Origin of the sequence: Lactobacillus sp. ESL0703 (genome assembly GCF_029433435.1) — a bacterium.
GTDB lineage: Bacteria > Bacillota > Bacilli > Lactobacillales > Lactobacillaceae > Lactobacillus.
Genome location: NZ_JAQTIB010000005.1, coordinates 1 through 57,671 on the forward strand (window position 1 = coordinate 1; position 57,671 = coordinate 57,671).

Consider the following 57,671-nt stretch of genomic DNA (forward strand, 5'->3'; position numbering starts at 1 on the left):
ACACAGTAGTTAAGCTTCTTCACGCCGAGAGTAGTTGGTGGGAGACTGCCTGCGAGGGTAGGACGCTGCCGTGCTTTTTTTAATATTCCGGCTTAGCTCAGTTGGTAGAGCGCTTGACTGTTAATCAAGATGTCGTCAGTTCGAGTCTGACAGCCGGAGCAAGGTAAAAGGAAGAGGACCTCTGGTCCTCTTTTTTGTTGTCTTTAAATTTGGAAATCCTGTGTTTATATTGATATAAAGGGTATAATGAAAGTAGATACATATTATTTAAAGGAGGAAATCACATGGTAGGAATTTTACTTGCTAGCCATGGTGGGTTTGCAGATGGTATTGCTCAATCAGCACAAATGCTATTTGGTGAACAGGACAATTTTGCTCATGTAACGTTATCGCCTGATGAAGGACCAGAGGACATTCATGACAAAATGGAACAATCAATAGCATCATTTTCTGATCAAAATGAAGTGTTGTTGTTAGTAGATCTTTGGGGAGGAACGCCATTTAACCAAGCTAATACTCTGCTTGAGGATCATCCAAATTGGGCGATTGTTACCGGTATGAATTTACCAATGGTTGTTGAAGCTTTAACGCAAAGGTTGACGAATTCTGATGCAACAGCGCAACAAGTCGCTACTGCGATTATTAATTCAGCTCGTGATGGCATTAAAACTAAACCGGTTGACTTAATGCCGCAAGACGCTGCGACGGTCGAGGCAACGGCACCTGCTAAAACGCAAAAGTTGATTCCAGCTGGAACAGTAATTGGTGACGGTCATCTTAAAATTGTGTTAGCTCGGATTGATTCACGATTGCTTCACGGACAAGTTGCTACTGGTTGGATTCCAACAATGCATCCTGATCGGGTAATCGTTGTTTCGGATCGTGTTGCTAAAGATGAAATGCGTAAGAGTATGATTCGTGAAGCAGCACCTGCTGGTGTGAAGGCCCATACAGTCCCACTTAAAAAGATGGTCGAAATTGCTAAAGATCCACGTTTTGGTGATACTCATGCCTTATTATTGTTTGAAAATCCGGAGGATGTTCTGACCGTAATTAAGGAAGGCGTGAATATTGAAACTGTTAATGTTGGTTCAATGTCATATTCAGTTGGTGATGTTAATGCCAACAATGTTTTATCAATGAACCAGCAGGATGTTGATACTTTCCACGAACTTGAAAAGATGGGCGTTAAGTATGATGTCCGTAAAGTTCCGACTGATAAGTCAGGCAATATGGACGCGATTTTGAATAAAGCTCAAAATTTGCTTGATGAACAAAATAAATAATAAAAAAGGAGTGAAAAAATGAACGCTATACAAATGGTTTTAGTTGTTCTGGTTGCTTTCCTTGCAGGTATGGAAGGTATCTTGGATCAATGGGAATTTCACCAACCACTAGTTGCTTGTACATTAATTGGTTTGGTTACCGGACATCTAGACTTAGGAGTTATTTTAGGTGGGCAATTACAAATGATTGCCTTAGGTTGGGCTAATATCGGTGCTGCTGTTGCGCCTGATGCGGCTTTGGCATCTGTTGCTTCGGCAATTATTTTGGTTCAAAGTGGTCAGGGTACAAAAGGAATTGGAATGGCCACAGGGATTGCGATGCCTTTGGCAGTTGCGGGCCTGTTTTTAACGATGATTGTCCGGACAATTTCAACTGGGATTGTTCACATTATGGATGCCGATGCCAAAAAGGCAAATTGGCGTAAAATTAATATGTGGCAATGGATTGATGTTTGTTTGCAAGGATTAAGAATTGCGATTCCAGCTGCGTTATTATTGGCAATTCCAGCATCAACAGTTCAGTACTGGCTGGGACTAATGCCTACTTGGTTAAGTGACGGTATGTCAATTGGTGGTGCGATGGTTGTAGCTGTTGGTTACGCCATGGTTATTAACATGATGGCTAGTCGTGAAGTTTGGCCATTCTTTGCCATTGGTTTTGCCTTAGCTGCAATTAAAGATCTAACATTAATTGCCCTAGGCGCAATTGGACTGGCGCTGGCAATTATGTACTTAGCCCTTGAATCAAAGGGCGGCAGCAGCAATTCTGGTTCAGCTAATGAGGGTACCGGCGATCCACTCGGCGATATCATTGATGATTATTAAAGTGATACTAAGAGGAGGATTTGATAATGGCTGATTCAAAAATAAAATTAACAAAAGCCGACCGCTTCAAGGTTATGTGGCACTCACAATTTTTGCAAGCATCATGGAACTATGAAAGAATGCAGAACGGTGGTTTTGCATACTCATTAATTCCAGCGTTGAGAAAATTATATCCAGATAAAGATGACATGGCAGAAGCTCTGCAACGCCACTTGGTGTTCTTCAATGTTCACCCGTACCTAGTTTCACCAATTTTAGGTGTTACTTTGGCTTTAGAAGAAGATAAAGCTAATGGTGCCGAGGTTGAAGATGAAGCTATCCAAGGGGTTAAGGTTGGAATGATGGGACCTTTAGCCGGCGTTGGTGACCCCGTTTTCTGGTACACAGTACGACCAATTGTTGGTGCTTTGGGTGCTTCAATGGCAATTCAAGGCAATATCTTAGGGCCAATTTTGTTCTTTGTTATCTGGAATGTAATCAGATTAGCATTTATGTGGTATACACAAGAATTTGGTTACAAGGCTGGGTCTGCAATTACTAATGATGTGTCTGGCGGATTACTGCAAAAAGTTACCCGTGGTGCTTCAATGATGGGGATGTTCGTCCTTGGTTCATTGATTGAGCGCTGGGTTAACATTAAATTTACGCCAATTGTTTCTAAGACGCCGGTTCAAAAAGGCGGCTACATTGACTGGAATTCGTTACCAGCTGGTGCTAAGGGCATCCAACAAGCATTAATTGGTCAGAGTAATGGCTTATCGCTGACCAAATTTAAGACAACAACACTGCAGAATAATCTTGATAGTTTAATTCCTGGATTAGCTGGGTTGCTATTGACGTTTCTTTGCATGTGGCTGCTCAAGAAGAAGGTATCACCAATTGTAATTATTATTGGTATCTTTATCGTGGGTGTTGTGCTTCACGTATTGCACGTTCTTTAATCAAAAATGGTTAAATCAAGTAATACTAAGGTCACCTTAACAATCAATGCCACTTGGTTTCGCGGGATCGCGACCTATGGCAAAGTAATGGTGGGCGATCAAGCATTTGAATTTTATAATGACCGTAACTTAAATGATTATGTCCAAATTCCGTGGGCGGAAATTTCTTGTGTGGTTGCTGACGTTCATTTTCATGGTCGTTATATTCCGCGGTTTGAAATCCGTACGCGCAAGAATGGTACGTTTATCTTTTCAACTCGTGATAATAAAAAGACTTTACGAGCAATCCGTAATTATGTGCCAAGTAATAATTTGCGTCAGGCACTAGGCTTATGGCAAAAGTTAAAACGACGGCTTAAATCATAATTTAGACAAAATACTTAGATTAAATTGAAGTGCAATAGAAAAGTTAGGCATTTTTAAATTTATATCATTAATAATGCACGATTCCGATATTTTACCGGGGTCGTGTATTTTAATTTGTTCGGTCTTCTGATATTTTTACGTGCAATAATTATATATAGCTCATTTTTATTTAATATATTTGCAATTTTTGTATTGTATATATCAAATTTTTATGTTTTAATTAACACAATTACTAAAGAAAGGGCTAATCACATGCAAAACTCATTACAAGCAATTCAGCGATATTATGCAGGCGTTTTTTATATCTATGATATTAAATAACGTCCGTTGATATTAGATGCGGACAAAATAAAGCCGTATCTAGCTCGCATATTGTAACCTGCTAGATTATACCTAGCAAGTGTGCGTTAGCATGGTAATGTTCTATATATCAAGTGCCAAAGTGGGCATGTTAGGTTTTCAATCTAACATGCTCATTTTTTGTTGTCAAAATAAGAGGAAGTAAAAATGAAAAATAAAAATATCGGAGATAAATTAGACTTTTGGTCGATCGTCTTTTTAGCAATCAATACGACGATTGGCTCAGGTATTTTCTTAACACCAGCTAGTGTGGTCAATCAAGCTGGTAGTATGTCACTATGGGTTTACTTGATTGCTGCTATTTGTGCAGCTGCCTTTGGAATTTCATCAGCGTCAGCTGCTAAATATGTTATTAAGTCGGGTGCGTCGTATGCATATTCTAAGGCAGCTTTTGGCGATAAGTTAGGTTTTTACATGGGTATTCTACGGTACTTTGCCGCTAGTGTTACTTGGTCAGTTATGGCAACTGGCGTTGTCAAATCTACTATTTCTATCTTTGGTGGCAATCCTAATAACAACGTATCATTAACTATTGGACTATTACTCTTAGTCGTTTTGATTACGATAATTAATCTTTTCGGTCAAAAAGTTGTCAAATACGTTATGAATGTAGCGACTATTGGTAAGCTTGCTGCACTTATTTTAATTATTATAGCTGCAGTTGTTCTAATACTGACCACTGGTGCAACCCATCACCTTGCAAAAGTTGACCAAATTAGACAAAATGGTCATAAAATTGTCCCCACATTAACTACTAGTGGATTTGCGATGGCCGTGGTTTCAGCTTTTTATTCTTTTATGGGCTTTGAGTCTGTTGCTTCAGGTGCAGAAGACATGGAACATCCTGAAAAAAATTTGCCACGAGCAATTCCAATGTCTATTTTTATTATTGCTTTTATCTACATGGGAATTATCGCCGTTGCCTTAAAGTTAGACCCACAAGACTTGATGACAACTAAGCAAGTTGTTGCTATCAGTGCAATTTTTAAAAATGATATTCTTCGTGACATAATTTTGCTTGGCGCTTTAATTTCAATGCTAGGTGTTAATATTGCTGAAAGTTTCAGTATTCCACGAGTTCTAGAAGCAATGGCTAAAGAAGGGCAGATATCTAAAAAATTAACTAAAAGAACAGCAAACAATTTTCCTATCAGAAGCTTCTTCATTTCAATAATTTTAGTTATTTTAATTCCAATGGCTTTTCAGTTTAACATGACTAATTTGATTACATTAACTGCAATGGTTAGTTTCTTGGAATTTATTGTTGTTCCACTATCTGTTATTCGTTTTTACCGGGGAACCAACAAGGAAAAAGTTTTAAATGCCCCTAAAAATGTTTGGACGGACATTGTTATTCCTATTATTTCAATCTTGCTGGTTGTCTTTTTATTAGTCGAATATAATTGGAAAGTTCAGTTTGGTGTGATTGCTAATGGCAAAGTTGTTGGCATTAATTGGTACGCAATTATCATGATGATTATCGGTTTTTTGGTTTTACCTCTAGCAATGGCATTATTAAATAAATTTGAAAATAAGCAAGCATAAGGAGGAATTTTCAATGGGTAGAAATGTTTTTCCAACAGGAACGGTTATGTTTGATCCTGAAAAGACATGGAATGGTTATACTTTGTTTAATGCTGGCGGCATTGGTGCTGTCTTAATTGATATGTCCGGAAAGGTAGTCCATCAATGGCGCGGTTTACAGGGATTTCCTAACAAAATGATTCCCGGTGGTAAAATTTTTGGTTCACTTAGATGTCGCGATCGTCTTGATGCTTATCAAGATTATGCCGATGTAAGCGAAGTTGATTGGAATGGTAATGTAATTTGGAGTTTTAATCATAACCAAGAAGTAACAGACCATGATTGCGGCAAAACTTGGGTTGCTAGGCAACATCATGATTATCAAATTGAAGGTAATCCAGTTGGCTACTTTGTTCCAGGTCAAACTGCTAAGGATGATTTCAATAAAGTATTATTGTTAACGCATAATAATGTCAAAAAACCAAGAATTTCACCACAAGCTCTACTTGAAGAAGTTTTGTTGGAAATTGATCGCAGTGGAAAAAAGCTCTGGTCGTGGCATATAACAGATCACTTTAATGAATTTAATTTATCTAATTTACAAAAGAATGCAATTTTCCACAATCCTAATACTCATGAGGATAGCTTCAATGGGGAGGGTGAAGGTGATCTTTTTCATGTTAACTGTGCTAGTTATCTAGGACCAAATCATTGGTTTAAGGAAGGTGATGAACGCTTTAACCCAAATAACATTATAATGGATTCACGTGAAGCGAATATTATGTGGATTATTGACCATGAAACTGGAAAAATTGTCTGGCAAATTGGCCCAGACTATACCACAAATACAGCTTTGAAAAAATTGGGGCCATTAATTGGGATGCACCATACTCATATGATTCCGCAAGGATTGCCTGGAGCTGGTAATATTTTAGTTTTCAATAATGGAGGATGGGCTGGCTATGGTGCGCCTAATCAAACTTCAATTACGGGAATGAAAACTAGTCGTCTTGACACTTCAAAAGTAATTGAATTCAACCCGGTAACTTTGGAAGTCGTTTGGTCTTTTGGAGCAACAGATATTGTTAATAGTCATACTCCATTTCATCGTCATCACTTCTATTCGCCACTGGTCAGTAGTGCTCAACGTTTACCTAACGGTAATACACTAATTGATGAAGGAACAGAAGGACGCTTTTTAGAGGTAACAAAGGATAAGAAAATCGTTTGGGAGTATGTTTACCCTAACTTGGGTGATGGACTGATTTTTCGTGCTTACCGAATTCCATACAATTGGATTCCCCAGTTAACTGAGGAAGAAACAATGCAAGCAGTTATCCCACCAGACAATAGTAATTTCTATCTTCCTGGAGCAGCTGATCCTAGTTTGACGGAAGACAGTGCTGTAACTGTCAAGCAAGCGGCAGGATATAATACGACACCAGCTAAGTTTAATAATGAAATTTAATATAAAATAGCACCAGATTAATTTGATCTGGTGATTATTAGTTAATAATTCTTGAGTTTAAAATAAAATACTTAGATCAATTCTGATCTAAGTATTTTTTGTTTATTCAGCTTTTTCTTTGCGCCACAGTTTAGCAATTGCATAAAGAATAATGAAGATTGCTAATGCCGAAATCATGGCAACTCTGTTTTCTGGTAGAACCAGCAAGAGAATAATCATTAAGATGAAGAATACCAAAGTTGCGTAATCAAAGTACGGGAAGCCAGGCATCTTAAAACTAGTTAGTTGGTCTTCAGGAGTTGTCTTTCTGTAAGCAACGTGCGAGAGTAACATAATGCACCAGATAATGAGGAACATACTAGTAGTTGTCGATGAAATAAATGTGAAGGCATCATTACCGATCATGATGATTAACAATGGTGCGAGCTCGATTAAGCAGGCAGACAGGATTAAACCATTTTGCGGCAACTGACGGTGTAAATGACCAAAGGTTTGGTTCCACTTGCCCTTACCATTAAAGGTAATCGAAAATAATAGTCGCCCAGCACTGTAAAGCACACTGTTGGTTGAAGAAATAGCGGCAGATATAACCACGAAGTTAATCAGTGACCCAGCATTGTGGATTCCCGTTGCGGCAAGAGTTTGTACGAATGGGCTGGAGCTAGTTGAAACCTTGTTCCAAGGGATGACCACTAAGATTGCCACGATTGCTAAAACGTAAAAGAGGATAATTCTAGTAGGTACTTCATTGATTGCTTTACTGATGGTTTTCTTAGGGTTTTGCGCTTCAGAGGCGGTAAAGCCCAAGAGCTCAATACCAACGAAACTGAAGATAACCATTTGAAAGCCTGATAAGAAGCCAATGCCGCCTTTGGCAAAGAAGCCGCCATTATTAAATAGGTTGCCAAAACTGACAGCACCATAAGTGGTATTTTTGCCAGTAATCATCAGGTAAGCAACCAAAATAACAAAGGCCACAACCGTTACGATTTTGATAATAGCAAAACTGAACTCTAGGTTACCAAATAGCCGTGCCGACAACATGTTAATTCCCAATAGGACAGCTATTGTCACCAGCCCCGGCACCCAAGTCGGTAAATGAGGGAACCAGTATTGGAAATAAATTCCCAGCGCGGTCATTTCCGCCATTGCCAGGGTGATTAAACAAATCCAGTATAGGTAACCGGTGATAAAGCCAGTATCCTTACCTAAGTATTTTTCAATAAATTCGATATATGAGTGTTTGCTGAGGTCGGAAATAATCAGTTCACCTAATGCCCGCATCAGGAAAAAGAGAAAGATGCCGACGATTAGGTAAATGAGGATAACACTTGGACCAGCCTTTTGAATACTGTTGCCAACACCGAGGAAAAGCCCCGTTCCGATAGTTCCGCCTAATGCAATTAATTGAATGTGAGTATTAGTTAGCGATCGCTCATATTCAGTAGAATCTTTAGAATCTTTTTTGTCCATAAAATTACTCCAATTTAATCTTTAAAAATATTGTTCGGTTGATAAGTGCGCCACAATCGGCTAGATCGCCCGTTCTTGGTGCCAGATCTTGCTGACAGCCCATAAAATAATAAAAATCAGAATCGCACTAATCATCGCCATACGGTTAGCTGGTAATGATAGTAATAAAATAATCATTAGACCAAAAAAGGCTAGTGTTAGATAATCCAACCACGGGTATTGTGGCATTTGAAAGTCAGTCAACTTGTTAGCCGGCGTTTGTTTGCGGTAAGACAAGTGGGTTAGAATCATCAAGCACCAAATAATTAAAAACATACTGGTTGAGGTTGAGGAAATGAAATTGAAAGCTTGATTACCAATCAAGATAATTACCAATGGTGCCAGTCCCATTAAGCAGGCTGATAAGATCAAACCATTTTGTGGTAATTGGCGGTGTAAGTGACCAAAGGTTTCATTCCACTTACCCTTACCGTCATAAGTAACGGAAAAGATTAATCGTCCAGCACTATACAGAAAACTGTTGGTTGAGGAAACGGCCGCAGAAATTACAACGAAGTTGATAATTGAACCGGCATTACGAATTCCCGTGGCGCCCAATGCTTGGACGAAGGGGCTAGAAGTAGTTGCGATTTTATTCCACGGAATAACCAGCAAGATTGCCAAAATTGCCATGACGTAAAATAAAATGATTCGCAATGGTAACTCATTAATCGCTTTTCTAATAGTAACTTTGGGATTTTGTGCTTCGGCTGCCGTTAAGCCAATCAGTTCAACGCCGACGAAACTAAAAATTACCATTTGAAAACCGCCAAGAAAGCCATTGGCACCAGTGGCGAAGAAGCCACCATTTTTAGCTAAATTACCAAAACCAACGGGACCAAAACTTGTCTTCCCGCCAGTAACTAAGAGGTAGGCAATTAGCAAGACAAAGGCAATAATTGTTACAATCTTGATAATGGCAAAACTGAATTCCAAATTACCAAACAATCGTGCTGACAATAGGTTGATAAAAAGCAAGATAACGATGGTAATTAATCCCGGCACCCAGGTTGGCAAATGCGGGAACCAATATTGGAAGTAAATTCCTAAGGCGGTCATCTCCGCCATGCCTAAACTTATCCAGCTGATCCAATATAGGTAGCCGGTAATAAAACCGATGTTCTTGCCTAAATATTTTTCGATAAATTCGATATAAGTGTGCTTGTGCAAGTCGGAAAGAACCAACTCACCCAGAGCCCGCATTAAAAAGTAAAGAAAAATACCAACAATGATATAAATTAAAATTACGCTTGGGCCAGCTTGATGAATACTGTTGCCAACTCCCAAGAAAAGACCGGTGCCAATCGTGCCGCCAAGCGCGATTAACTGAATATGCGCGTTAGTTAGTGTGCGTTCATATCCAGAATTGGTCTTTGGGTCTTCTTTTGACATTTAACCACTCCAAATCAATAAGTATTATGTTACATTAATGTTACATTATTCTATTTTAGCATTTATAAATGAGTTTTGCATTAGTAGATGAAAACTTTGATAAATTGTAACTTTTATGATGAAAGTAGTGGTTGCTTGGGGAGCTAGCACCTTTTTAGATTAAATGTTATCATTAATATTATTAAAAAATAATTAGGAGAAGACGGAAAATGTTTACTTTTGATCAGTTTACAATTAATGGCTTAAAGATTGCGTTGGTTTTACCGGAATTAGACCAGGCACCGGCACTGTTGGCGTTAGTTACTAAAGATCGTGAACAGATAGGTCGCTGGTTGCCATGGGCAGAAACTACTGAAACTGTAGCGGATGAAGTCAACTTTATCAAAATGACACGAGAAAAAACGGCTAACTACCAGATGCTGGCACTAGTAATCATGGTAAATGGTCAGGCTGCTGGGATGCTTGACTTGCACAATCTTAATCGTCAGAATCAGTGTGGTGAAATCGGCTACTGGTTGGGCAGCGAATATCAAGGGAACGGCATCATGACTATGGCAGTTAAGCGGCTAATTAAATTAGCCTTTACCAAGATGAATTTACACCGGATTGACTTATTGGCCGATCATGAAAACAAGGCTAGTCGAGCAGTAGCTGAACGCGCGGGCTTGGTACATGTCGCCTTGCTCCGTGCTAAAGTCAAATATCATGGTGAATTTCGCGATATGGACCTTTATACAACCATTAATGATGCAAATTAAAAAGCATACTGCTAATCAGCAGTATGCTTTTTATGGTTTATTTATCGTTGTAGCCATTTGGATGTGACTGGTGCCATTTCCAGGCACTGGTCATGACTTCTTCCGCGCTTTCGTGCTTTGGCTGCCAATGTAAAATTGTCCGTGCTTTAGTAGAATCGGCTACTAGTGAGTCGGGGTCACCGCCACGTCTTGGTCCCATCGTATAAGGAATATCAATGCCGGTAACTTTACGGGCTGCCGCCAAAATTTCCAGATTAGAATAGCCGTGAGCAGTACCTAAGTTGAAGACATCGGATTGGTTGGTATTCAATAAATAATCTAAAGCTAGCAAGTGCGCATCAATTAAGTCTTCGATTTGTACATAGTCGCGAACATTGGTGCCATCCTTAGTATCATAGTCATTACCAAAAATGGTAAACTTACCGTCACCAGAAATTGCACTTCTTAAAATATTAGGAATTAAGTGGGTTTCAGGAGCATGGTCTTCACCAATGGAACCGTCGCTGGCAGCCCCGGCAACGTTGAAGTAGCGCAAGGCAATTGACTTAATCCCGTCAGCCTTGTCAGCCCAGTGCATAATTTTTTCCATCATCATCTTAGTTTCGCCATAAGGATTGATTGGGTCAAGCGGGGAATCTTCGGTAATCGGGAGCTTCTTAGGAATGCCATAGGTTGCAGCACTGGATGAGAAGACCAAGTATTTAACATTGGCGTCGTTCATTGCCTCAAGTAGTGAAATCATACCTGAAACATTGTTGTCATAGTATTTCAATGGCTTTTTAACGGACTCTGGCACCAATGAGTAAGCCGCAAAGTGCATCACAGCATCAATTTTTTCATTTCGTAGAATTTGGCTGACCAAAAATTTATTTTCAATATCGCCTTGATAAAATTTGGCCCGTGAATCAACAGCCTTTCGGTGACCGGTGTATAATGCATCGAGTACAACAACATCATTGCCGTTTTCAAGTAATTTTCTAACAGCAATTGAGCCAATGTAGCCCGCGCCGCCAATAACTAAAACACGCATAGTTTCCTCCATTAGATATTTAATTTAATCAAATAAATTTTAGCACAATTAAGACAAGATTGAATATCTTTCAAGCAATAATTGACAGAGAGAATATTTTACAATATACTTACTTTTAGTAAGAGGATTAGAAAAGGAGTCAGACAATGATTCATAATTCAACAATTGATAATCAAATTAATCACCGTTCAATACGGAAGTTTAAGGACCAAAAGTTAACTGAAGAACAGCTAGAAACCTTGTACACGGTTTTTCAACATACTGCGACTAGTATGTTTATGCAAAATGCAACGCTGCTGCATATTACTGATGAAGCCAAAAGGGCTAAAATCCGGGAGCTGTGTAACCAACAATATGTAGGTGCAGAAGGTGACTTGTTCATATTTGTAGTGGACCTCTATCGTAACCAGCAAATCCGCCAGCAACTGGGCAAAGATGATGGCCGGGTACACATGAGCGACTTGTTTATGCAGGGAATGGATGATACTCTACTCGCATGGCAAAATGTTGCTAATGCGGTAGAGAGCATGGGCTTAGGCTATGTGCCGCTAGGAACAATTAACGATCATCCACTGGCAATGCTTGACGTCTTGGATTTGCCAGAGTTGACGTTCCCAGCACTTGGGATGCAGGTTGGTGTGCCCGACCAAGAGCCACAATTAAAACCGCGGCTGCCGCTGCAATTTACCACGTTTGAGAATGATTATCCACGTGATTTTCAAGTTAGCGATTTGGCAGATTACGATCAACTGGTAACAACTTACTATGATTTGCGCGATTCTAACCGCCGCATTGATTCTTTTACCAAGCAGATTAGTGGTGCTAAGCTCGATAGCCATAAGATTGACCGCGACCAATTGCCAGAATTGCTGCATCAGCAGGGGTTATGTCTTGATTGGCAGTAAGATTAGTTTGATTTGATAATTTTTATTGCGTGACGTTTTTTCTTTTGGTATAATTTAAACGTTACGAGTTGCTGATTTAGCTCAGTCGGTAGAGCGTTTCCCTCGTAAAGAAAAGGTCGCCAGTTCGATTCTGGCAATCAGCATAACAAAGGCAAATATAGCATTAAAGCCCGTTGTATCAATCTTGATATAGCGGGCTTTTGCTTGTTATGAAGTCTTTTGAATAGTTGTAAATTAATGTGAAATGTTGTGGTCAGTCACACTGTAGGTCACACAAAGTAAAATAAGTTAAAAATTTGTCGTCATTAATTTTTTGGGGAATGAACATAATCCTTGATGTAGCAGGCTTAATTGCCTGCTTTTTTGTGTGACTAGAATAATTTTGTTGTTAATAGATTTTGCGACACCTGACCTTACAATTTGTTTCGCAACAAGAAAAAATTCTCTGTAATAAGCAGAGAATCTTTTAAATTGGTATTAACATTAAAAATTATAATTTGGCGTAGTAAGTCAACAGTCGTATCATATTGCAAGTAAAGCCGAATTCGTTGTCGTACCAAGCATGAACTTTTGCCAGACAAGTACCATCACCAATATTAATTACTTCAGTCATTGTGGGATCGAAAATTGCACCATGAGTATCATTAATTATGTCTGATGAAACAATTCCAGTATCATCATAACCAAAAGTTTCGTTATCTTGGGTAATTGTTTTAAAGATATTATTAATTTCTGTCGTAGTAACAGATTTGTTAAGAACAAGAGCAAGCTCAGTTAGTGAGCCGTCACGAACAGGCACTCGTTGAGCTTTTCCGGTTAGTTTGCCGTCAAGTTCAGGAATGACAAGACCAATTGCCTTAGCTGCACCACTAGAGTGGGGAATGATATTTTCAGTAGCAGCGCGATTGGCACGCTTATTTTTGCCTCGAGGACCGTCGGTTAAATTTTGTGAAGCTGTATAAGCATGAATTGTGGTGAGACTTCCAGCTTTAATACCAAAGTAATCATTCATTGGCTTAGCAAGTAATGCTACCGATTGTGTTGTACATGAGCCTGGTGAAATAATACGATCTGAACCGGTTAAGGTATTTTCGTTAATACCGTAAACTGCGGTTGGAATTTTACCTGCAGGAGCAGAAATTAAAACCTTTTTAACGCCAGCTTTAAGATGAGCGCTCGCTTTTTCCTTACTTGTATAAAAACCTGTTGATTCAAGAACTAGATCAACATCATCATTGGCAACCCAAGGAATTTTTTTCGCATCTTTTTCGGCATATACTGTATAATGCTTATCATTAACAATAATTCCTGAATCATCAGCTTGCACTTCTGCTGGAAAATCACCGTGAATTGTATCGTGCTTTAATAAATAGGCGATCATATCTGGATCAGTTAAGTCATTGATTGCCACGACTTCAATTTCGGGATCATTTAATTCAAAAATTCTCCGAAATGCTAAGCGACCAATTCGGCCAAAGCCATTGATACCAATTTTAATTGACATTGCTTTACCTCCATAAAAATATTATTTGTTAACGATTTTTAGTATAGGAGGGTTCGGTAGTTTTGAATAATACTAAATAATGGTACCATTATCATTAAAAGTGATAGGTGATGAAATGAATTTTAATGATTTAAAAGTATTCCGCACGATTTATGAGGTTGGTTCATTGAATAAGGCAGCTCAGACTTTAGGGTATGCCCAATCTAATATCACAGCTAGATTGAAATTGATGGAGCAGGAATTAAATTCAACTCTGTTTGTTCGTATGTCCAAAGGAGTTCGACCAACTGAAGCGGGTAATATTTTTTATAAAGCAGTTTTAAATATTCAAGCAGAGTTGGCGCAAGTGTCTGCTAAAATTAACCAGCGAAAAAAGATGCTACTAGGATCAGAAACTCTGATATCAGAAGTTCTAAGTCATAATAACGTTAATTATAGAAATTTTAGTAAAATTGTTGTTAAAAATCAGAATGATATTGTAAAGGAAGCTGCTAGTCATTTGTATGACATAGTAGTGACTTTTATAAATATGGATAATCGTCATAATTATAATTTAAATAAAGTTTGCCAAATCAGCACTAATTATGCGGCACAGAATCAGTCTGTTTTTAATGATAAAAGTGTTCCGATCTTGATTAATAGTGATCCAGAATGTGCCTTTAGAAAAAGAACTTTGAAAGATTTAATTGATAAAACAAGAGTATTTGAAGTTGATTCCTTGCAGGCGATTGAATTATTGGTTGAACAAGGAAGAGGGATAGCGTTGTTGCCAAGTAAGGTTATAGAAGAAAGGCGCTTGGTTAAATTGCGTACGAATGACATTTTACTCAAATATTATTTATATCAAGCAAAGTAGATTAATCAGTAAGTATAATAAAGGTAAATATAGTATTAAAGTCCGTTGTATCAATTTTGATATGACGGGCTTTTTGCTTGTGTGGTCAGTCATACAAAGAAAAATAGGTTAGAAATTTATCATCATTAATTTTTTGTCAATGACGATATTATTCGTCTTCCAAGATAAATATACGATTTTAAACTTTTACCATGAATTTTACGAATAATATTTTATTTATAAATTAATGCTGATTTTTGTTTTGTTTAGTGTTAAAATAAAACAAAATTTATTATATTTTATAAGGAGAAATAAATTTGAAATTCAAAAAAATATTGGCTAGCCTTATCGCAAGTCTTGGCTTGATAACAGGCAGTGGAATGATTATAAGTACAGCAAATAATTCGGTATATGCAGCGACAATTACGCATACTATTCCTCAAAAATTCCGTGGTGTTTGGTACCAAAAGGGGTATGATGGGATGTATTACATTGAAAACTATCGTGCAAATTCTGAAGCGTACTATGATACAAATACTAGGAAGCAAGATGTTTATTTTGAACCTGTATCTGTTAAAAAGATTAGCGCAAATAAATGTAAAGTATGGTCAGCGTCTGAAAAGAATTATAAGACAACATTGACTTTGAAGCATATCACTTATAATGGTAAAAATTACAAGATGTTGGCTGTCAAAAAGGGAAATAATCCTGCATTATATTATTTCAACCATAAAATTAATCGCTTTTATTCTGCTAAACGTGGATTTATTAAATAAGCGGTGACAAAATTGTTAAACACTTTAAGCCCATTTGCTTAAAGTGTTTTTTTAGTGCAAAATCTGAATTTACGTAAAATTATGTCTGGTTAAAACAAATTAAAAAAACACGTTTCCAGAATATTATCTGAAAACGTGTTTTTAGTTTTTTTAAAATTATTCGCCTAAGTAAGCAAAGGCAACTTTTTCATCGTAAACATGTAGCATTTTATCAAGGATGAAACGGCAAGCAAGGGCAACGGCAGCTGGGATGATAAGCCAAGCAATTAGTGCTAACAGCCAACTAATGCTGTTTGCGCCGGCATTAAGAGAAGCTAGTGGGCCAACGATTCCTACAAGACCAAAGCCAGCTGAAGCAGGGGTTCCACAAATGTGCCAGAGGGCAACTGGTAATGCGGAAATTGTTGAAGTGATGATGATTGGCAGCATAATAATTGGATGCCGGAATAAGTTAGGAATCATCATTTTCATAGCTCCAAGGGCAACGGCGATGGTCACGCCGGCCTTGTTAACTTTCCATGAGTGGACAACCAACACGATTGTGGTTGCAGCAACACCCATAGCAGCAGCACCAGCAGCGATTCCGTTAAGTTGGATTGCCATCCCAATGGCAACTGTTGAAACTGGAGTGACGATTAAGAGAGAGAACATCCATGAAATTAAGATACACATTAAGATTGGCTGCAGTTTGGTAAAGGAATCAATGATAGCACCTAAACCCGTTGTGATTTTACTGATAAATGGCAGGAGCAGGAAGCCAAGATAGGCGGAACCGCCGCCGACTATAATCGGACTCAGCACGACCTTAACGGAACCAAAGAGGTTACCGATCAGCATCGTTAGGAAAACGGCGATAGCAGCAGTAATCATTGTGTTAATTAAGTCGCCAGTACCAGATGAAATAAAAATTCCGGCTTGCTTCGTTGCTGGATTGATTGCTTGGGCGTTAAATTGGGTAACCCCTGAACCGACGTAGGAAGCACCGGCAACGATTGCGATGTCGATTGGTGCAAAATCAAATTGATAAGCGATTAAGGCACCGATTAAAAGTGGGGTTGCTACTTGGAAAACCAGCAAAACGTGGGTTAAGCCAAGAGTAAAAGCGTTGTTCCCACACAATTTTAGAAGGGCACTCAAAACAGCGTTAGGAATTAAGCCGACGATAATTCCTGTCGCTGTCCCTGATAAAATTTTATTAAAAAATTCCTTTGCGGTAACTTTATTTTTTGTATTATTCATAGTGTTGTTCCTTAAAAATTAATTTTATTTGGCAAAACCGATGTTGTACCAAATTATGAGGCTAAATAATTAACCATATTTTTTGAAAATAATGAGTCTATTTTTAGAGCAACCTTACGCCCAAGTATTTAACGAATTTACCTTTCTTCATAATATTTACCTTCAATTCTTGTATTATTTTATTACAGTAGCATTTATATTTTTATAAATCATAGCAGCATTAAAATTAAAATACAATATATTTTTTAATTTATTTTTATTATATATTTTAGGATATAAATTTAAAACATTCTATTGATAAAATCATAGAATGTTTTTTTGTTTTAGTGTAAATTAGTATTAAATTATTTTTAATAAGTTAAAAATATTTAATGTAATTATAAGGAGATACAAGATGTTTAAAATTGTGGCTTATGGTGTTCGTGAAAATGAAGTGCCTTATTTTGAAAACTTAAACAAGTACAATTATGACTTACAGCTGGAAAGGGATTTGTTGACACATGACAATGTGGCAACTGCTAAGAATGCAGATGCCGTATTGTTAAGGGCTAATTGTATTGCTGACGCTGAGAACTTGACCATGTTTCATGATTGGGGAATTAAGTATGTTTTCACGAGGACAGTTGGCTTTAATCACATTGACTTAAAAACTTGTGCAAAATATCAGATGAAAGTGGCGCGGGTTCCAGCATATTCGCCATATGCGGTTGCCGAACTAGCACTAACTCTGGGAATGATGTTGTTTCGTCACCTTTCACTTGCGACAACTAGTACGAACAATGGTGATTTTCGAGTGGGTCCCGGTATGTTTTCTGGAGAAATTCATTCTGGGACTGTTGGCATAATTGGTACAGGACGAATTGGTGCTACCGAAGCTAAGCTTTACCATGGTTTTGGTGCTAAAGTTTTGGCATTTGACCCATATCCGAGTGATTATGCTAAACAATTTGCAACATTTGTCAGTCAGGATGAATTGCTCGCTAAGTCTGATATTGTTTCAATTCATGTGCCATATTTTCCTGGGCAAAATGATCGGCTGATTGATGCGGACTTTTTAAGTAAAATGAAACCGTCAGCGGTATTAGTTAATACAGCACGGACCCAATTAGCAGATTATGATGCCATTATTGCTGCTGTCAAAAATGGTACAATTGCCGGCTTTGCTTCAGATGTTTTACCTAATGAAACTAAGGTAATGGGACACAATTTTGAAGGAGAAATTACTGATGGCCAGGTTAAGGCCTTGGAAGAATTATATCCGAAAGTATTGCTCACGCCGCATATTGGTTCTTATACGAGTCCAGCCTTAACTGATATGATTGCTGTTAGTTATGAGAACTTTCATCAGGTTTTGCTGACAGGTAAGACTGATAATGATGTTAAATTAGATTAATAATTAAAAAGCACAGGTTTCTTAATAGGAAGCTTGTGTTTTTTAGTTATTTGAAATGGTATTTTTTGATTTTACTTAGATATTTTTGGCGTCTAGCTAACGAAGAATTAGTAATGCCACCGAAGTGTAACCAATGACAGTCTTGCATGCCCAGCTGGCGTAAAGTTTGATTAATAAAAATTTTTTTAATCGCGTTACCGCAAAATAAGCGAAGATAAAACTTCGGTGAAGTTGAGGTTGTTAAGGACATAGGTATGCTTGATATTAGTTAATTCACCATGAATGCCGGTTTTAGAAACAGTATGTGACAGCCCCGTTCCTTCTTTCATCACTTTATCAATGAAACCTTTAAGCATACCGGGAATACTGTTCCACCAAAGAGGAGTAATAAAAATAATGGTTGTTGCTCTTTGTAACATTGTTAAATATTTTTTGACAAGTGGATCATGTGTACCACCTTCGTGGAATAAACGTAGTTCTTCTTGATCGTAAATTGGGTTAAAACTATCTTGGTAAAGATCAATTATGTTAAAGTCACGTTTATTTTGAATGAGGTTTTCTTTGACGGCCGTTAAGACAGCGTGGTTAAAGCTTTTGTTGTATGGATGACAATAGATAATTAATGTTTCCATTTTAATTAGGAGCGAGTAACCTTGGATGAACGACCAGATTTGAATGAAGAAATCATGACTAGTAATGTTGCTGTTTTGAGTAATTTGGTCAGTTAATTGAAGCATTTTGGTTAAAAAAGGAAATTCATGATCGTTATTTTTAAAGGCTAGGGTTGCATTATTATTGAAAAAGAGAAAATCCATTGTATTGGGATGTTCTTGTACCTGCTTAATAAAATAGTCGGCAATTTGTAAGAGTTGTTTTTCTGGCGTATCACTGTGAAAGTCAATTTGGACAATAAATTCTTGTGAAAGCCTAATAGTTGCCTGTTTAAACAGGTCATCCTTACTGTTAAAGTGTTTGTAGAAAGCACCAGTCGTCAAGCCAATGGCAGCTGTTAATTTACGCAATGAGAGATTTTGAAAACCTTCTTGATCAATAACTTTGATTGCTTTTTCTACTAATTGCTTTTCTGTTTCCTTCATATTTCATACCTCCTAATTTGGATAACAGTGTTATCTAATGCTTTAAAAATATGATAACGCCGTTATCTAAAAAGTACATATAAATTTTGCGCAATAAAAAAGCTTCCTTAAATAAGGAAGCTTAATTATTAAGACTAATCTTCAACTTTTTTAGCCTCATTCATTGCTTTCATCAATGAAGGGTTCTTTGAGTGACAGTCTTTAATCATTTGCCAGTCTTTTTCGTCCAATTCAACAACGTATTTGCTCATAATAATTTTCCTTTCATTAAATATACAATTTAACTATAGCACTTTTCGCGATAATAGAAGAATAGTGTTCGCAACAATTTTTGCAATTGTGTTGCAAAGTCAATTACTGTCTAGACCATTTGCTAGGTGCAAGCTTGATTAAGCAATAAAGGCAACGCTTGGTATAACGACATCCAACTTAAGAAAGCGCTTTTGTGAAATATTACAATTATTACATAATCGTTTCATCGAGTAATCAATTCTTAAAGCCTGAGAGATAGTTCTGTTATGGTTCTGACATTTTTACACTGTAGTATAGAGACAATCAAATTGAGTAAATCGTTTTTGATTTTCTTAGTTTGGGAAAGAAAAGGATATGAAATTTTTTATTAAGGAGAGAAAATTTTTGAAGGTAAAATCTATCTTAGTTAAATCGGCAGCAGTAGCAGCATTATCAGTTTCAGGTGCAGTAGTGATGAATAGTGCGAAAACAAGTACAGTTCACGCAGCAACAGTTGCTAATGATGCAGCAGTTGTTACAGTAAACTACGTTGACGGTAACTCGATTCACGTTTGGAATAATTACGAGAATCCAGTAGCTACCGGTCAAGTTTTACCAAGTAATTCTTCTTGGAAGGTTATCAGAACCGCTTATGATGCTCAAGGCAATAAATGGTACGACCTTGGTAAGAATCAATGGGTTAGAGCTGAATATGTTAACAAAGGCTACTACCCAGCTCAAAATACCCAAGAACAAGTTCAAGCAACTAGTACAAATAATGAAGTAGCTAACACTAATAATGCAGCTGCTACTCAAACTGTTGCTACAACTACTTCAGACTCAGAATCCAGTGCCAAGGCATGGATTGCTGGTCGTGAATCTGGTGGCTCATACAGTGCACAAAATGGCCAATACATTGGTAAATACCAACTTTCTTCTTCATACCTTAACGGCGATTATTCTGCCGCTAATCAAGAACGAGTTGCAGATAATTATGTTGCTAGCCGTTACGGCTCATGGACAGCTGCTAAAGCTTTCTGGCAAGCAAATGGCTGGTACTAATTTCTAAACTACCAATATCAAAAAATTGAATAATTAAAAAATAGGCGCTAATCATTTTGACTAGCGCCTATTTACTAAAGTTTTTTAACTTAATGGCTTTTTATTAGTAATAATAATTCCTGAAATTAACAGTAGAACACCTAAAATTGTGTAAGCAATAAAGATTGGTGTCCAGGAATGAAATAATCCTTGCAAATAGCCTGATAATGCAGGACCAATTGCTGCTAAGAGATAGCCGAATGATTGAGCTGTCCCTGATAATTGCGCTGTTTGTTGGAAGTTAGCTGACTTCTTTTGGAAAAAGATAACGCAGAGACTGAAGGCTGAACCAGAACCGATTCCTAAAATAACGGCTAAAATTGCATTGGCAGTAAAATTACCGGGGAATAGTAGTAAGAGACCAGCTCCAACAGCGAATCCACCACCAACGATACTTGAAGCAATTATCCTCCCAACCTTTTTACGGGCAATAATTGGTGTCAATAAAGACATTGGCATACCACATAATTGGAATAGGGTTGCCAGAATCCCGGCAGTTGTAACGCTAAAGCCAGTGCTGGTCCAAAAGCTTGGCAGCCAGGTCATCATTGAATAGTAGAGCAGCGACTGTGTACCAAAGAAGAAGGTAATCAGCCAGGTTAATTGATAATGACTAATTGAAGTAACTTTATTTTTCGTGGTTACTTGGGCATGATGCGGCTTAGGAACTACCCGAACGACAACTGCCCATAGTAGAAAGCCAGCAAGACCAACTAAGCTAAAGATTGCTAGTGTGGAAGGCAAGTTGATTTTTTTAACTAATGGTGCCGCAAGTCCGGTTCCTAAAGATGCGACTGACCCCATAGTAAAAGTGTAAAGGCTGGTAAACAGTGTTGCCTTAGTTGGAAAATATTCCTGAATGACTGCCGGCAAGAGAACATTACCGCCGGAAATGCCGATACCGATTAATACCGTTCCTAGTAATAAGAAGAAGCTGCTGGGAATGATCCGCAAGTAGCCGCCAATTGCTAGGATTAAAAGTGTAAAAAATAGCACTTTTGCATTACCTTGCTTAATACCAAGGTGAGCAATAATTGGCGATAGCAGGGCAAACATAATTAACGGAATAGTAGTCAGCCAACCGCTCATACTTGACGCCAGGCCAATTTCACTGTGCAGCCAAGGTAAGATTGGTGGGATCATTGTGATAGGCAGCCGTAGATTAGCCGCGATAAGCAAGATCCCTGTACCAATTAAAAAATTTTTCTTTTTCACATTAACACGTTCTTTCAATTTCTTTATTTGTTAAAAGTACCAAATAATAACTTTAATGGAAAAATAATTATTTGGCAAATCGCCTGTTTTAACTATAGAAGTGAAATTAAATTAATTGGCATTAACTACTAATAAGTTTTAAAATTACAGTTAAACTCATAAAGAGATATTGAACTATCGACTATCGAGGAAAGTAAATGAAGAAAAACAAATTTGTACTCGCTTTAATTAGTATTACTTTATTGCTAACTTGTATGGTGGAAGTACAGACAAGTACAGAACCTGTAATAGCAGCAACTCAAGGTTATGTTAAAGTCAAGGCAAAGAAAAAAGTCCGGCTTTATTGGGCATCAGGTAAGCATTCTAATTATTATGCTTTGCCTAAGCATCGTTATTCGTATAGTGCCAAAAGTCGAATAGGTAAAAAGCGGCGGTCTGCTTATAAAATTGGTAATAATGCGCACTGGATTTTAGCTAAAGATGTGAATACAGTCAAGAAAGCTAAAGCAGCTACATACACTAAGGCGAAAATGGTTCTGCCGCATGGATATAATAGAACAGAACTGCTTAAGGCATATGAAGGTAAGCCCAGCAGCAGTTTTATTGCTGCCTGCATGCAGGGGATGAAGGATAATACTTTTAGCCGCAATAATCTTGCTGAAAGTAAGGCAGATAATGAGACGCAAGTTGACCTCGCTAATATTACACCGGACCAATTAACGACTTTATCTGATTTCTCACTTAGGTTAATTAATCAAGCACGTGATAACTTGGGCTTAAAGCCTTGGGTTGATAGTGTTGGAACGCAAAAGTTGGCTCAGGCAATTTCCGCTGAATATGAACAAAATGGTAAGACAATTAAGGATGGTCATTATGTGCCGGGAATTGTTAAAGCTTGCCAAGCCAATGGCCTAAATTTGGATGATAATTATGTTGAAGATATGGCCGGTTTTTATAACCAGAAGCAAACACTGTCAATGACTGAACTGAAGAAGAGTATTTACTTTGGCATTAAGCAGATGATGTTTGGCTATGTTGGCAGTGGTGAGAGTGATCGCGGTAAACGCAGTTATTACCAAGAATGGGAACATGCTGGCGATTTGTTTAATACGCAGGGATCGCTCCATGATGGCGATTATAATTATTTCGGTTTTAGTGTGTCGCGAACAGATGATATTTGTTCGTTGCACTTTATCAGTGTGCCGACTTATGTTGTTAAAGATAAGAAGTATAATTTAAGTTTTAAGCCATAATTTTAAATTCAAAAAAGACAGCTTACTATGATTGTAAGCTGTCTTTTTTTGTTTCTTATAATGTTTAAAACACAAATTTGGCAAAAGCTTTGCTGATACCATCATCGTCATTTGAACTGGTAACATAATCAGCTTGTTCTTTCGCTTGGTCGCTGCCGTTGCCCATGCATACTCCAGTGCCGGCAAAATTGAACATGGAAATATCATTGCGTTCATCGCCCAGTGCCATGACTTCGCTAGCGTCAATTTTTAATGCTGCACAAAGTTCTTTTAGACCGTTGCCCTTGTTAACCTTGGGATTAAGCAGCTCGATAAAGTGTGGATCAGAACGAATAACATAGAGATCCTTATTGAACTCTGCTGTGATACTTTCTTGATAGCGGTCGAGTAGTTCAGGATCACCAACAAAGCAGCCTTTGGCAACGGAAAAATCGTTTGGCATTTCATCTGGTGTACGAACGTATAGTGGAGCCGTATTTTCATACGCTTGAAGATAAACTACAAAGTCGATGTTATGATCGGCGGTAATAATATGTGAATCCTCATCAACAACGTTGAATGGTAATTTATGAGCCATTGCAAATGCGGTCATTTTGCGATAAAGCTCATTATTAACCATATCCTTAGTGATAATTTTACCGTCAGCGTTGCGGGTAATTGCTCCGTTTAAGGTAACGGCATATTGGTCAGGACCATTAATGCCTAATTCTGTCATGTAGGGCTGAAGGCCAGCAATTGGCCGCCCAGAGCAAAGGACAATTTTGACATTTTGCTTAAGAGCTTTAGCAATCACCTCTTTAGTGCTGGCTAAAATCTGCCCGTCTGAATTTAACAAAGTACCGTCAGTGTCGATTGCAACTAGTTTGATTGCCATAATATTTCCTCCTAGCTATTGCGATAATTACTATCATTATACTAAAATTAAATTATCAATCATAGTGGAGGAAAAGCATGCCAATTTATATTCGTTTAGCGCAAAACACTGATCTGTCGGCAATTATGCCAATTATTAATCAAGCAAAAAAGTTGTTGAAACAGGATGGCAGCCCGCAATGGCAAGATGGTCATCCCAATGAGCAAATGTTTCAAGATGATATTATTCAACAGCGCGCATACGTCTTAATTGTTGACCAAGAAGTTGCCGGGGTTACAGTTTTACAAACTACTCCTGATCCTAATTATGTTGATATTGCAGGTGCTTGGCAAAACTCAACAGCTGCATATGCGACAATTCATCGAATTGCAATTTCTGATAAATATCGCGGGCAACATTTAGGCGCAATTTTTATTTCGAATCTATTGTCACGAGGACTGTTTTTGGGATTTCATAATTTTCGCATTGATACACACGCGATGAACAAGAGAATGCAGGGCTTAATTAAGAAGTCAGGCTTCCATTATCGCGGTGTAATTCATGTTGATCCAACACCAGATGGTGCGAGATATGCGTATGAGTTAAACTTATAGCAAGAAAATAAAATTTATACTTGACTTAAGTGTCATATTTCTCTATACTTATTAATGTTGAGTGACAAGTAAAAGCTCAAATGTTTGGGTTATAGCCAAGCGGTAAGGCACTAGTTTTTGGTACTAGTATGCGCTGGTTCGAATCCAGCTAACCCAATAGATGTAATTAGTCTTAATGTCAACTAGCTTCAAGCGTTGGTGTTAAGACTTTTTTGTTAAATGAAATTAAGTAAAATTATGCCGAATTACGTTGTTAGGTTACAACATTCGGTTACAACATTTTTGCAAAGGTAGGCTAATCAAAATATTCTAAAATTGGTCTAAACGTAAAAAAGTGACCCGAAAAATGCTATAATAAATATGTTCAGTAATTTAAATCTATTAGCTTAGATGCCTCAAGAAAGCCTTAATAGCAGGCTTTTTTGTTTGCCATTTATTTAAGTTAAATAGATTTTAGTAAAAATGTGCGGTGCAAAATTTTAAGAATCGGTGCAAAGTTTTTTAGTATTGATTGTGTAATAGATTGAGATAATCAGATTTAATTAATATGTAGGTGCAAAATTCGGTGCATCCCTTTAGGGTGTTAAATTGTTTACAGGGGGGTCGGTGATTTACCAACCTCCTTTAGCTTAACAATACCGTAATGATTTATGACGGTATTAAAAAATCCTCTGCGTTAACAGAGGATCATTTTAATGACTGCCTAAAGTAATCGGCTTTAGGACTTTTTGAGGTTTGCCTCAAATAAGATTCACTCAATATCATTCTACAATATTTAATGCTATTGTCAATAAATGAAATTTTGATAAAATGACTAATGGAATTACTAGAGACTTAATCACTCTCAATTATGGTAATTCTAGGAGGTGTAAACCTCAAATGGGTTCATTATCTTGGGTCTAGCATCAGGGATACTAGCTAACTTAATTTCTTCATGGCTGTATGACCATTTCAAGAAATAGCCCAATATTTTTAAGGGAGCGTGTGGGTAATACCACTGCTCCCTTTTTATTATAACAGAATTATTACTTAAAATTGCTTTCTTTAAGATACTTGCCGCTATCAACGCAATAATAACTGTTCCCGTTAATTGTAACAGTTGGTCCTAAGATAACGAATGAACGATTTTTCTTTAATGACTTCTTTTGCACTTTTTTACCAAATTGGTTGTAGACATAAGCATTATGACGTAATTTTTTAACTGTAAATTGCGGCTGCTTATCAGCTTGATACATCACATAAGTATTAGTAGGACACTGGGCATTGGACTTATTATATAAATTTTGTAATTCATTAGTAGTATAAGTTTTGCCTTTTGGCTGATTGACAGTTCCTGAACCGACTGCTTGAATATGGTCTTTGCCACTGCCAAGGCTGGCATCAGGATAAATTCGGTGTTGACCTAACTTTAAAATAAAGCCATTAGGGTCACCCGTATTTTTGAGCATATCTTGAATTAAATCGGTTCGATTAAAATTATTATGAATGATGTGGTCAGTGTCAAAGTTAGTGAGGTCTAATTTAACTAGACTAGTATCATCTTGGAAAGTAAAGCGATTATGCGTGACTTTTTTCGTGTTGAAACTAGATAAATTAATGGTTCGTAAGTTCTTAGCACCCTTGAACATACTACTCATGCGCCGTAATTTTTTCGTATTAAAACTAGATAAATCAAGGTCGGTTAAACTAGTTGCACCATTAAACATGTCGGTCATATCAGTTACATTCTTAGTATTAAAGTTACTCAAATCAACACTAGTTAAATTTGGGGTGTTTTGAAACATTTTAGTCATGTTAGTAACTTTACTGGTATCAAAATTGTGTAAATCAATTTGACTTAGTCCAACACCGAGAAACATTTGATCCATATCAGTCACGTTTTTGGTATTGAAACTTGAAAGATTTAGTTTGGTTAAGTTAGTATCGTTAGCAAATAATCCTTCCATATTAGTAACTTTACTTGTATCAAAGCTTGAAAGGTCAAGTTCGGTCAAATTTGGATCACTTTCAAAGACCAGTAACATGCGGTTAACGTTCTTAGTATTGAAGTTGCGCAAGTCCAATTTAGTTAAAGCAGTATCACGTTCAAACATGGCGCTAATATCAGTTGCTTTAGCAGTATCCAGTTTGCTGGCGTCAATTGCCGTTAACTTAGGATTATTACTGAGCATTCCGTTAAAGTCAGTCACGTTATGCGTATCTAAATTACCTAATTCCAGTTTAGTTAGTTCCTTATTATTAGCAATCATATTGCGCATTTGTATAACTTTACTAGTATTGAAATTATTAAGGTCAAGTGTAGTTGCCCCAGTTCCTGAAAACATGTTGCTCATGTTAGTCACGTTGCTAGTATTGAAGTTAGCAACATTTAGACTAGTAACTTTGGGTGTGAAATCGAACATGCCCTCCATATTAGTAACTTTAGCTGTATTAAATTTGCTGAGATCAAGGCTAGTTAAATTACTGTCGCCGGCAAACATCCAACCCATGTCAGTCACGTTACTGGTATCAAAATTACTTAAGTCAAGACTGCGCAAATTATTATCTTCTTTAAATAAAAAGTGCATATCAGTCACACCGCTAGTATCAACTTTGTTTAAGCCGGCAATGTCTTCTAGGCCTTCAAGTCCACAGAAGAGGTAACGCGAATTTGCCGGTAATTTAATTTGGTCAGTAAAGACAATGTGCTTAAGTGAGCTGTCGCTGTAAACTTGTTCCTCAGTATCTTCGTCCCCAAATTTATTACGGTTAGTGACAATTGCTGCTAATTGTTCAGTTCCTAACTGATTGCCGTTCTTACCAGCGCTAATGGTTAATGTTTGTGAGTTTTTATTGTATGTCCAACTGCAGTCTCCATCGCTCCCAGTAGTAATCTGCTTGTCAGTTTGAACGGTTGAAGCTTGATTATCAGAAGCTGCAGCATTAACGGTGTTCTGTGTGCCGGTTAAGATAGCTGTACTAATTGCGATTGCATTGAATAGTAATAATTGCTTCTTGCTTTTTGAAAAATGCTTTTTCTTCATGTCAGTCTCCTAGATTAGTTCTTAATTACCAATATTTTAATTGCTTAGTTATTAAAAGTTAATTAGGATTAAGCAAACTTTATTTTTTATTTAAAAGTGACTGCGATAGGTTTAAGATAGTTTTGGTAATTTATTAACTGATTAATAAGGGCGCGACAAAGATTATGACTACTATTAAAAATAAGACAATTGTGTTTGGTCATCGTGGTTATCCCGCAAAATTTGCGGAAAATTCGCTTGCGGGTTTTCGCAGTGCGGTTGAAAATGGTGCTGAGGGGGTTGAATTTGATGTTCATTTAACCAAAGATGGTGTCCCAGTTGTGATGCATGATGAACGGGTTGACCGGACAACTGATGGTAAGGGCTATCTTAAAGATTTCACATTAAAGCAGCTGCGGCAACTGCATTTGGCTAATGGTGAGCAGGTGCCCGAACTGCGAGAATTATTTGACTTGCTGAGCGGCAAGGATGTTTTGATTAATCTGGAATTTAAGACGGGAATTGTCCATTATCTTGGAATTGAAAAAACGGTATTGTCTTTAGCAAAGCAGTATCAATTTGTTCATCCACTTATTTATTCATCCTTTGATTATGTTACTTTGAAGAATTGCCAAGAAATTGCCCCGAATCAGACTTACTGCTATTTGATAGATCAGGATGTTACTAATGCAGCCAGATTAATTAGGGAGAATGATTTTGCTGGAATTCATCCAAGGGAATTGATCGCTTCGCAGGAGGCGATAACCCAGCGGATTTGGACGGTTGATGATCCAGAAGTTGCTAAAGAATACTTTCGGCGTCATGTTGCGGGGATTTTTACTAATAATTACCCATTGATGACTAAGTTACGCGATCAGGTACAGGGATCAGAATAATAAATTAGCTAAAAATTAAAAAATAATTGTAGAAAAATGATGATATTAATTGTATAATTTATTCAAATAAAAAAGAAAGTTTGGTGAAATTATATGGTTAAATTAATTAATTACATGAAAAAAGGCTTAGCTGATGCTCCTTCAAATCCAATTTTGAAGTTTTCTGATTATGCCAGCAAGATTCCGGATGTTGTAAAGTTCACGTTGGGTGAACCTGACTTTAACACGCCGGATCATATTAAAGAAGCTGCTAAGAAGAGCATTGATGATAACCATTCTCACTATGCACCGTCTAACGGTACAATGGGACTCAGAACGGCGGCAAGTCAGTTTTTGGCTAAAAAGTACGGACAAAAGTATGACCCAGCTACTGAAGTATTAGTAACTAATGGGGTAACAGAGTCAATTTTTGATGCAGAAATGGCTTGTTTGAATCCCGGAGATGTAATAATTGTTCCAACGCCAGTTTTTTCACTGTATATGACTGATGAAACGGTTATTGGCACAGGTGTTAAAATCGTTGAAATTGACACTTCTGCTGATGACTTTAAATTAACGCCAGCCAAATTGCAAAAAGCCCTTGATGAATATGGTGACAAAGTTCGGATGCTTATCATGAATTATCCGAGCAACCCGACAGGTGCAATGTACAGCCAGGAAGAGCTTGATGCCTTGGCTGATGTTGTTCGTGACAAGCCGATTTTTGTTATTTGTGATGAAATTTATAGTGAACTTAATTATGACCAACCTCATGCTTCAATGGAAAAGAGCCTGCATGACCAAGTAATCTTGATGAATGGGGTCTCCAAGTCTTGGGCAATGACTGGTTATCGGATTGGGATTGTTTGTGCGCCGAAAGATATTTTGGAACAGATTGCCAAGGTTCACCAAGCAGTGAACACAACTGAGCCGACACCAATGCAGGATGCTGCCGAAGAAGCCTTTAAGAATGGGATGGATGATGCATTGCCAATGAAGGCAGAGTTCTTGAAGCGGCGCGATGTGCTGTATAATGGTTTAACCAAGATTGGCTTTGAATGTGTTAAACCTGATGGTGCATTCTACATTTTTGCCAAAATTCCAGATGGCCTTGAACAAGATGATGAAAAGTTCATCTATGAATTGGTTGATAAGGCTCGTGTCGCCGTAACTGCTGGTTCATGTTTTGCTAAAGGCGGCAAGGGCTGGATTAGATTTTCTTATGCGGTTTCAATGGAAACAATTAATGAAGGTCTGAAGCGGCTGGAGAAGTTTGTCAAAGAAAATAAGAAATAAAATTTTGGCAATTTTCACTTGCAATTACGCACGTTTTTCGGTAATATAATTAACGTGCGTTATGGAGGAATAGCGAAGTGGCTAAACGCGGCGGTCTGTAAAACCGCTCTCTCTGAGTTCGGCGGTTCGAATCCACCTTCCTCCATTTATTGGGTTATAGCCAAGCGGTAAGGCACTAGTTTTTGGTACTAGTATGCGCTGGTTCGAATCCAGCTAACCCAATAGTTCTTTAAGAACACCCAACCCGAAAAGAAGCAACTTCTTAATTGAAGTTGCTTCTTTTTTGTAATAAAAAATATCCAGCCATTGGACTGGATACCTTATTTTAATTATTAAAAGTTGGCGCGCTTAATGTAGTGGTTGTTATCAACGATGAAGTAACGTTGACCCTTAATTAAGACGGAACTGCCGTAAGTGCGAACACTAGTATTAGCAGGTAGTACTTGATGCCCGACACGTTTGCCGTATTTATTATATAGGTAGGAATTGCGCACTAGTGTCCGTTTTGTACCATCAATGTTAGCTGCTAGGACACGCTTATGGCCGTGGTCAAATTCGTAGTACTTTTTGCCGTTGATGGTCTCACTAATAGCGGCGTAGCACTTAGTACCAATCTTTAAAATTAACTTGTTGGTCCGTTGACCATCTTGATCGTAAATGTAGGCTTTGTGCTTGAGAACACCGTTAATAACTAAGCCGTTAACATCACCGGGACGCTGCGGCGTTGGTTTACCTTCGACAAAGTTATCCTTCTTAACGTATTGATTTTGGTCAATTAAGTAGTATTCAGTACCATTAATAGTAACAGGGTCACCAAAAGTAGGGATGTATTGGTCTTTAACCAAAACAATCGGCAGACCTTGGTCGCCATTTTGGTCGTAAATATAAGAATTACGGCCAAGTTCGCGAGTTTGCCGTTCAATGTTTCCCGCAGCAATGTACAATTGGTTCTTCAAATTGTAAAACTTCCGGTTGTTGATTAGGGTTGTACCATAAGTTTCAACCGTTGAACCAGCATTCATTGTAATATCGTTGGCCCGTTTGCCGTCTTGATCGTATAAGAAGGCATTGTGGACTAACGTCTTTTCTTCGGGATCAAATGATTCCGTTAATTTTTGACGAACAACAGGTTTTGCGTCAGTGTCAGTCGTCTTAGTTGCACTGGTTACTTCAGCCTTAGGTGCAGTTGTTTCTGTTTTTGCTGGTGCAGCTGCTTCAGTGGTCGCGGCGTGAGCAGTCTCTTTATTAAGACCCATTAGGCCGGAAGTAAGTGCCAAGCCGATTAAGCCAAATTTGATAATATTTTTACTTGAAGAATTATCATAGCCAGTTAATTGTGTGTGGTTATGTTTCATGTAAAACCCAACCTTTCTAAAATTTATTTAATAATCTTGTGTTATTTTTCTAAAATACACTTCCATTCTACCCTAAAATGTTGATTTTCTCGAATATTTTTTGTTAAAAATAATTTGCTTAATATGGCGTAAGCCTCCTAAAATAAAGGGGAAGTGATGAGTAAAATTTACTTTTTAACTACAGACCTTGAAAAAATAGTACAATAATAGCTAGTTTACTGTTCACTTAGAAAGGGATTTTTATGCCGAGACTAATTAAAGTGGGAGCTGGTGGCGGTGAAATCAGCTGGCATGAGGCGCTGAAGGATTTACGCGCTGATGATGTAATGTTTTTGGAGCCCGGATTTTATGAGCTGCCGCAGGGAATTACCTTAGCAGACATTACAATTAAGGGAACTGGCAGTTTGCCGGAAGATACGATGATTTTGGGCTATGTGAATGTTGCTGCTGACAGCCGGTTCGTTAATTTGGAAAATTTATGTCTGAATACGAATAATGATAATAATACTTTGTTTGTGCCAGCCGAAGCCAACACTTACCTTAGTTTGCGCAATTGTGTGATTAAGGGCTTTGGCAATGATACAGCAGCGATTGCAGCTAACGGCAAGATTACTTTGGAGCTTTATTCAACCAAGGTGATGAATGGTTCGGTGTCCTTGTTTGCGGATGCCGATTTTCGCTTGGAAATGAACGATTCTTCCATTGAAAATGTGGCTGAAGAATTTGGTGTTTTGGCACTTGAAGGTCACGGGACGGCGATTATTAATAATTCGCGGATTCACGGCAGTATTGATACCTTTGTCAAAACTAATGCCGAAGTAAATATGAATAATTCGGTTGCCGATACAATTTTACTGCAAGGGAAAACGTGGCTGAATATGTTAAACAGCAAGGTCTTGTCTGATGATGACGCCTGCATGTATATTACGGACGATTCTTGGGTCAATATTGTTGATAGCTTTTTTACCGGTGGGATATATCTGGATAAAAAGCCGCACGTAATTATTCAAAATAGTCAACTGAACCGAATAATCGCGGTGAATGATACCCAGATTACACTGATTAACTCCGTGATTTTAAATCACGCTGACTTTCAAGATGAGGCAAGTTGTGTTGCACGGCGTGTAACCTTTAATGGCGGTATTGAGTACCAATATTTTTTGGCATTGGGCGATCACGCGCAGATTGAAGGTCATGACCTAGTCTTTAACCCTAATGGTGCAAGTCTAGCTGTTCAAGATAGTGCGCAAATGCGGGTTAGCGTGGTGGCTTCAAGTGAAGAACTACTTCCAGTTGAATGCAGTTCAAAAGCCAATGTCAATATTTTAGGAATCAAGTGGACCGCTAAGAAAAAGTCGTAATCAATCTAGCCATTTTTGTTTGTGCAAATTAGACCAATTTAGATTATAATGGAAGGACACATTTGGAGGAGTGCGCCATGGAAGAACCAATGTACATCAAAATTCATAATCAAATTAAGCGTGATATTGAAAACCACGTTTATCGGGTTGGCAGTCGGATCCCTGCAGAACGACAGTTAGCATTGAAGTTCGGCGTATCCCGCATGACACTGCGGCAGGCAATCAAAACGTTAGAGGACGAGGGCATTTTGGAGCGGCGCCTTGGCAGTGGTACTTATGTAGCCAGTCAGAAGGTGCAGGAAAAAATGTCGGGGATTATGTCATTTACCGAGATTACACATGCCAACGGTCAGACACCATCAAGCAAGCTAATTTCTTATCATATTGGCAAGCCGTCTTTATCAGAAAAAGAACGGTTGAAGCTGGACGATAGTGAAGAAATTTTGCGGATGGAACGGATACGTTATGCCGATGATGTGCCAATTTGTTATGAAGTGGTTACCATTCCCCATCGTTTGATTCAAAAGATGTCTAAATCTGATATTTCTTCTCATTTATACCAAACTTTGGCAAAAAGCGGCTATGAAGTTGGTCGGGTAACTGAGCATATTTCTGCAGCTGTTGCTAACGAAAATGCGGCAAGATTGCTTGATGCGCGTAAGGGCGAGGCCTTAATTACTAGACTGCAGGTAACCGAATTGACTACGGGCGAGCCGTTTGAGTATACCCGAGCTAGTTATATTGCCGATCGTTTCGAATTTACTTTTTCAAAATAAAAACACTGGATTAAGTTGTTAATCCAGTGTTTTTTTGTTAGTTATTTTAGATCCGCCTTAATTTTGCTGGTTGAAATTCCGGGAGTCCGCGGTAAGTAAACCACTTGGCAATATGGTTTTAGAAAATCAAATTTGCCTTGCCAGTCGCTGCCCATGACAAAGGTATCAATGTCATATTTTTGAATATCGCTGATTTTTTGGTCCCAACCGTCTTCAGGAATGACTTCGTCTACATAGCGGATTGCTTCCAAAATATATTTGCGCTCGGCATAATTGTTGTAAGATTCCTTGTGCTTCTGCAGCTGGTTAAATTCATCAGTTGAAAGACCAACAATTAAGTAGTCGCCCATTTCTTTTGCCCGTTTGAGCAGCCGGATGTGGCCGTAATGCAATAGATCGAATGTGCCGTAAGTTATAATTTTTTTCATTTTGTCAATGCTCCTATTATCCAGCTACCTTAATTGTAACAATATTATAGTATAAAAGTTAAAACTTATCCCGCAAGGTCTAATTGTTTGCTAAAATAGGATTAGAAAATGCTCTAGGAGGCTGACAATTGAGTAAAGTAAACGTTTTAGGGGTCGACTTTGATAATAAAAGTTTTACCCAATTTAAAAATGAATTTGTTGGTCGGATTAATGCCCACCAATCAACGTTTGTTGTTACTGCTAATCCCGAAATTGTGATGGCAGCGAACGAAAATCCTGAATTTATGAAAATTTTGAATTTTGATGCTGATTATATTACTCCTGATGGGATTGGGATTGTTAAGGCAGCTAAGATGTTACATACACCGCTCAAGGAACGGGTAACAGGCTATGATTTATTTACATGGCTGATGAAATTGGCTAATGAGCGCAATTTGCGGGTTTACCTAATTGGTGCTAAGCCCCACGTGATTCATGCTGTCCAAGAAAAAATCGCCCGTGATTATTCCGGCATTCAGTTAGTTGGTGCTGAAGATGGCTATTTTAATGAGGATTTGGAAGTGATGGCTTACCAAATTGAACGTACGGAACCTGACTTAGTGTTTGCTGCCTTAGGCTCACCGCGCCAGGAGCAATTGTTGGCAATATTACGGAAGAACTTGTTGCCAGCATTAATGATGGGCGTTGGCGGCAGCTTTGATGTCTTTTCAGGAGCTGTTAAGCGGGCACCGCAATTTTGGCAGCAAGTACATCTTGAATGGTTCTATCGTTTGGTCAAAAATCCGAGCCGCTTTAAGAGAATGATGGTTTTACCCAAATTTGTCTACGAAGTTCACGAAGAAAAAAGGAAATAACGTAACATGAAAGTTTTGCACGTCAACGCTGGCTTGGAAGCAGGCGGGGGACTGACACATATTGTTAACTTATTAAAGGAAGCCAAAAAGGAGGGCGAAGATTTTTCTTTGCTTTGCCTTGCTGAAGGTCCGGTTGCTCGCGCTGCCCGTGAAGCACATCTGCAAGTAGCAGTATTAGGAATTAATAGTCGTTACGATTTAGCTAGTTTGGGCAAGCTAGCAGCTTTTATTAATAATGGTAATTACGATATTATTCATACTCATGGCGCTCGGGCCAACTTATTTGTGTCCCTAATTCGGCGCAAGCTCAGTGCCAAGTGGTGTGTGACGGTCCATTCGGATCCCTACCTTGACTTTGCAGACCGTGGCATCTTAGGAAAGCTTTTTACTGCCGCTAATCTTTATGCGCTTAAAAAAAGCGACTGTGTCTTTGCCGTGACGAAGAACTTCGCTAATTTGCTTATCCAGAAGGCACATGTTGATCGGAATAAGGTGCATGTTATTTATAATGGCATTTTCTTTCACCAAGATAGTCAAATCCCGGCAAAATATCCCGAGCCAACTTTTAATCTAATTAATGTTGCTCGTGTTGAGAAAGTTAAGGGGCAAGAACTGCTACTGCATGCTTTAAAGAATCTGGATAATGCCAATGTTCACCTGTATATTGCTGGGGATGGTTCGCAAATGGTGGCACTCAAAGATTTGGTGCAAAAGCTGGATTTGGGTCCGCAGGTGACCTTTCAGGGCTTCATGACGCAAAAGCAGCTGCAGAATTTATACCGGCGTATGGATTTGGCGGTTTTGACTTCATATTCTGAAAGCTTCCCGCTGGTTCTGCTCGAAGCCTGTGATAACTTAGTGCCACTATTGTCCACAGATGTTGGGGATATTAAAATGATGATCCCAGATCAAGACAGCGGCTTTGTGGCTAAGGTGGGAGATGTTACTTCAATTACGAATGCGTTGCGTAAGGCAGTTGCTACACCAAAAAACGAATTAGAAGAAATGGCGATCCGCGAAAAAACTTATATTACCGAACATTTTTCTGTTGCTAACCAATTAGAAACTATTATTCAAGAATATCAAGCAATAATTAAGCGCTAAAAACGGTTGCTTATAATCATACGAATGTCTATAATTAAGGACAAAAATATTAGTGAAAAAGATATTAAGAGGATAAAATGTTTTATCAAGAATTAGATCAAGACGATTCTTTGGTTTTGCATACAGACTTGTATGAATTAAATATGATGTATACCTACTTCAAGAAGGGTATTGCTGACCGTAATGCTGTTTTTGAAGCTTTTTATCGTAAAGAACCATTTGGTAACGGCTACTCAGTGTTTGCTGGGCTAGAGCACATTATCATGTACTTGAAAAATTTAAAATTTAAAGAAAGCGATTTGCAATACTTAAAAGAAGAAGTCGGCTACGATGACGACTTTATTGATTATTTGCGTCACTTTGAATTTAAACTGAGCGTGCGCTCGATGCGTGAAGGCGAGATTGTCTTTGCTAATGAGCCGTTAGTGCAGGTTGAAGGCCCCTTGGCGCAATGTCAATTAGTCGAAACAGCAATTTTAAATATTATTAACTTCCAAACGTTGCTGGCAACTAAGGCTGCTCGAGTTAAGTTGGCCGTTCAGGGTGACGGCGTGATGGAATTCGGTAGTCGGCGTGCCCAAGAAGCTGATGCGGCTGTTTGGGGGACACGTGCTGCTTATATTGGTGGCTTTGATTCCACTAGTAATGTTCGTGCCGGTAAGTTATTTGGCATTCCTGTTTCTGGAACTCATGCCCATTCGCTAGTTGAAGCCTTTGGCAGTGAGTATGAAGGCTTTAAGGCTTACGCTGAAACGCACAAGGATTGTGTCTTCTTAGTTGATACCTATGATACGGTGCGCAGCGGGGTTCCGAATGCCATTCGCGTTGCCAATGAAATGGGCGACAAGATTAACTTTCAGGGCGTGCGGATTGATTCTGGCGACATGGCTTATATTTCTAAGCAAGTGCGTAAGGAACTGGATGATGCTGGTTATCCAAACGCAAAGATTTATGCTTCTAATGACCTTGATGAAACAACAATCACCAGCTTGAAGATGCAAGGTGCTAAAATTGATGTTTGGGGCATAGGTACCAAGTACATTACAGCTTTTGACCAACCTGCTCTTGGTGCGGTCTATAAGCTAGTATCAATGGCAGATGAGCAGGGTCAGATGCACGACACGCTCAAGATTTCTTCAAATGCGATTAAAGTTTCTAATCCGGGCAAAAAGCAGGTTTGGCGGATTTCAGCTAATCAGAAAAAGAAGAATGCGGGTGATTGGATTGCCCGCAGCGGTGTTGATCCACGCAAGTTTGATTCCTTGTACATGTTCCACCCGCAGTACACTTATATTAATAAGGTTGTCACTGATTACACTGCCGAACCGTTATTGCAGGAAATCTTTAAGGACGGCAAGCTTGTTTACGATCAGCCTAAACTAATTGATATTAAGAAATTCTGTGCTAAAAATATTGATGGCTTGTGGGATGAATACAAGCGGATGCTTAATCCGCAGGAATATCCCGTTGACTTGTCTCAAGACTTGTATGACAGCAAGATGAATTTAATTAAAGATATTCGTCAAAAAATTACCGAAAGGAATGCAGCTAAATGAGACCACTGCAAAAAGAAATAATTGCTTATGAGCATGTGTTGCCCGAGATTGATCCCAAAAAAGAAATTAGACGGTCGGTTGACTTTCTGAAAGATTATTTGAAGGCTAATCCTTTTTTGAAATCTTATGTGTTAGGTATTTCTGGTGGGCAGGACTCCACTTTGACGGGAAAATTGACGCAAATGGCAATTAGTGAAATGCGTGCTGAAACTGGTGATAATTCTTACCAATTTATTGCAGTGCGATTGCCTTATGGCGTACAAAAGGATGCCCAAGATGCGGCTGATGCCGTGGCTTTTCAACACCCCGATCAAGACTTAATTGTTAATATCAAGTCCGGAGTTGATGCAACAGTTGCTAGTTTAGAAGAAGCTGGCCAAACAATTACTGACTTTAACAAAGGCAATATTAAGGCGCGGGAGCGAATGATTGTTCAATACGCGATTGCTGGTGCCCACAATGGTGCAGTAGTCGGTACCGATCACGCTGCCGAAAACTTTAGCGGCTTTTATACCAAGTATGGTGATGGTGCGGCTGATGTGACGCCGTTGTTCCGGTTAGATAAGCGCCAAGGTAAGCAAATGCTTAAAGAGCTTGGCTGTCCGGAACATCTTTATCTGAAAACACCGACTGCTGATTTGGAAGAAGACCGACCATCCTTACCTGATGAAAAGGCGCTTGGTGTCACTTATGATGAAGTCGATGATTACTTAGAGGGACGTGAAGTTTCAGAAGCTGCTGCCAAGCAGATTGAAGCTTTGTGGCTAAAGAGTGAGCATAAACGGCATTTGCCTGTGACAGTGTTTGATGATTTTTATAAAAAGTAAGAGAAAGTCGCTAACAGGCGACTTTTTTTGTTGCCAAAAAATATTAAATTTTGTAACAAAAATGAAATATTTTTGTATCATTTTGGTAAAAATGTGCTATAGTGTTCCTTAACAAATAAAGGAGGTATTTTTACCATGAAAATTAAATATATATTACCTGTAGTTGCGGCAACATTTTTAACTAGTAGCTTAGCAGTAAGTCCAGTTAATGCAGCAGTTAAGCCGGCAGAAGAAGTCGCCGAAAGTAATAGTAATTATATTAAGGTATATCCAAAGAAAATGCGGGGAACTTGGTATTATTATGATGGTAAAAAGCTGTGTAAAGAAGTTATTGGCAAAAAAACAATGACCCATTACACAAGTGGCAAAAAGGATGCTTATCGTGTAGTGCATGCTTATGTTGCTCACGACGCTTCAACAATGAATAAGGAAGAACTTGCACATACTAAAAATTGGGTGACTGCAGAAAACAGAAAGATCCAAGGTCTTAACTGGGTTGGTATCCATGGCTGGAGTGATGCCGCTGGTGCCGGAGAATTTATCAATGTTTCCCAAATTAAGGGTAATAAGGTGCTGACGAGTGCTAATGGTGCTGGAGTTTGGGTGAGTTATCATGCTTACAAAACACCAAAGTTAGCTAAAAAGTTACAGAAGAAGCAATATCATCAATTTTCATACTTGCAATAGTTAAAAATAAGCATTACTAGCGGCTGCTGGCAATGCTTTTTTAGTGGGAAGTATAAATCCTTGCTTGGTCAAAAAAATTCGTGTATTGTTTAATTCATATTAAGCTTACAAAAAGTAAGTAAAAAGAAATAAGAGGTAGAGATGGTACGAATGAATGACGAATTAATTTTTGGCTTGGATTCATTTGGCGATGTGCCAGATGATCCAGCAACTAACCAGCCAGTGACTTATGACAAGGCTCTTAAGCAAATTATTAAAGAAGCTAAACTAGCAGATGACTTAGGCATTGACGTAATTGCCTTAGGTGAGCACCACCGACCAGAATATGCGATTTCTAGTCCGGAAGTGATGCTGGCAGCGATTGCTAGTGTCACTAAGAGAATTAAGTTAAGTACTGGAGTAACGGTTTTAAGTTCGGATGATCCAGTCCGAGTTTATGAGCGCTTTGCGACATTGGATAATATTTCCGATGGTCGTGCGCAGATAATGCTTGGTCGTGGTTCTTTTACAGAATCATTTCCGTTATTTGGTTATGATTTGAATGATTATAACGAATTGTTTGAGGAAAAAGTTGCTCTGTTCAATGAATTACGTGAAGGCAAACCAGTAACTTGGGAAAGTGAATACACGCAAAATCTGAATAATGTCGAGATTTATCCACAGATTACCGGGCATAAGCTAGATACTTATATCGGTGTTGGCGGTACGCCGAGTTCTGTTATTCGTGCAGCCCGTTATGGTTTTCCGGTAATTATGGCAATTATTGGTGGCGATCCAGCAAGATTTCGGCCGTATGTTGATCTATATAATGCTGCAGCTGAGCAATATCACAACCCGCAATACCCGCTGGGGATGCATTCACATGGTGTAATTGCAGAAACTGATGAAGAAGCATACGAGATTGGCTGGAAATATCTGCGGCGCTCAATGGACCGCATTGGCAAAGATCGTGGTTGGACACCGATGACCAAGGAACACTTCGATTATGAGGTGAAAAATGGTTCTTATTATATTGGTACACCGGAGCATGTTGCCCACAAAATTGCTGATAAAATGACGCAAGTTGGTGTTAAACGTTTTGACTTTATCTATGGCGCTGGTGGTCAGACTGCCGCAATGCGGGAAAATATTTTACGTTTATACGGACAAAAGGTAGTGCCAATGGTTAAGGATTTGTTTAACTCTGGAGCTTATAAATTTAATTAAAATGATAGCCATGCAAGATAGGTCTTGTATGGCTATTTTAGGATTGTTAAAATATATAAATAAAACAGCTATTAATTTTAACAAGGAAGAAGCAAAATGAAAGATTTGTATTTGATGCGTCATGGCGAAACAATTTTTAATCAGCGAAAATTGGTTCAGGGTGCGGTTGATTCGCCATTAACTAAGTCTGGTATCCAGGACGCGATTAAAATGGGAGATTACCTTAAAGAGCAAGGACTAAATTTTGACCATGCATATACTTCTACTCAAGAACGTGCCAGTGACACTTTGGAACTGGTGACCAAATTACCGTATAAACGGTTAAAAGGATTAAAGGAATGGAATTTTGGCTTGTTTGAAGCACAAGCAGATTACTTATTACCGAAGTTTACTTTTACTGATCCAGCAGAAGCTAGTTTCTTTGTTCCTTATGGCGGCGAATCAAGCATGCAGGTTATGGACAGAATGACCAAGACAATTAGCCAAATTATGGCGCAGCCAGACAATCAACAAGTATTGGTTGTTAGTCATGGGGCGGCAATTTTGATGTTCTTGGCTAAGTGGGTGCCGTTTACAGAATTATCTAAAATCACGGATTTACCTAATTGCTGCGTATTGCATTTTACTTACGATACTGACACCAATAAGTTTACTTTTGTGAAAATGATCGATCCGCAAAAAATATAATTGGATTTTTTAAATAAGTATTTTATCCAAAATTATGGCAAACTTTGTGAAAAGGCTTTTTCACTGAGAAATGTTTTGCTATAATTTAAGCAATCAAGCAAGAACTAAAAAATTTTGAGGATAGTAGCTGCTGTTTATACAGGACCATGCTTAATGGTTAAGGTAGCGCCATTTGCTGGTGTTGTGCAAGATGACAGCGACGGTTTTTAAAATTTGGCTTGTTGTTTGAAGGGTAAGGGATTCTGCAAAATTGCAGAGGTCCTTTTTTCTTATCCAAGTTAAGAGGCTTTATTATGAAGAAAAACAAAAAAATAATTGCATTACTGTCTGCTCTGTTGATAGTAACTGGCTGGACAGGAGCTACTAATTTTAATCATGCTCAAATCGTTAATGCCAGTCAAATAACTAAATTGAATTTATTTCATAATTCGCGTGTTTATAACAAAAAAGGACATAAATTATGGTACTACCAAGGACATAATGCAGTACTGTCTACTGAAAAAACATTGAAAGTTTCACAGAAGCCTAAAGCGATTACTGATCCAAGAACTAAACGTTATTCTTTCCATGATAAGGATTGGAACTGGTTTTCTCTACCTTATAAAACAATTAAAGGCAAAGACTACTATGAAATTGGACATGGAAGGTACATTAAAGTAAATAATATTGGTTTGGTAAACAATAATCTGTTAATGATGAATCAAACAACGATTAAAATTACTAAAAAAATGTTTGATAATAAAAAGAGCAATATTATTACTGTTTTTGATGCCGATCAGGGTAAGTATGTCAAAAAGCATTTTAAGTTGGGACAAAAAGTTGTCCTTGACGCTAAAACTGCTGATGATGATATGGGACTTAATGTGGGCGGATACGGTCCAACTTATTTGTTTAGAATTAAGGGTACTAACCAATTTTTCAAAGAAGACTTTGATGAAGACGATGAAAATCTGGGTGTTACTTTCACAACTAAAGAGTTGCTGCCAGAAAGTAAGTATATGGAAAGTTTTGTTACCAAGGATACCAATATTTATGATGAAAAAGGTGAACCAATTAGTCAGACTGTAGTCAATAAGGATAAGACAACTTCAGAAGAAAACATAATTGAAAGGGCTGGAACTTCAGAAAGAATCATTAAAGCCGTTTACATGAAACTTCCCGGAAAAGATCAGACTGAATTATTTTATCAATTAGAATATCCTCAAAATGGTCATGTTTATAATTTAATTAAAGCTGCTGATACTAAATATGAATATGGTGTACGTCTTAAACCCGTTAATACCGAGGCTGATGCTATGGCTGGTAAATTTTTAGCTTCGGATGAAAATAGAATTGAATTAAAAGAACTTTTCAATCGGGCGCCAGAAGTTCAAAAGACTGAAGAATATAATTATTCAAGTCAAAAAGATAGCTACGATGAAGAAATAAAACGAGCCAAAGCAATTTATGATTCATTAGTTAGTTCGGATAACGAAGTTAAACAAGAAATTACGACTTTGAAAGGAGTCGAAAGCAGTTTAAGTGATGGTAAACGAGTAAAGGTCAAGGATCCTAATCATTTAACAAAAGATGAAGCTAAACAAATTAAATTTTTAGCTGATCATGTTTATAATAACAGTCATCCTAGCATTCCTGATCAGTTTTTTTATACTCAGTTTAATCAGGACTTAACAGAACTAGATTTATTTGTTGATGATAATTCAACAAAGCCACGTGTAATTGGTAAAAAAGTAGAAAAATTGAACATTGCTGACTATATTGAACAGGATAAATAAAATTTCTTCATTAATGAAAACTGAATATTGACAAAGATTGTTCAAGTAGTACAATTATTTTTAACTGAAGATATGTTTTTTAAGTTAATCATTCAAAGAGAAAACCGAGTGCTGAGAAGGGTTCATGACTGCTTAAAAAATGCTCCTTGAGCGTTAAATAATAATAATTAAGAGGTAACAAGCACTGTTGCAATTGAGGTGGTACCGCGTTTAGTAGCGTCCTCAGATTTGTTAACAGTGTTTTTTATTTTATTAAAAAAGGAGAATATTAATGAAGAAACTAACAAGTTCTGAATTTAGACAAATGTTCTTAGACTTCTTTAAAGAGCATGGCCACATGGTTTTGCAGAGTCAATCACTGATTCCGCAAGATGACCCAACATTGTTGTGGATTAACTCTGGAGTTGCCACAATGAAGAAGTATTTTGATGGTTCAGTTGTGCCAAAGAACCACCGAATTACTAGCTCACAGAAGTCAATTAGAACTAACGATATTGAAAACGTGGGTAAAACTGCCCGTCACCAGACTTTCTTTGAAATGCTGGGTAACTTCTCAGTTGGGGATTACTTTAAGAAGGAAGCAATTCCGTGGGCTTGGGAATTTTTGACTAGTCCTGAATGGCTGGATTTAGATAAGGATAAATTGTATTGCACGGTTTACCCAAAGGATACTGAGGCTCAGGAAATCTGGGAAAAGACTGGGATGCCTAAAGACCATATTGTGAAGTTAGAAGAAAACTTCTGGGATATTGGTGAAGGTCCATGTGGTCCTGACTCCGAAATCTTTTATGACCGTGGTCAAGAAAATAATGATGTCGCTGAAGATGACCCCGAGAACTTCCCGGGTGGTGAAAATGCACGTTACCTTGAAATCTGGAACATTGTGTTCTCACAATATAATCACTTAGCTAATGGTAAGTACGTTGACCAACCGCATAAGAATATTGATACGGGGATGGGACTAGAACGTGTTCTGTCAATCTTGCAGGATGCACCAACTAACTTTGAAACCGACTTATTCTTGCCAATTATTCATGAAACCGAAAAGATGACACCAGGTAAGAAGTACGAGATTGATGACGAAAATACGCCAGCATTCAAGATTATTGCCGATCACGTTCGGACTGTTAGTTTTGCTATTGCTGATGGTGCTTTGCCATCAAACACTGGCCGTGGGTATGTTTTGCGGCGTTTAATCCGGCGTGCTGACCTGAATGGTCAACGTTTGGGGATTAAGGGAGCCTTCCTTTACAAGTTAGTGCCAGTTGTTGGTGAAATTATGCAAAGCCACTATCCAGAAGTGACTGACCAAAAGGACTTCATTGCTAAGGTAATTAAGAACGAGGAAGAAAGATTCCAAGTAACACTTGAATCTGGTTTGACTTTGCTTGATGATTTAATTGCTAAGGCCAAAAATTCAGAAGATAAGATGATTTCTGGTAAGGATGCCTTCAAATTATTTGATACTTATGGCTTCCCTTATGAATTAACGTTTGAATCTGCTCAAGATGCAGGCTTAAATGTTGATAAGGACGGCTTTGACACTGAGATGCAAGCTCAAAAAGACCGGGCCCGCAATGCTCGTGGCGACTTGCAATCAATGGGTGCTCAAGATGTTACTTTAATGAATATTAAGGACAAGTCTGAGTTTGAATACGGTGTTTATGAAGAAAAGCACGCTAAATTAATCGATATTATTGTGGATGACGAGTTAGTTGACCAAACTGATAATGAAACTGCTACTTTGATTTTTGATAAGACACCATTTTACGCAGAACGTGGTGGTCAAGTTGCCGATCACGGTAGAATTTACGATCAAGAAGGCGAATTGGTTGCCGAAGTAACTGATGTCCAACATGCGCCAAACGACCAAAACATGCACTTTGTTCAAGTAATCTTGCCACTTGTAAAGGGTCAAGAATATGTCTTGAAGATTGACCGCGACCGTCGTGAAGGCTTGCGTCATTCGCACTCAGCAACCCATTTGCTTCATGCAGCATTGCGCAGTATTTTGGGCGACCATACTCATCAAGCCGGTAGTTTGGTTGAACCTGATTATTTGCGCTTTGACTTTACAGCCATTGAACCATTAACTGATAAAGAGCTTAAGTCAGTTGAAGAATTGGTTAACCAAAAGATTTGGGAAGCTTTAGACGTTAAGACGACAGTTACTGATGAAGAAACTGGTAAGAAGATGGGTGGTTTAGCCTTATTTGACGGTAAATACGGCGACAAGGTTCGTGTTGTGCAAATGGGCGACTTCTCTAGTGAGTTCTGTGGTGGTACCCACTGTGATAACACTAACCAAATCGGAATTTTCAAGATTACTTCTGAATCAGCTGTTGGTGCTGGTGTTAGAAGAATTGAAGCTGTCATGTCAAAGAAGGCTTATGCATACTTAGCTAATCGTTCAGAATTACTTGATGAAATTCAAGCAGAAGTTAAGTCAACTAAGCCAGAAGATATTATTGATAAAGTTGATAGTCTTGAAAAAGAACTGCACGATAGCCAGAAGCAAGTTGAAGATTTGAACTTGAAGATTAATCAAGCTAAGGCTGGTGAAATCTTTAATGCCGTTGAACAAGCCGGTGATTTGACTGTTATTGCTGAAAAGGCTGACGTTAACGGGATGAATGACCTGCGTGAACTTGCTGATACGTGGAAGAGCGGCAACAAGTCTGATGTCTTAGTCTTAGCAGCAGCTAGTGATGGCAAAGCCAACATGATTATCAGCTTAGGTGAAAAAGCCTTGGCTAAGGGCTTGAAGGCCGGCGACTTAATCAAGCAGGCTGCGCCAATCTTTGGCGGTGGCGGCGGCGGCCGTCCAAACATGGCTCAAGCTGGTGGTAAGAAGCCAGAAGGTCTTGATGAAGCAATTAAGACTGTTGTTGAAATAATTGCTAAAAATTAATTGATTGAGTTTGAACGGTTTTTCAAGTAAAATTATGTCAGGAGGAATGAAAATGAGTTCGCTAGATAAAACAATGCATTTTGATTTTAATCAAAATAAAGGCAAGAATGTTTATGATACTCTCCAAGATGTTTATGATGCACTTGAGGAAAAGGGTTATAATCCAATCAATCAGATTGTCGGTTACTTATTGTCTGGCGATCCAGCATACATTCCACGGCACAATGACGCTCGTAATTTGATTTTGAAGCATGAGCGTGATGAAATAATTGAAGAACTTGTCAAAAGTTATCTTGGAAAAGACAAGTAATGCGATTAATAGGTTTAGATGTCGGGTCTAAGACAGTTGGTGTTGCGGTTAGTGATGAATTAGGAATTACTGCGCAAAAGGTAGAAACAATTCCAATTGATGAAGCCAAGTTTAGTTTTGGGATGCGGCCACTTAAAAAGATTGTCCGGCAATATAATGCGGATGGTTTTGTTTTAGGTCTGCCCAAAAACATGGATGGTTCATCAGGTAATTCAGTTGCCCGCAGCAAGGCTTATGGTAAAAGGTTAGCTGATAAGTTTGGGTTGCCCGTTTATTATTCTGACGAACGCCTGACAACGATAGAGTCGCGTCGGGTGTTAGTGGAAGAAGCTGGGATGCATGACAGACACCAACGTAAAGAAGTTATTGACCAAATGGCTGCTGTCTTGATTTTACAAAATTATTTAGACTTACACCGAAAGGATTAATATGACACAAGAAGTTCACGGTGATGACCGGCAAATTACCCTTGTTGACGACAAGGGTAATGAAGAATTATACGAAGTTTTATTTACATTTCATTCAGATGACTATGATAAGTCCTATATCTTACTTTATCCAGCTGCAGTAGGTGAAGATGAAGAAGTTGAAGTTCAGGCATTTAGTTATGATGCTGATGATGCAGGCGATGTAACCAGCAGCGATTTGCACGAAATTGAATCAGACGATGAATGGAACATGGTTCAAGGGGTGCTGAATACTTTCTTGGATGATGACCGTTTAAGTGGTGAATAAAAAAGAAGGACTGGCTTAGCCAGTCTTTTTTTATTAATAGAGAAAAATAGACGACTAATGAATAACAAAATATTAAAAACGTTAGAATTTGCCAAGATTACGCAAAGTTTGGCGGACCAAGCGATTACGGCACCAGCTAAAAAGCGGGCAGCAAGTCTAAAGCCAAGCGGTGATTTTGCTCAAGTTAAATTATCTTTAGAGCAGACGTTGGCGTTAGTTAACTTATTGCGTATTAAGGGCCAATTGCCACTGACAGACTTTGAGGATGTGCGTCCCAGCACCAAGCGCTTGCGGATCAAGGCGAACTTGAATGCTAAAGAACTGGGTAACTTATTACTTGTTTTAGTGTTAGCCAATGAAGTTAATAGCTTTTTGGAAGATGTTGATAGTGAGCAATTGAATTTAGAGGCAATTGGTGAAATTACCTCTAAGTTAGATGTTCCCGAAATGTTACTGAATGAGTTCAAGCGCGCAGTCGATTTTGACGGCGAGATTTTGGATACAGCTTCAAGCAACTTAGCTCGATTACGTCATGATTTAAAAAGTAACGATGAAGAAATTAAGCTGCGCATGGACGCTTATACTAAAGGCAGCAGCAGTAAATATTTGTCTGAACAAATTGTGACAATTCGTGATGACCGTTATGTTATTCCTGTTAAGCAAGAATATCGGGCAAAATTTGGCGGTGTGGTTCACGATCAAAGTGCAAGTGGGCAGACCTTGTTCGTCGAACCAGGTGCGGTTCTTAATTTGAATAATCGCCAGCAAAATTTGTTAGCGCAAGAACGGCAAGAAATCCACCGAATTTTACGGCGGTTATCGGATTTAGCACGTGAAGAAGTGACACGGCTTGATGACATTGCTTCGGCCTTAACCGAACTGGACTTTTTGCAGGCTAAGGCACATTTGGCACGGCAGATGAAAGCAACCGAGCCAAAATTAAATCAACATCAGGAATTAAATTTACTGCAGGCGCGTCACCCATTGATTGATCCAGAGCAGGTTGTGCCAAATGATATTCGTTTGGGCGGTGAATTTGATACAGTTCTAATCACTGGTCCCAACACTGGTGGTAAGACAATCACGTTAAAGACTGTGGGGCTGCTGCAGTTAATGGCCCAAGCTGGGTTATTTATTCCGGCAGCCGAGGGCAGTCAGGTTGGCGTTTTTAAAGATATTTGTGCTGATATTGGTGATGAACAGTCAATTGAGCAATCGCTGAGTACTTTTTCATCGCACATTAACGATATTATTCAAATTATGAAAAAAGTTGACGACCAGACGCTTGTGCTAATTGATGAAATTGGCGCGGGGACTGATCCAGAAGAAGGTGCTAGTCTGGCGATCAGTATTTTGGACTTTTTGCGTAAGAAAAAAGCTAAAATCATGGTAACAACGCACTATCCAGAATTAAAACTCTATGGCTACAATCGAGAACGGACAACCAATGCGTCAATGGAATTTGATATTAAGACATTATCGCCAACGTATCGTTTCCAAATTGGCATTCCGGGTCACAGTAATGCCTTTGCAATTGCGCGGCGGCTTGGTATGCGTGAAGATGTTGTTAAGAATGCGCAGGAACTAATGTCGGACGAAAATTCAGACATCAATACGATGATTATTCGCTTAGATAAGCAAACCAAGGCGGCAACCGATGCGCGTAATCATTTGGAGAGCAGTCTTGACCGCAGTGAAAAGTTAGCAGAAAAATTGCAGCAGGCACTAGATTGGTACAATCAACGTGTGCAAAAGCAACTTGAGTTTGCACAAGAACGGGCCAACGAAGTTGTTGCCAAGAAGCGTAAAAAGGCCGATCAAATCATTGCTAAATTAGAGAAGCAACACGGCAACGTTAAGCAAAATGAGGTAATTGATGCCAAGGGTGAATTTAACCAATTAGCTAAACAGGAAGAAAACTTGGCACACAATAAGGTCTTGCAGCGTGAAAAGAAACGGCATCACGTTGCAGTTGGCGATCGTGTTAAAGTCCTGTCTTATGGTCAAGTGGGCAATGTTACTAAGCGCTTAGGCGATCATCAATATGAAGTTCAGATGGGCATTATTAAAGTCAAAGTTAGCGACCGTGACGTTGAAAAAATTGCTAGTGAAGTAAAAGCTAAACCGCAAAAAATGGTGCGGGCAACAAGTGCCAATCGCCGCAGCAATGCCCGCAGTGAACTTGATTTGCGCGGGCAGCGTTATGATGAGGCCATGACCAACTTGGATCGTTATATTGATTCAGTTTTGTTAGCAGGACTAGACGTTGTAACAATTATTCACGGTATTGGTACTGGGGCAATTCGCAAGGGTGTTTGGCAATATTTGGCTTCCAGCAGTCATGTTGACAGCTATAATTATGCTCCGGCAAATGAAGGCGGCAATGGAGCGACAATTGTTCATTTGAAGTAAACTACTTGTAAAAAGTAAGTTGGCTTGCTATACTAAACTCATTAAGAGATAACGTAGGTTTATGCAGTTATGCAGGAGGTATTTTCATGGTTGATGAATTAACAGATGAAAACTTTGAAGAAGAAACTAAAGATGGTGTTGTGTTAACAGACTTTTGGGCAACTTGGTGTGGTCCATGTAAGATGCAATCACCAGTTGTTGACCAATTGGCTGAAGAACGTCAAGACGTTAAGTTTACCAAGATGGATGTTGACCAAAACAAGGAAACTCCAAGTGCCTTGGGAATTATGGCAATTCCAACTATGATTATTAAAAAGGACGGCAAGATTGTCGACCGTTTAACTGGTTATACACCAAAGCCAAAGCTTGACCAAATCTTAAGTCAATATACTGACTAATCAGGTTAAATTTAAAAGGACTAGCTGCAGCTAGTCCTTTTTGTGTGAGTTAATTTAGGTAAAAAACCTGCCAGTATCTTGATACATACTGGCAGGTTTTAAAATAATTGTTAATTGCTTTTTTCTTTTAGTAAATCACGAATTTGCTTTAGATAATCTTCTGTTGTTGGCTGTTTTGGCTGGTCGTCCTGCTTTTTAACTGTTAGCTTATTAATTGCTTTAACTAATAAAAAGACAACAAAGGCAATAATTAAGAAGTTGATGATGGTGTTAATAAAGGCACCATATTTAAAAGTAGCACCGCCAACTTTGACTACTAAGTTAGATAGATCAATTCGCCCAATAAACAGGCCGATTAGGGGGTTAATTAGGTTCTTAACCAGTGAATTAACGATATTGGTAAAGGCACCGCCGATAATTACACCGACAGCTAAGTCCATCACATTACCGCGTTTAATAAATTCTTTAAATTCTTGAAGCATTTTGTTTCCTCCTATCTTACTTTAATCATAGTTCAAGTATAGTAAAAAACAAATTAATTGCTTTAAAAATTAATCAAGGCGAGCAGTTAAGGTAACCTTTTTCTTTTTGTCGTCAATTGTTAATTCGCATTCAGTTGTACGGCCCGTTTCTTTTTGGATTGCTTCGGCAATAATGCCAGCTTCAAGCGAAAATTCGCGACTGCCGCTATTTAATCTGTCGACCACATTCTGTCCAGTTAATTCAAATACAATAGCTGTGCGTTTTTCTTTGAGTTTAGTCAATGTACCGAATTCAGTGACAGCAAAAAAGTCGTTAACATCATCGAATGAAGTTAAGTCATATTTGCGGGCAATTCGTTTGCCGGCCCAATACAAAATGGCCTCATTATCTTCACCCAAAATTTGTGGTATTAAAAAATCGCGGTACAGCTGGTTAACAAAGTAGACATGTTCGTTTTGGTGGTTGTTCATTTGCATACAGTATTCATCCCTTTTATTCTTTTCTATTTTACCGTAAAATTGATAGAAGTAGAAAACTTTTAGGGAGAATTTTAATTATGGATAATCGACCAATTGGGTTATTGGATTCCGGTGTTGGCGGGCTAACGGTTGTTAAAAAGGTAATGCAAAAGATGCCGCGTGAATCGACGGTTTTTATTGGTGATAACGCACATATTCCTTATGGCGACAAGTCACAAGAAGAAATTATCGAACTGACTCGGCAAAGTGTTAAGTTTTTATTAAGTAAAAATGTTAAACTGATTATTTTTGCATGCAATACGGCAACAGCGGCTGCAATGGCTGCTATTCAACGGGAAGTTGACCAGCCAATTATTGGTGTTATTCAATCTGGAAGTTTGGCAGCAGCGAGAATTACTAAAAATAAGCATGTGGCAGTTGTCGGTACACAAGTAACGGCTGCTTCGCACGCTTATCAACAAGAGATTAAGCTTCGTGATTCTAAAGTTAAGGTGACAGAATTAGCAGCGCCCAAGTTGGTGCCGTTAATTGAGCAAGATGCAGATTATGACACCTGTCTTCAGGCAGTAAAGGAAACTTTGGCGCCAATTCAAGAGCAGGATTTTGACACGTTAATTTTGGGCTGTACTCACTACCCAATTATTCGTGATGAATTTAGGCAGGTGCTTGATAAGCGGGTTCAAATTGTTGATCCAGCCGATCAGGTTGCACAGTATACTTATAACGTGCTGAAGCGTGAAGACATGTTTAATGCTTCAGATGCACCAACTAGACATGAATATTACACTACTGGCGATGCGGCAATGGTTAATGAACTAGGCCGCAGCATTTTGGGTGATCCAGAATTTAGCGCCCACCACATTAATGAGGGAGAAGAATAATCGTGAAAGAAATTTTATTTGCGACAACCAATCAGGGAAAAGTTAAGGAATTAAAGGAAGCTTTTGCCCAGGCGGGAATTGAAGCAGTGATTAAAACTAACGCTGACTTAAACAATCCGCCGATTGTGAACGAGTATGGGACCACCTTTACTGAGAATGCGAAGTTAAAAGCTCATGAGCTGGCTGAATTTAGTGGCATGATTACAATTGCGGATGATTCAGGCTTAATGGTTGATGCTCTTAATGGCGCTCCCGGTGTGCATTCTGCGCGTTATGCCGGTATTGCTCATGATGATGCCCACAATAATGCCAAATTGTTGGCAGAACTTGGTGGTGTACCACAAGAAAAACGAACGGCGAAATTTAATACAACCATTGTTGCTTCAATTCCTGGAAAATTTGACCAGGATTTAGTTGTTAGTGGTCAATGTGCTGGGCAGATCTTAGCAGTACCCCGCGGAGAAGACGGGTTTGGCTACGATCCGTTATTTTATGTGCCAGAAAAGAATAAAACTTTTGCGCAAATGTCATTGGACGAAAAGAATAGCCTGTCTCATCGCGGGCGGGCAATTGAAAAGTTACTTGCAGCTTGGCCGGAATGGCTAGCACAAATTAACTAACTAAAAAGGTTAACTCGTATTTGAGTTAACCTTTTTTCTATCCTGCTAGGGTAATATCATTGACTTGTAAAATCTTGAGGTAAGCTGTTAAGTAAATGTCTTGCACGGCCTTTTCTTTGCCTGGTTTTACTTGAAAGTGAATAACATAGTCGACAGTTTTGGCGGTTTGATTAGTAATGCCGATAATCTTGGGCCCTTGCACTAAAGTCTTTTTGGCCAAGCCCACTTGGTTATTAGCCTGCTTAATTAATTCGCGCACTTTGGTGAAGTCATTTTGGGCATTCAGCTGCAGCTTAATATCTAAACCAATGCCGTCGTGAGCTAAATTCTGCACAATTGAAATATTGCGGTTGGGGATGTAAATGATTGAGCCATCACTGCCCTTCAGGCGGGTAGTTCTTAGTCCTAGTTGGACAACGGTACCAGTTTGGTTATTAATCTGTACAATATCGCCAACATCAAATTGATCTTCACTTAAAATGAAAAATCCGTTGACTAGATCGCTAACAAAACCTTGCGCCCCCATCCCTAAAGCTAGGGAAAAAATTCCGGCACTTGCTAGAAGCGTACCAATTGGAATCCCCAAAATTGATAAAACCCCAAATAAGTAAAAGAAAATTACGGTGTAGCTAAAAATACTATTGATTAAGGCAGTTACAGTTCTAGTTCGCTTGTTTTGCGGTCTTTTACTGTGCTTTAAGTAATGATTGATAATTCTTTTGCCAAGGTAATCAATGATGTAAAAAATTGCCGTTGATAATACAAGTTGCCAGATAATCGTGAGTAAATGTTCGCCGATGTTATCCCAGTTTAATTTTAAAAATTTAGGATATATTTTAAGTAAGTTATTCATGATGCATACCTTTCATATATGTACATTAACTATAACAAAATATCACATATAGGTTGAGATTAAAGTGTTTACATGCTAGACTTTTTATAGAAGTAAAATTGGAGGTAGAAGATGGAAATTTCCTATGGTGCACTAGCAGGATTAATTGCTGCTGTTGCATTACTAATTTTAGTACTTTTCGCTATTCCGGTGCTAGTTCGTGCTGCAAAGGCTACTAAAGAAGCAGATAAGACAATTCAGATTGCGAATGAGTCGATTGAACAGGTTGCTAAAGATGTTAGTGGTTTGCTTGACCAAACAAATGACTTGCTCGATAAGACTAACGTACTGTTGGCTGATGTTAATGTCAAGATGAAGACCCTGGATCCGGTTGTGCAAGCAGCTGCCGATTTGGGTGAGAGCGTCTCAGATGTTAATGCTTCTTCGCGGAAAATGGCTAAACGGTTCAGTAATGCTCATTTTAAGCGTAACGGAGCTGTTTCTTCTGTGGTGACATCAATGTTTGCACGGCGTAAGCGCCGTAAAGGTGAAGATTAAGTAAAGGAGTTACTTTTATGAAAAAGTTTACAAGTTTTTTGTTTGGTACAGTTGTTGGGTGTGCAGTAGGATTTGTTGCCGGTTCACTGCTTGTTAGTGACGATCAAATTGATGATATCAAGACTAAGGTTAAGAACAACGATACTGTTCAAGATTTGAAGAAGAAGTATGACAATGGTACCGAAGTTGTTAAGAATCAATTAGCATCATTCCCTAAGGATGTTGAAGATGATTCTGAATTAAAAGATTTCGATGATATTGTCATTGATGATTCTAAGGATAATATTGCTGATAACGACAATGCAGAGAAGACAGTTGATGATTTACATCATGCTGAAAACGACACTGATGTTGCAGCTTCAGCTTATCCACAAGAATAAGTAAGATCAATAAAAAATGCACCAAGCAGAAGAAATTCTACTTGGTGCATTTTTGTTTAATAACTAATCTTTAAGCGGTAAAACTTTCAATTCCTTACCAGTGTGGGTAAATGGTTCAAAGCCGTCTTTAGTAACAACACCGCAGTCTTCAATCCGAACACCAGCAACGCCAGGGATGTAGATTCCGGGTTCAATTGAGAAGCACATGCCTTCTTCAATGATTAGGTCGTTGCCTTGAACGATTGATGGGTATTCGTGCACGTCTTTACCAATTCCGTGGCCCAGTCGATGGATAAAGTATTCACCATAACCTGCCTTAGTAATAATATCACGGGCAACACTATCAATTTCTGCAGCAGTCATTCCCGGACGAACGGCGTCAATTGCGGCTTGTTGAGCTTCACGATCGATTTCGTAAATTTCTCTTTCTTTAGCGCTAGGTTCACCGTAGGCAACAGTACGACTTGCGTCAGAAGCATAGCCGTTGTGCATAGTTCCTAGGTCGAACAAGACTAATTCATTTGGCTTGATCTTAGTCATTGATGGACCAAGGTGGGGGTTAGCAGCATTAGCACCTGCTTGCACGATAGTTTCGAAACTTTCATGCATGACACCTTTTTGTAATTTTAACTGGTATTCAATTTGACCGGCAATATAACGTTCAGTCACACCAGTTCTAATGGCATCAAAACCAATCTCAAAGGCAAAATCGGCTTCACGACCAGCTGCTTGCAGTTGTTTGATTTCGTCAGGTGTCTTGTAGAGACGAATCTTAGCGATAAAGTTGGAAACGTCCCCGCTAAAATCGGCATCTGAAAATTGTTCATGAATTAATTGATAATGGGCAACGGATAAATTATTTTTTTCTAAAGCCCACTTGTGATATTCGTTAGTTCTACTTTTAATTTTGTCAGCGATAATTGCCCACGGATTTTCTGAATCGAGGTAACCATAAACGTCACCATTCCAAGCAGAATTTTTGGCTTCTTCGACATTTAGTGCGGGGACAAAGACGAACGGATCCTTGTCTTTAAAGGCCAGCAGAGCAAAAATTCGCTCGTGTGGTTCCATATCATAACCGGTAAAGTAGGCAATGGTAGTTGGATTAGAAATGTAAGCTACATCATTACCAGAACTTTGTAGCCATTCTTGTAATTTGGTTAAATTCATCTTCATGTTCCTTTCAAATTAAATCTTAATCATGAAAAGTATATCATGTTCTAAGTATGAAAAAATGAAAGAATAACTGTAAACGTTTGCAATATACTGCGATTAGTGGTAAATTCTATATTGAGGATTTTTAAATGGAGGAATTGAAGGATGCGTAAACAGGATATTACAATTTATGATGTTGCTCGGGAGGCTAAGGTCTCAATGGCCACAGTTTCACGGGTGGTTAATGGCAATACAAATGTGCGTAAAGACACACGTGAACGGGTAATGGAGGTAATTAATCGCCTGCACTACCAACCAAATGCCGTTGCGCAAGGTTTGGCTTCTAAGAGAACAACCACTGTTGGTTTGATTGTGCCAGATTTGACCAATCTTTACTTTGCGGAATTGTCAAAGGGGATTGATGATATTGCTTTGCTGTATAAATACAATATTATCATTACCAGTATTGAAAACCGCTTAATGCGTGAAGACCAAGCAATTCAAGGTTTATTAAATAAGCAGGTTGATGGTGTGATTTACATGTCAAACTGCCTGCCACAAGAAGCAGTTGAAGCCTTTAAGCGGACTGACACACCAGTAGTTTTGGCTGGAACTAAGGATAATCACAAGGAATTTCCATCAGTTACAATTGATTACCATAAGGCTGATATTGAAGCTTTGAACTTACTTTACAATGATGGTCGGCGTAACTTAGCCCTAGTTGTTGGGGATGCTGATGCTGTCGTAAACGCTGACTGCCGTATTCCAGCCTACAAGGAATTTATGGCAGAACATAACTTGGGTGAAGGTAAAATCTACACTAATATTAAGGACCATTCTGATGGTTACAACTTGTATTCACGGATGCGTCAAGATGGCATTGATGGTGTAGTTGTTACCCGCGACATTACTGCCGTTGGTATTTTGAACTCAGCAATTGATGCTGGCCAAAAAGTCCCAGACGACTTAGAAATTATTACAGCAAGTGCAACGCAAATCGCTTCAGTTGTTCGTCCAGCCTTGACTGCAATTCGCCAGCCACTATATGACATGGGTGCTGTTGCCATGAGAATGTTAACCAAGCTGATGAATAATGAAGAAGTAACAGATACACAAATTGAGTTACCATACGAATTGCTCAAGAAGCAAAGTACGAGCAACCAATAAATTTAACTAAAAAACGATTCACCATCTCGTGAATCGTTTTTTTGTTATTTAATTATTTGCATTGTGGCTTTAATTAATTCCAGCGTGGTTTTAGTCGCTGGCGAAGTGAGCGGCAGATAAGCCGTCAGGGCCAGATTATTGTAGCGGCTAATTCGCGGCAATTGCCGGTAGCTCTGCCAGCTTTCTTTATCAAAGAAGCCGTAGAAGAGAATGTCTTGTGCCTTAACCCAGCCTAACTTGGTATACAGCCACATGCTCTTGGGACTGCCGTTAAAGTTGGCAATTTTAAAGAGCGTGTTGGCTGGCAGATTTTGCTTAGTCTTTGATTGATTGTCAGGGAAACGGTAGATTGGCACCTGTTTTTGTGGTTTAGCGATAATTTGCTTATCTTGGTATGGTGCAATGTCACGTTCAGTTAAATCAAGATTGACAAATTCGGCCGAGATAAACGTCTGGTCGGCAACTTGATAATAAAGCTGATTATGAGCGCGCACACCATACATGACGTTGAGCCGTTGCCCAGGATAAATATATTTATGCTGCTTAATGCGAACATAGGGGTTCATCATAATTGGCGTTTTGCTTTTGCCAAAATAGATGCCATTTCGGTGAATATCGTACTTGCTGGTGCCTTCTTTAGCCAGTTTATATTTAAAACCGGTAGCTGGGTAATTCGTGACGACGCCATCGACGTTTTTGTTAATCAGCCAGTGCCATAATTCTGGCGATTCGTCCATTTCCGCCCAAACATAGACCTGCTTATCAAGGATGTGCAGCCAGTGGATGAGCCACGGATGGTCTTGAATAACGTCAGATGAGACGTTGACGGCATTGACTTGCGGCAGGTTGCTGAAATTAATCCGTTTCAAGCTGCCGACAAGTAAGATTAAGTAAGCATTGGGCATTAGCGACCGCAAGTGAAATAAGCTGGCGGCCGAGAATGAATGGATCATGACCCGATTTTCCATGTGGTATTTTTTAATAGTTTGCGCAATTTCGTCTTCTAATTGATAAGACGGGTCAATTGAGTGGTCGACCTTAGTTTCCAAAACAAATTTTGTGTTCGGACGTTTTTGATAATGACTAAAGAGCTGGTCCAAACTAAGCACATGTTCGCCATTATCATATGTTAATTGACTAAGTGTTTGCCAAGTATTTTGTGATACAATTGCATGTGTATGAGTAACTCGAAATAAATCATCATCATGTGAGACAACCAGAACGCCGTCGGAAGACAGGTGCAGGTCGAGTTCAACGTAATCGGCGCCAGAGTTAAAGGCCGAGTCGTCACTCTGAATAGTTTCTTCAGGGTATTTGCTCGGATCGCCTCTGTGGCCGACAACGGTAAAACCGCTGGTCGTGACAAAGATTAAGCTAAAAAAAAGAGCCAAAAGTAGATGGCTAGAACGTTTCATGTGTACACCTCTATCGCTTAATACAATAGCATGGTTGCACATTTTTTGCTATATAGCAAAAGTTTTTATTTCATGTAGGTAGGGTTAATGGAGCAACAAAACGAAGAATTAGATTTAATTGAAGAAATTACCAGAAACGATGGCAGTAAGTACTTTGAGATTTCAAATATTGACCAAAATGGTATTGCCGAATTGGCTGTCGATCATGGCATGATCAAAAATGTGCGGATTTTGCAATTGAACATTCCGAGGACTAAAGCACTAGTTATCTATGAGGAATATATTAATAAAAATTATCATCTAGAAACTCTGACTAACGAAGACGATTGGAAAAATCCGAGTTGGGTTGAATGGGAAAAACCAAAGGGCAAAGTTTTGGAAGCTTATCAGATGATTTTGAAATCCAACCAGATTGGATAGAAGAGCAGCATAATGGAAACACTTCGCATTTTACATACCAATGATTTACATTCACATTTTGAACATTTCCCTAAAATTGGCCGTTATCTAAAAAACGCCCAGCAGGATCAGTCAGTCGATCAAGTCTTAACTTTTGATGCCGGTGATTTTCTAGATCGTTCGCAGCCGTTAACCGATGCAACGTATGGTCAGGCAAATATTGATTTGATGAACTCATTTAATTACGATGCCATTACGATCGGCAATAA

The 57,671-nt window shown here is 38.6% G+C and carries 54 protein-coding genes, 5 tRNA genes and 2 pseudogenes (1 of these 61 running past the window's edge); 44 read left to right on the forward strand and 17 right to left on the reverse strand.

Translation table 11 applies throughout. The annotated features are described in order from the left end of the window. Positions 1 to 86 precede the first annotated feature (86 nt). The 7 genes from PT278_RS07220 (at position 87) to PT278_RS07250 (ending at position 6,770) form a co-directional block, all read left to right on the forward strand. Positions 87 to 159, forward strand: a tRNA-Asn gene (locus PT278_RS07220). Positions 160 to 284: 125 nt separating this feature from the next. After that, complete coding sequence (locus PT278_RS07225) at positions 285 to 1,286, forward strand: mannose/fructose/sorbose PTS transporter subunit IIA (RefSeq protein WP_277131307.1); 1,002 nt, start codon at positions 285 to 287, stop codon at positions 1,284 to 1,286. Positions 1,287 to 1,304: 18 nt separating this feature from the next. Then, positions 1,305 to 2,111, forward strand: a complete 807-nt coding sequence (locus PT278_RS07230; RefSeq protein WP_277131309.1) for a PTS mannose/fructose/sorbose transporter subunit IIC — start codon at positions 1,305 to 1,307, stop codon at positions 2,109 to 2,111. 26 nt (positions 2,112 to 2,137) lie between these two features. Beyond that, positions 2,138 to 3,052, forward strand: coding sequence for a PTS system mannose/fructose/sorbose family transporter subunit IID (locus PT278_RS07235; protein ID WP_277131311.1), 915 nt, complete (start codon positions 2,138 to 2,140; stop codon positions 3,050 to 3,052). A 6-nt stretch (positions 3,053 to 3,058) separates the two neighbouring features. Then, a complete protein-coding gene (locus tag PT278_RS07240; RefSeq protein WP_277131312.1) occupies positions 3,059 to 3,418 on the forward strand; it encodes a DUF956 family protein in 360 nt (119 codons plus the stop codon). 507 nt (positions 3,419 to 3,925) lie between these two features. Continuing rightward, entirely contained in the window at positions 3,926 to 5,323 is a 1,398-nt protein-coding gene (locus PT278_RS07245) for an APC family permease (RefSeq protein WP_277131314.1), read from the forward strand. A 13-nt stretch (positions 5,324 to 5,336) separates the two neighbouring features. Continuing rightward, positions 5,337 to 6,770, forward strand: coding sequence for an aryl-sulfate sulfotransferase (locus tag PT278_RS07250; RefSeq protein WP_277131316.1), 1,434 nt, complete (start codon positions 5,337 to 5,339; stop codon positions 6,768 to 6,770). A 102-nt stretch (positions 6,771 to 6,872) separates the two neighbouring features. On the opposite strand, the gene PT278_RS07255 is transcribed toward PT278_RS07250, so the two are convergent. After that, on the reverse strand, positions 6,873 to 8,243 hold the full coding sequence (locus PT278_RS07255; protein ID WP_277131317.1) for an amino acid permease: 1,371 nt from the start codon (positions 8,241 to 8,243) through the stop codon (positions 6,873 to 6,875). A 60-nt stretch (positions 8,244 to 8,303) separates the two neighbouring features. Then, positions 8,304 to 9,674 (reverse strand): amino acid permease, encoded by a 1,371-nt coding sequence (locus PT278_RS07260; protein WP_277131319.1) that lies wholly within the window; start codon positions 9,672 to 9,674, stop codon positions 8,304 to 8,306. 209 nt (positions 9,675 to 9,883) lie between these two features. Between PT278_RS07260 and PT278_RS07265 the strand changes: the two genes are divergently transcribed. Further along, on the forward strand, positions 9,884 to 10,432 hold the full coding sequence (locus PT278_RS07265; protein ID WP_277131321.1) for a GNAT family protein: 549 nt from the start codon (positions 9,884 to 9,886) through the stop codon (positions 10,430 to 10,432). A gap of 37 nt (positions 10,433 to 10,469) precedes the next feature. Here PT278_RS07265 and galE read toward each other — a convergent pair whose 3' ends face one another. Then, positions 10,470 to 11,462 carry a UDP-glucose 4-epimerase GalE gene (gene galE, locus PT278_RS07270; protein ID WP_277131323.1) on the reverse strand — a complete coding sequence of 331 codons (993 nt, stop codon included), beginning with the start codon at positions 11,460 to 11,462 and terminating at the stop codon, positions 10,470 to 10,472. Positions 11,463 to 11,608: 146 nt separating this feature from the next. Here galE and PT278_RS07275 point away from each other — a divergent pair, with 146 nt between their 5' ends. Both PT278_RS07275 and PT278_RS07280 read left to right on the forward strand, forming a co-directional pair. Then, complete coding sequence (locus PT278_RS07275; protein WP_277131325.1) at positions 11,609 to 12,367, forward strand: NADPH-dependent oxidoreductase; 759 nt, start codon at positions 11,609 to 11,611, stop codon at positions 12,365 to 12,367. 70 nt (positions 12,368 to 12,437) lie between these two features. Continuing rightward, positions 12,438 to 12,510: transfer RNA gene (locus tag PT278_RS07280), tRNA-Thr, on the forward strand. Positions 12,511 to 12,857: 347 nt separating this feature from the next. On the opposite strand, the gene gap is transcribed toward PT278_RS07280, so the two are convergent. Next, positions 12,858 to 13,871 carry a type I glyceraldehyde-3-phosphate dehydrogenase gene (gap, locus tag PT278_RS07285; RefSeq protein ID WP_277131327.1) on the reverse strand — a complete coding sequence of 338 codons (1,014 nt, stop codon included), beginning with the start codon at positions 13,869 to 13,871 and terminating at the stop codon, positions 12,858 to 12,860. A 115-nt stretch (positions 13,872 to 13,986) separates the two neighbouring features. Between gap and PT278_RS07290 the strand changes: the two genes are divergently transcribed. Both PT278_RS07290 and PT278_RS07295 read left to right on the forward strand, forming a co-directional pair. Then, positions 13,987 to 14,727, forward strand: coding sequence for a LysR family transcriptional regulator (locus PT278_RS07290; protein ID WP_277131329.1), 741 nt, complete (start codon positions 13,987 to 13,989; stop codon positions 14,725 to 14,727). A 296-nt stretch (positions 14,728 to 15,023) separates the two neighbouring features. After that, on the forward strand, positions 15,024 to 15,482 hold the full coding sequence (locus tag PT278_RS07295) for a hypothetical protein (RefSeq protein WP_277131331.1): 459 nt from the start codon (positions 15,024 to 15,026) through the stop codon (positions 15,480 to 15,482). Positions 15,483 to 15,638: 156 nt separating this feature from the next. On the opposite strand, the gene PT278_RS07300 is transcribed toward PT278_RS07295, so the two are convergent. Then, the gene (locus PT278_RS07300) at positions 15,639 to 16,721 is read right to left on the reverse strand and encodes a PTS sugar transporter subunit IIC (protein ID WP_277131334.1); all 1,083 of its coding nucleotides are present in this window, start codon (positions 16,719 to 16,721) and stop codon (positions 15,639 to 15,641) included. Between the two features lie 394 nt (positions 16,722 to 17,115). Between PT278_RS07300 and PT278_RS07305 the strand changes: the two genes are divergently transcribed. Further along, complete coding sequence (locus PT278_RS07305; RefSeq protein ID WP_277131336.1) at positions 17,116 to 18,114, forward strand: NAD(P)-dependent oxidoreductase; 999 nt, start codon at positions 17,116 to 17,118, stop codon at positions 18,112 to 18,114. Positions 18,115 to 18,160: 46 nt separating this feature from the next. Here the strand turns inward: PT278_RS07305 and PT278_RS07310 are convergent. After that, a pseudogene (locus tag PT278_RS07310) lies at positions 18,161 to 18,746 on the reverse strand (NAD(P)H-dependent oxidoreductase). Between the two features lie 318 nt (positions 18,747 to 19,064). Next, a pseudogene (locus PT278_RS07315) lies at positions 19,065 to 19,211 on the reverse strand (TetR/AcrR family transcriptional regulator); the annotation flags it as partial. A gap of 636 nt (positions 19,212 to 19,847) precedes the next feature. Between PT278_RS07315 and PT278_RS07320 the strand changes: the two are divergent. Next, positions 19,848 to 20,504, forward strand: a complete 657-nt coding sequence (locus PT278_RS07320) for a hypothetical protein (RefSeq protein ID WP_277131338.1) — start codon at positions 19,848 to 19,850, stop codon at positions 20,502 to 20,504. Positions 20,505 to 20,588: 84 nt separating this feature from the next. On the opposite strand, the gene PT278_RS07325 is transcribed toward PT278_RS07320, so the two are convergent. Further along, complete coding sequence (locus PT278_RS07325; protein ID WP_277131340.1) at positions 20,589 to 21,758, reverse strand: MFS transporter; 1,170 nt, start codon at positions 21,756 to 21,758, stop codon at positions 20,589 to 20,591. 197 nt (positions 21,759 to 21,955) lie between these two features. On the opposite strand from PT278_RS07325, the gene PT278_RS07330 reads away from it, so the two are divergent. After that, positions 21,956 to 23,011, forward strand: a complete 1,056-nt coding sequence (locus tag PT278_RS07330; RefSeq protein ID WP_277131342.1) for an SEC10/PgrA surface exclusion domain-containing protein — start codon at positions 21,956 to 21,958, stop codon at positions 23,009 to 23,011. Positions 23,012 to 23,075: 64 nt separating this feature from the next. On the opposite strand, the gene PT278_RS07335 is transcribed toward PT278_RS07330, so the two are convergent. Beyond that, positions 23,076 to 23,885: a Cof-type HAD-IIB family hydrolase gene (locus tag PT278_RS07335; RefSeq protein ID WP_277131344.1), complete on the reverse strand. Its 810-nt coding sequence runs from the start codon at positions 23,883 to 23,885 to the stop codon at positions 23,076 to 23,078. Positions 23,886 to 23,962: 77 nt separating this feature from the next. On the opposite strand from PT278_RS07335, the gene PT278_RS07340 reads away from it, so the two are divergent. Next, the gene (locus tag PT278_RS07340; RefSeq protein ID WP_277131347.1) at positions 23,963 to 24,478 is read left to right on the forward strand and encodes a GNAT family N-acetyltransferase; all 516 of its coding nucleotides are present in this window, start codon (positions 23,963 to 23,965) and stop codon (positions 24,476 to 24,478) included. A gap of 85 nt (positions 24,479 to 24,563) precedes the next feature. Beyond that, positions 24,564 to 24,635: transfer RNA gene (locus tag PT278_RS07345), tRNA-Gln, on the forward strand. An 868-nt stretch (positions 24,636 to 25,503) separates the two neighbouring features. On the opposite strand, the gene PT278_RS07350 is transcribed toward PT278_RS07345, so the two are convergent. Beyond that, entirely contained in the window at positions 25,504 to 27,501 is a 1,998-nt protein-coding gene (locus PT278_RS07350) for a BspA family leucine-rich repeat surface protein (protein WP_277131349.1), read from the reverse strand. Positions 27,502 to 27,665: 164 nt separating this feature from the next. Between PT278_RS07350 and PT278_RS07355 the strand changes: the two genes are divergently transcribed. From PT278_RS07355 to PT278_RS07370, 4 genes are all read left to right on the forward strand, one after another. Continuing rightward, on the forward strand, positions 27,666 to 28,376 hold the full coding sequence (locus PT278_RS07355; protein ID WP_277131352.1) for a glycerophosphodiester phosphodiesterase family protein: 711 nt from the start codon (positions 27,666 to 27,668) through the stop codon (positions 28,374 to 28,376). Between the two features lie 93 nt (positions 28,377 to 28,469). Beyond that, positions 28,470 to 29,651, forward strand: coding sequence for an aminotransferase class I/II-fold pyridoxal phosphate-dependent enzyme (locus PT278_RS07360; protein ID WP_277131353.1), 1,182 nt, complete (start codon positions 28,470 to 28,472; stop codon positions 29,649 to 29,651). 63 nt (positions 29,652 to 29,714) lie between these two features. Then, a tRNA-Tyr gene (locus PT278_RS07365) sits at positions 29,715 to 29,796 on the forward strand. A gap of 5 nt (positions 29,797 to 29,801) precedes the next feature. Next, positions 29,802 to 29,873, forward strand: a tRNA-Gln gene (locus PT278_RS07370). Between the two features lie 110 nt (positions 29,874 to 29,983). Here the strand turns inward: PT278_RS07370 and PT278_RS07375 are convergent. After that, entirely contained in the window at positions 29,984 to 31,006 is a 1,023-nt protein-coding gene (locus PT278_RS07375) for an SLAP domain-containing protein (RefSeq protein WP_277131355.1), read from the reverse strand. 242 nt (positions 31,007 to 31,248) lie between these two features. Here PT278_RS07375 and PT278_RS07380 point away from each other — a divergent pair, with 242 nt between their 5' ends. Together PT278_RS07380 and PT278_RS07385 are read left to right on the forward strand one after the other, a co-directional pair. Beyond that, positions 31,249 to 32,367 carry a hypothetical protein gene (locus PT278_RS07380; RefSeq protein ID WP_277131356.1) on the forward strand — a complete coding sequence of 373 codons (1,119 nt, stop codon included), beginning with the start codon at positions 31,249 to 31,251 and terminating at the stop codon, positions 32,365 to 32,367. 77 nt (positions 32,368 to 32,444) lie between these two features. After that, on the forward strand, positions 32,445 to 33,143 hold the full coding sequence (locus PT278_RS07385) for a GntR family transcriptional regulator (RefSeq protein ID WP_277131358.1): 699 nt from the start codon (positions 32,445 to 32,447) through the stop codon (positions 33,141 to 33,143). A 41-nt stretch (positions 33,144 to 33,184) separates the two neighbouring features. Here the strand turns inward: PT278_RS07385 and tagD are convergent, their stop codons facing one another. Beyond that, entirely contained in the window at positions 33,185 to 33,571 is a 387-nt protein-coding gene (gene tagD, locus PT278_RS07390) for a glycerol-3-phosphate cytidylyltransferase (protein WP_277131359.1), read from the reverse strand. Positions 33,572 to 33,699: 128 nt separating this feature from the next. Here tagD and PT278_RS07395 point away from each other — a divergent pair, with 128 nt between their 5' ends. The 14 genes from PT278_RS07395 to trxA all read left to right on the forward strand — a co-directional run bounded on the left by PT278_RS07395 (position 33,700) and on the right by trxA (position 49,033). Continuing rightward, positions 33,700 to 34,425, forward strand: a complete 726-nt coding sequence (locus PT278_RS07395; RefSeq protein ID WP_277131361.1) for a WecB/TagA/CpsF family glycosyltransferase — start codon at positions 33,700 to 33,702, stop codon at positions 34,423 to 34,425. Between the two features lie 6 nt (positions 34,426 to 34,431). Then, positions 34,432 to 35,529 (forward strand): glycosyltransferase, encoded by a 1,098-nt coding sequence (locus PT278_RS07400; protein ID WP_277131364.1) that lies wholly within the window; start codon positions 34,432 to 34,434, stop codon positions 35,527 to 35,529. A 77-nt stretch (positions 35,530 to 35,606) separates the two neighbouring features. Continuing rightward, entirely contained in the window at positions 35,607 to 37,085 is a 1,479-nt protein-coding gene (locus tag PT278_RS07405; RefSeq protein WP_277131365.1) for a nicotinate phosphoribosyltransferase, read from the forward strand. Continuing rightward, complete coding sequence (gene nadE, locus PT278_RS07410; RefSeq protein WP_277131366.1) at positions 37,082 to 37,912, forward strand: ammonia-dependent NAD(+) synthetase; 831 nt, start codon at positions 37,082 to 37,084, stop codon at positions 37,910 to 37,912. Before PT278_RS07405 ends, nadE begins: the two co-directional genes overlap by 4 nt. Before the next feature lie 135 nt (positions 37,913 to 38,047). Beyond that, positions 38,048 to 38,599 (forward strand): hypothetical protein, encoded by a 552-nt coding sequence (locus PT278_RS07415; RefSeq protein WP_277131368.1) that lies wholly within the window; start codon positions 38,048 to 38,050, stop codon positions 38,597 to 38,599. A 141-nt stretch (positions 38,600 to 38,740) separates the two neighbouring features. Further along, on the forward strand, positions 38,741 to 39,805 hold the full coding sequence (locus PT278_RS07420; RefSeq protein WP_277131370.1) for an LLM class flavin-dependent oxidoreductase: 1,065 nt from the start codon (positions 38,741 to 38,743) through the stop codon (positions 39,803 to 39,805). 96 nt (positions 39,806 to 39,901) lie between these two features. Beyond that, complete coding sequence (locus tag PT278_RS07425; RefSeq protein WP_277131371.1) at positions 39,902 to 40,492, forward strand: histidine phosphatase family protein; 591 nt, start codon at positions 39,902 to 39,904, stop codon at positions 40,490 to 40,492. A 293-nt stretch (positions 40,493 to 40,785) separates the two neighbouring features. Then, on the forward strand, positions 40,786 to 42,267 hold the full coding sequence (locus PT278_RS07430; protein ID WP_277131372.1) for an SLAP domain-containing protein: 1,482 nt from the start codon (positions 40,786 to 40,788) through the stop codon (positions 42,265 to 42,267). A 271-nt stretch (positions 42,268 to 42,538) separates the two neighbouring features. Then, positions 42,539 to 45,178 carry an alanine--tRNA ligase gene (alaS, locus tag PT278_RS07435; protein WP_277131373.1) on the forward strand — a complete coding sequence of 880 codons (2,640 nt, stop codon included), beginning with the start codon at positions 42,539 to 42,541 and terminating at the stop codon, positions 45,176 to 45,178. Between the two features lie 52 nt (positions 45,179 to 45,230). Continuing rightward, positions 45,231 to 45,488: an IreB family regulatory phosphoprotein gene (locus tag PT278_RS07440; protein WP_212781015.1), complete on the forward strand. Its 258-nt coding sequence runs from the start codon at positions 45,231 to 45,233 to the stop codon at positions 45,486 to 45,488. Continuing rightward, positions 45,488 to 45,916: a Holliday junction resolvase RuvX gene (gene ruvX / locus PT278_RS07445; RefSeq protein WP_277131376.1), complete on the forward strand. Its 429-nt coding sequence runs from the start codon at positions 45,488 to 45,490 to the stop codon at positions 45,914 to 45,916. The genes PT278_RS07440 and ruvX overlap by 1 nt, the downstream gene beginning before the upstream one ends. Before the next feature lies 1 nt (position 45,917). After that, on the forward strand, positions 45,918 to 46,223 hold the full coding sequence (locus PT278_RS07450) for a DUF1292 domain-containing protein (RefSeq protein ID WP_277131377.1): 306 nt from the start codon (positions 45,918 to 45,920) through the stop codon (positions 46,221 to 46,223). Positions 46,224 to 46,280: 57 nt separating this feature from the next. Then, positions 46,281 to 48,635: an endonuclease MutS2 gene (locus tag PT278_RS07455; RefSeq protein ID WP_277131378.1), complete on the forward strand. Its 2,355-nt coding sequence runs from the start codon at positions 46,281 to 46,283 to the stop codon at positions 48,633 to 48,635. 86 nt (positions 48,636 to 48,721) lie between these two features. Beyond that, positions 48,722 to 49,033, forward strand: a complete 312-nt coding sequence (trxA, locus tag PT278_RS07460; RefSeq protein WP_277131380.1) for a thioredoxin — start codon at positions 48,722 to 48,724, stop codon at positions 49,031 to 49,033. A 110-nt stretch (positions 49,034 to 49,143) separates the two neighbouring features. Here trxA and mscL read toward each other — a convergent pair whose 3' ends face one another. Both mscL and PT278_RS07470 read right to left on the reverse strand, forming a co-directional pair. Then, positions 49,144 to 49,515, reverse strand: coding sequence for a large-conductance mechanosensitive channel protein MscL (gene mscL, locus PT278_RS07465; protein WP_277131381.1), 372 nt, complete (start codon positions 49,513 to 49,515; stop codon positions 49,144 to 49,146). 69 nt (positions 49,516 to 49,584) lie between these two features. After that, positions 49,585 to 49,992 (reverse strand): YslB family protein, encoded by a 408-nt coding sequence (locus PT278_RS07470; protein WP_277131383.1) that lies wholly within the window; start codon positions 49,990 to 49,992, stop codon positions 49,585 to 49,587. 80 nt (positions 49,993 to 50,072) lie between these two features. Here PT278_RS07470 and murI point away from each other — a divergent pair, with 80 nt between their 5' ends. After that, complete coding sequence (murI, locus tag PT278_RS07475) at positions 50,073 to 50,876, forward strand: glutamate racemase (protein WP_277131384.1); 804 nt, start codon at positions 50,073 to 50,075, stop codon at positions 50,874 to 50,876. Then, on the forward strand, positions 50,876 to 51,496 hold the full coding sequence (locus tag PT278_RS07480) for an XTP/dITP diphosphatase (RefSeq protein WP_277131405.1): 621 nt from the start codon (positions 50,876 to 50,878) through the stop codon (positions 51,494 to 51,496). Before murI ends, PT278_RS07480 begins: the two co-directional genes overlap by 1 nt. A 37-nt stretch (positions 51,497 to 51,533) precedes the next feature. Here the strand turns inward: PT278_RS07480 and PT278_RS07485 are convergent, their stop codons facing one another. After that, positions 51,534 to 52,349, reverse strand: coding sequence for a mechanosensitive ion channel family protein (locus PT278_RS07485; RefSeq protein ID WP_277131385.1), 816 nt, complete (start codon positions 52,347 to 52,349; stop codon positions 51,534 to 51,536). Between the two features lie 111 nt (positions 52,350 to 52,460). On the opposite strand from PT278_RS07485, the gene PT278_RS07490 reads away from it, so the two are divergent. Next, a complete protein-coding gene (locus PT278_RS07490) occupies positions 52,461 to 52,886 on the forward strand; it encodes a DUF948 domain-containing protein (RefSeq protein ID WP_277131386.1) in 426 nt (141 codons plus the stop codon). 17 nt (positions 52,887 to 52,903) lie between these two features. Then, on the forward strand, positions 52,904 to 53,266 hold the full coding sequence (locus PT278_RS07495; RefSeq protein ID WP_277131387.1) for a DUF1269 domain-containing family protein: 363 nt from the start codon (positions 52,904 to 52,906) through the stop codon (positions 53,264 to 53,266). A gap of 63 nt (positions 53,267 to 53,329) precedes the next feature. Here PT278_RS07495 and PT278_RS07500 read toward each other — a convergent pair whose 3' ends face one another. Further along, a complete protein-coding gene (locus tag PT278_RS07500) occupies positions 53,330 to 54,436 on the reverse strand; it encodes a Xaa-Pro peptidase family protein (protein ID WP_277131388.1) in 1,107 nt (368 codons plus the stop codon). Positions 54,437 to 54,586: 150 nt separating this feature from the next. Between PT278_RS07500 and PT278_RS07505 the strand changes: the two genes are divergently transcribed. Beyond that, positions 54,587 to 55,588 carry a substrate-binding domain-containing protein gene (locus PT278_RS07505; protein ID WP_277131389.1) on the forward strand — a complete coding sequence of 334 codons (1,002 nt, stop codon included), beginning with the start codon at positions 54,587 to 54,589 and terminating at the stop codon, positions 55,586 to 55,588. Between the two features lie 44 nt (positions 55,589 to 55,632). Here PT278_RS07505 and PT278_RS07510 read toward each other — a convergent pair whose 3' ends face one another. Next, positions 55,633 to 57,003 (reverse strand): glycerophosphodiester phosphodiesterase, encoded by a 1,371-nt coding sequence (locus PT278_RS07510; protein WP_277131390.1) that lies wholly within the window; start codon positions 57,001 to 57,003, stop codon positions 55,633 to 55,635. An 87-nt stretch (positions 57,004 to 57,090) separates the two neighbouring features. Here PT278_RS07510 and PT278_RS07515 point away from each other — a divergent pair, with 87 nt between their 5' ends. Then, positions 57,091 to 57,423 carry a hypothetical protein gene (locus PT278_RS07515; protein WP_277131392.1) on the forward strand — a complete coding sequence of 111 codons (333 nt, stop codon included), beginning with the start codon at positions 57,091 to 57,093 and terminating at the stop codon, positions 57,421 to 57,423. A gap of 12 nt (positions 57,424 to 57,435) precedes the next feature. Further along, a protein-coding gene (locus PT278_RS07520; RefSeq protein ID WP_277131394.1) for a bifunctional UDP-sugar hydrolase/5'-nucleotidase crosses the window boundary here: on the forward strand, positions 57,436 to 57,671 show its 5' end (the start). The gene runs 1,135 nt beyond the window's last position; only the first 236 of its 1,371 coding nucleotides appear in the window; it begins with the start codon at positions 57,436 to 57,438; the stop codon falls past the right edge of the window.

Excerpts from the sequence above, each read along its gene's own strand:
- PT278_RS07225 (WP_277131307.1), top strand. The coding sequence starts at position 285 with ATGGTAGGAATTTTACTTGCTAGCCATGGTGGGTTTGCAGATGGTATT.
- PT278_RS07230 (WP_277131309.1), top strand. The coding sequence starts at position 1,305 with ATGAACGCTATACAAATGGTTTTAGTTGTTCTGGTTGCTTTCCTTGCA.
- PT278_RS07235 (WP_277131311.1), top strand. The coding sequence starts at position 2,138 with ATGGCTGATTCAAAAATAAAATTAACAAAAGCCGACCGCTTCAAGGTT.
- PT278_RS07240 (WP_277131312.1), top strand. The coding sequence starts at position 3,059 with ATGGTTAAATCAAGTAATACTAAGGTCACCTTAACAATCAATGCCACT.
- PT278_RS07245 (WP_277131314.1), top strand. The coding sequence starts at position 3,926 with ATGAAAAATAAAAATATCGGAGATAAATTAGACTTTTGGTCGATCGTC.
- PT278_RS07250 (WP_277131316.1), top strand. The coding sequence starts at position 5,337 with ATGGGTAGAAATGTTTTTCCAACAGGAACGGTTATGTTTGATCCTGAA.
- PT278_RS07255 (WP_277131317.1), bottom strand. The coding sequence starts at position 8,243 with ATGGACAAAAAAGATTCTAAAGATTCTACTGAATATGAGCGATCGCTA.
- PT278_RS07260 (WP_277131319.1), bottom strand. The coding sequence starts at position 9,674 with ATGTCAAAAGAAGACCCAAAGACCAATTCTGGATATGAACGCACACTA.
- PT278_RS07265 (WP_277131321.1), top strand. The coding sequence starts at position 9,884 with ATGTTTACTTTTGATCAGTTTACAATTAATGGCTTAAAGATTGCGTTG.
- galE (WP_277131323.1), bottom strand. The coding sequence starts at position 11,462 with ATGCGTGTTTTAGTTATTGGCGGCGCGGGCTACATTGGCTCAATTGCT.
- PT278_RS07275 (WP_277131325.1), top strand. The coding sequence starts at position 11,609 with ATGATTCATAATTCAACAATTGATAATCAAATTAATCACCGTTCAATA.
- gap (WP_277131327.1), bottom strand. The coding sequence starts at position 13,871 with ATGTCAATTAAAATTGGTATCAATGGCTTTGGCCGAATTGGTCGCTTA.
- PT278_RS07290 (WP_277131329.1), top strand. The coding sequence starts at position 13,987 with ATGAATTTTAATGATTTAAAAGTATTCCGCACGATTTATGAGGTTGGT.
- PT278_RS07300 (WP_277131334.1), bottom strand. The coding sequence starts at position 16,721 with ATGAATAATACAAAAAATAAAGTTACCGCAAAGGAATTTTTTAATAAA.
- PT278_RS07305 (WP_277131336.1), top strand. The coding sequence starts at position 17,116 with ATGTTTAAAATTGTGGCTTATGGTGTTCGTGAAAATGAAGTGCCTTAT.
- PT278_RS07330 (WP_277131342.1), top strand. The coding sequence starts at position 21,956 with ATGAAGAAAAACAAATTTGTACTCGCTTTAATTAGTATTACTTTATTG.
- PT278_RS07335 (WP_277131344.1), bottom strand. The coding sequence starts at position 23,885 with ATGGCAATCAAACTAGTTGCAATCGACACTGACGGTACTTTGTTAAAT.
- PT278_RS07340 (WP_277131347.1), top strand. The coding sequence starts at position 23,963 with ATGCCAATTTATATTCGTTTAGCGCAAAACACTGATCTGTCGGCAATT.
- PT278_RS07350 (WP_277131349.1), bottom strand. The coding sequence starts at position 27,501 with ATGAAGAAAAAGCATTTTTCAAAAAGCAAGAAGCAATTATTACTATTC.
- PT278_RS07355 (WP_277131352.1), top strand. The coding sequence starts at position 27,666 with ATGACTACTATTAAAAATAAGACAATTGTGTTTGGTCATCGTGGTTAT.
- PT278_RS07360 (WP_277131353.1), top strand. The coding sequence starts at position 28,470 with ATGGTTAAATTAATTAATTACATGAAAAAAGGCTTAGCTGATGCTCCT.
- PT278_RS07375 (WP_277131355.1), bottom strand. The coding sequence starts at position 31,006 with ATGAAACATAACCACACACAATTAACTGGCTATGATAATTCTTCAAGT.
- PT278_RS07380 (WP_277131356.1), top strand. The coding sequence starts at position 31,249 with ATGCCGAGACTAATTAAAGTGGGAGCTGGTGGCGGTGAAATCAGCTGG.
- PT278_RS07385 (WP_277131358.1), top strand. The coding sequence starts at position 32,445 with ATGGAAGAACCAATGTACATCAAAATTCATAATCAAATTAAGCGTGAT.
- tagD (WP_277131359.1), bottom strand. The coding sequence starts at position 33,571 with ATGAAAAAAATTATAACTTACGGCACATTCGATCTATTGCATTACGGC.
- PT278_RS07400 (WP_277131364.1), top strand. The coding sequence starts at position 34,432 with ATGAAAGTTTTGCACGTCAACGCTGGCTTGGAAGCAGGCGGGGGACTG.
- PT278_RS07405 (WP_277131365.1), top strand. The coding sequence starts at position 35,607 with ATGTTTTATCAAGAATTAGATCAAGACGATTCTTTGGTTTTGCATACA.
- nadE (WP_277131366.1), top strand. The coding sequence starts at position 37,082 with ATGAGACCACTGCAAAAAGAAATAATTGCTTATGAGCATGTGTTGCCC.
- PT278_RS07415 (WP_277131368.1), top strand. The coding sequence starts at position 38,048 with ATGAAAATTAAATATATATTACCTGTAGTTGCGGCAACATTTTTAACT.
- PT278_RS07420 (WP_277131370.1), top strand. The coding sequence starts at position 38,741 with ATGGTACGAATGAATGACGAATTAATTTTTGGCTTGGATTCATTTGGC.
- PT278_RS07425 (WP_277131371.1), top strand. The coding sequence starts at position 39,902 with ATGAAAGATTTGTATTTGATGCGTCATGGCGAAACAATTTTTAATCAG.
- PT278_RS07430 (WP_277131372.1), top strand. The coding sequence starts at position 40,786 with ATGAAGAAAAACAAAAAAATAATTGCATTACTGTCTGCTCTGTTGATA.
- alaS (WP_277131373.1), top strand. The coding sequence starts at position 42,539 with ATGAAGAAACTAACAAGTTCTGAATTTAGACAAATGTTCTTAGACTTC.
- PT278_RS07440 (WP_212781015.1), top strand. The coding sequence starts at position 45,231 with ATGAGTTCGCTAGATAAAACAATGCATTTTGATTTTAATCAAAATAAA.
- ruvX (WP_277131376.1), top strand. The coding sequence starts at position 45,488 with ATGCGATTAATAGGTTTAGATGTCGGGTCTAAGACAGTTGGTGTTGCG.
- PT278_RS07450 (WP_277131377.1), top strand. The coding sequence starts at position 45,918 with ATGACACAAGAAGTTCACGGTGATGACCGGCAAATTACCCTTGTTGAC.
- PT278_RS07455 (WP_277131378.1), top strand. The coding sequence starts at position 46,281 with ATGAATAACAAAATATTAAAAACGTTAGAATTTGCCAAGATTACGCAA.
- trxA (WP_277131380.1), top strand. The coding sequence starts at position 48,722 with ATGGTTGATGAATTAACAGATGAAAACTTTGAAGAAGAAACTAAAGAT.
- mscL (WP_277131381.1), bottom strand. The coding sequence starts at position 49,515 with ATGCTTCAAGAATTTAAAGAATTTATTAAACGCGGTAATGTGATGGAC.
- PT278_RS07470 (WP_277131383.1), bottom strand. The coding sequence starts at position 49,992 with ATGCAAATGAACAACCACCAAAACGAACATGTCTACTTTGTTAACCAG.
- murI (WP_277131384.1), top strand. The coding sequence starts at position 50,073 with ATGGATAATCGACCAATTGGGTTATTGGATTCCGGTGTTGGCGGGCTA.
- PT278_RS07485 (WP_277131385.1), bottom strand. The coding sequence starts at position 52,349 with ATGAATAACTTACTTAAAATATATCCTAAATTTTTAAAATTAAACTGG.
- PT278_RS07490 (WP_277131386.1), top strand. The coding sequence starts at position 52,461 with ATGGAAATTTCCTATGGTGCACTAGCAGGATTAATTGCTGCTGTTGCA.
- PT278_RS07495 (WP_277131387.1), top strand. The coding sequence starts at position 52,904 with ATGAAAAAGTTTACAAGTTTTTTGTTTGGTACAGTTGTTGGGTGTGCA.
- PT278_RS07500 (WP_277131388.1), bottom strand. The coding sequence starts at position 54,436 with ATGAATTTAACCAAATTACAAGAATGGCTACAAAGTTCTGGTAATGAT.
- PT278_RS07505 (WP_277131389.1), top strand. The coding sequence starts at position 54,587 with ATGCGTAAACAGGATATTACAATTTATGATGTTGCTCGGGAGGCTAAG.
- PT278_RS07510 (WP_277131390.1), bottom strand. The coding sequence starts at position 57,003 with ATGAAACGTTCTAGCCATCTACTTTTGGCTCTTTTTTTTAGCTTAATC.
- PT278_RS07515 (WP_277131392.1), top strand. The coding sequence starts at position 57,091 with ATGGAGCAACAAAACGAAGAATTAGATTTAATTGAAGAAATTACCAGA.